The organism is Actinomycetospora soli (assembly GCF_021026295.1).
Taxonomy (GTDB): Bacteria; Actinomycetota; Actinomycetes; order Mycobacteriales; family Pseudonocardiaceae; genus Actinomycetospora; species Actinomycetospora soli.
The window spans coordinates 1-57193 of the sequence record NZ_JAJNDA010000011.1 but is presented as its reverse complement, the minus strand read 5'-3'; the positions used below and the strand labels follow the sequence as shown (position 1 = coordinate 57193).

Below are 57193 nucleotides of genomic sequence, written 5' to 3'. Positions count from 1 at the left end.
CTGCGCGTCGGCGACCTCGGGCGGGTCGACGCGCTCGCCGTCGGCCGGACCGCGTTCGGCGCCCTCCCGCCGCGGGCCATCAACGACATCTCCCGCGGGCGGCAGTGGGTGGCGGTGGCCCTCGACGACGTCGACACCGGGCTCTTCGCCGACACCGTGATCCAGCTCGGCTTCGGCATCACCGGCAACCCCGCCGACCTCATGACGATCCTCGGCGCGATCCGCGACGACGTGGTGGTCGTCGGGCCGGAGACGATCGACCAGACCCCGACCGTGCACCTGCGCGGCACCGTCGACCTCGACGCCCTGCGGACGGCCGCGCCCGACCTCGGTCCGGTGCTGGACCGGCTGCGCACGGAGCTGAGCCTGGCGGCCGTGCCGGTGGACGTGTGGCTGGACACCGAGGGGCGGGTCCGGCAGGTGACCGAGACCCTCGTGCCCGGCGAGGCCGCCACCACGACGACGCTGACCGACCTCCTCCCCCAGGCCACCGTCGTGGCCCCGCCGACGGAGATGGTGCGCGACCTGTTCAGAGAGCTCCGGGCGCAACGAGGCTGACGAGATGTCCACTTCTCTTGACAACATGTCGAGTGAAGTAGACATTGGTGGAGTGGCTCGGACGACGACGACCGCCGCGAACCGGGTCCGCGCCGCCCGCCGGGACGCGGACCTGACGCAACAACGGCTGGCCGAGCTGATCGGGGTGAGCCGCCAGACGGTCGTGGCCATCGAGAACGGGGGGTACGCGCCCTCCGTGTACCTGGCCCTCGCCCTCGGTCGGGTCCTCGGGCGCAGCGTCGAAGAACTCTTCTCCGAGGAGGACCGAGGATGAGCACACCGGACGCCTTCGACCGGTTCACGACACGGATCGGGGACCTCGATCACCCGCTCTACGCCGAGGAACGGCAGCGCGACGTGTGGAACGAGGCCTCCGCCGTGGGCCTGCAGCTGCTGCTGTGGACACTCGGCCTCGCCGCGGTCGTCGCGGCCTGGGCAGGAGGCCGGGACGCGTTCCCCTACGTGCTCGGCATGACGCTGCCGATGGGGCTCGCCGGCCTCGTCGTCCTCACCTACGCGGCACGACACGGGCTCGACGTGCGGACGGCCCAGGTGCGCGCGGGACGGGGCCGCCTCGTGGCCGCCGCCGTCCTGCTCCTCGCCCTGGCCACCGGGATGCTGCGCACGACGGACCTCGGCGGCGCGACCCTCGCGGGCCTCGTCGTCGGGGCCGGGCTGGTGCTGGTCGTGACCGTTGCCGCCCGGTGGTGGGGCAGGCGACGCCGACCCGCCGAGGAGGACTGAGGTGGCTCCGCCCTGTGAGTACTAATCCGTGCTCTGGCACGGATTAGTACTCACGAGGCGCAGCCACCTCTCGACCGCTGCGCGGACCGGGCCCTGCGCGCGCAGCGAGTGGTCCCCGGAGACCGTGACCACCTCGCGGTGCGCGGCCGTCGGCGGCACACCGAAGCGGTCGCGGCCCCCGGAGACGGCGAGCACCGGGATGCCGGCGTCGTCGACGGCGTCGATCTCCGGGGAGCGGTCGGGCCGGGTCCCGTCCTTGCGGGCCGGCGCGAGCAGCGGGAACGCCAGCGCGAGCACGCCGACCGGGCGGGGCTCGGCGACGACCGCCCCGCGGCAGGCGACCCGGGCCCCCGACGACCGCCCACCGTGGACCTGCGGCACCCCGGGGAACAACGCGGTGAGCTCGGCCAGCACGCATGCCCACGCCTCGTCGAGCTGCGGCGCCCGCGGCGGGGCCTTCCGGCCGGCCACGCGGTAGGGCTGCAGCACCCGGGCGGCGACGAGGCCCGGTGCGGCCGCGACCGCCGCGAGCAGGTCCGGCGCCTCGATCCCGCCGCCCGCGCCGTGCCCGAGCACCAGCAGGCCGCGCGGCTCGTCGTCGGGACGATCGAGGACCACCTCGGCCGGGCCGTGCGGGGTCTCGACGATCACGACGGGTTGACGGCTTCCAGATCCAGCCCCTGCTGCTCGGGCTCCTCGTGCGCCTCCTCGATCAGCTCGGCGCCGTGGTTCCGCACGTTGTTGACCTTCGACGACACCTGGCGCATCCCGATCGCGGCGAGGACCTCGTCGGAGGGGACGAGCAGCTCGTCGATCGCCTCGGAGTCGGGGTCCAGCCACGCCTGCCACCGGTCACGCGGCAGGACGAGCGGCATCCGGTGGTGGATCTCGGTGAGCGGACCGGCCGAGGCCGTCGTCACGACCGTCGTCGAGATCAGCGGTGCCTCGCCCTTCGCGGGCCGCCACGTCTCCCAGAGCCCGGCCAGGGCGAGCGGGCGGCCGTCGTCGTAGCTCATGAAGTACGGCGTCTTCTGCTTCCCGTCGCGCAGCCACTCGAACCAGCCGTCGGCGGGGATCAGGCAGCGCCGGGAGGCGGCCGCCCGGCGGAACGCGGGCTTCTCGGTGAGCGACTCGGCCCGCGCGTTGATCATCTTGTTGCCGACCGAGAGGTCCTTGGCCCACGACGGCACCAGACCCCACCGCATCGCCCGCAGGGAGCGCTCCACGGTGGACGGGTCGGGCGTGCCGGACCCGTCGCGCGGGTGGCGGTCGACCACGGCCGGGATCGTCAGGGTGGGGGCGACGTTGTACTCCGGGCCGATCGCCTCGCCGCCGGTCTCGTCGCGCGCGTCGAACTCCTCGGCCAGGTCGGCCGGGTCCTTGGCCAGGGCGTAGCGACCGCACATGGTTCCCGATCCTGCCAGGATGAGGGCCATGACCGCGTGGAGCGCCCCGACCGCCGACGGCCCGGTGGAGGGCACGGTCGCCGTCCCCGGGTCGAAGTCGATCACCAACCGCGCCCTGCTCCTCGCCGCCCTGGCCGCGGACGGCACCCGGACCGTCGTCGGCGCCGCCCGCTCCCGCGACACCACGCTCATGGTCGAGGGGCTCGCGGCGATGGGGGTCGGCACCGCCACCGCGCCGGGTCGGGACGGCACGCTCGACGTCACGATCACCGCGCCCGGCCACCTGCGCGGTGCCCGGGTCGACTGCGGCCTCGCCGGGACCGTGATGCGGTTCCTCCCGCCGGCCGCGGCGCTGGCGGACGGGCCGGTCGAGTTCGACGGCGACCCGCACGCGCGGACCCGGCCGATGGGCGGCGTACTCGAGGGGCTGCGCGGGCTCGGCGTCGGCCTGGAGCCCGCCGACGCCGACCGCCTGCCGTTCACGGTGCTCGGGCGTGGCGGGGTGCGCGGCGGCGCGGTCACCGTCGACGCGTCGGCGTCCTCCCAGTTCGTCTCCGGGCTGCTGCTCTCCGGCGCCCGGTACGACGACGGGCTCGTCGTCACCTCGTCGACCACGGTCCCGTCGCTGCCGCACGTCGACATGACCGTCACGATGCTGCGGCTCGCGGGCGCCACCGTGACGACCGAGCCGTCCCGCTGGGCGGTCTCGCCCGGACCCTTGGTGCCCGACACCCGGTTCGTCGTGGAACCCGACCTCTCCGGCGCCGCGGTCTACCTCGCCGCGGCGATGATCACCGGCGGGCGGGTGACGGTCGCGGGGTGGCCGGAGCGCCGGCCCGCGGCGAACCCGGAGCGGCACACGCAGTCGCGCCACGACCTGCCGGACCTGCAGCCGATCACCGCCGTGCGCCGCGCGCTGGAGGCGTTCGGGGCCGAGGTCACCGAGGGGCCGGACGGGCTGACCGTGCAGGGGCCGGACCGGCTGCCGGGCGTCGACGTCGACCTCGGCGAGATCGGCGAGCTGACCCCGACCGTCACCGCACTGGCGATCGTCGCGTCGCTCGGCGGGCACTCCTCGCGGCTGCGCGGGGTCGCCCACATCCGGGGGCACGAGACCGACCGGCTCGCCGCGCTGGCCGCCGAGGCCACGGCGATCGGCGCGCGGGTCGACGAGACCGACGACGGTCTGGAGGTGCACCCGCCGTCGGGACCGCTCCGGCCGATCCGCCCGTGGGGCGCGTACGCCGACCACCGGATGGCGACGGCGGGCGCGCTGCTCGGCCTGGTGGTGCCCGGTCTGGAGATCGACGACGTGGCCGCGACGACGAAGACCCTCCCGGACTTCGCCGACGACTGGTCGGCCCTGGTGCGCGGGGCGGGGATCCCGGCGTGACGATGCGGCTCTCCTGGCACTGGATGACAGCAACGACGCTTTGCTGCCACCGGGGGGCGAGGTGAGCCCCCGCAGCGCCGCCGGGCGGTACGACGAGAGCGACGTCCGGGTCCGGCCCGGCAAGGGCAGCCGCCCCCGGTCCAAGCGCCGCCCGGAGCACGCGGACGCGCGGGCCGCGATGGTCGTCGGGGTCGACCGCGGGCGGTGGACCTGCGCGCCCGACGACGAGCCGACCGCGCGCGTCGTCGCGATGCGGGCCCGCGAGCTGGGCCGCACGCCGGTGGTGGTGGGCGACCACGTCGACCTCGTCGGCGACACGTCCGGCGCCGAGGACACGCTCGCCCGCATCGTGCGGGTCGCCGAGCGGACGAGCGTGCTGCGCCGCACCGCGGACGACACCGACCCCTACGAGCGGGTGGTCGTCGCGAACGCCGACCGGCTCGTCATCGTCACGGCCCTCGCCGACCCCGTGCCCCGCACCGGCTTCGTCGACCGCTGCCTCGTCGCCGCCTACGCGGGCGGCCTCGCCCCCGTGCTCTGCCTGACCAAGGCCGACCTCGCCGACCCGGGGCCCTTCGCCGCGGAGTACGCGGAACTGGACCTGCCCGTCGTCGTCACCCGCTCCGACCGGGATCCCGACGAGCTGCGCGAGCTGCTGCACGACGAGGTGTCGGCGCTGATCGGGCACTCCGGGGTCGGGAAGTCGACGCTGGTCAACGCGCTGGTGCCGGACGCCGAGCGGGCGGTGGGCGTGGTCAGCGGGGTCGGGAAGGGCCGGCACACGTCGACGTCCGCGGTGGCCCTCGGCCTCCCCGACGGCGGCTGGGTCGTGGACACCCCGGGCGTGCGGTCGTTCGGGCTCGCGCACATCTCCCCCGACGACGTCGTGGCGGCCTTCGGCGACCTCGCCACGGCCGTCGAGGACTGCCCGCGCGGCTGCTCGCACCTCGGCCCGCCGGCCGACCCGGAGTGCGCGCTGGACCCGCTGGTCGCGTCCGGCGCCCTCTCTTCCGGCCGACTGGACGCGCTGCGCCGCGTGCTCACGGCACTGCGCACCCCCGCCTGGGAGAGCTAGCCGCGCAGGCCCCGCGGCGGCACCGGCAGGCACTGCACCGGCCGCGCGTGCGCGGGGTCGAGGGCGTTCGCGATGTGCTGCATCGTCACCGGGTCGTAGGCGACGGCGGCGTGCTCGGCGAGGTCGGTCGGGCAGCCCTCCTGCAGCACGATGTTCGTCGCGCCCTCGAGCAGACCCGAGGTGTAGGGCACGACGAGCTCGTCGTAGCGGGTGAGGATCATCGTGTAGGTCACGCCGTCGACCTTCGGCCCGCCGTCGGAGTTCATGCGCCGGATGAAGTCCGACCCGGCGAGGAACTGCCGGCACGACGCGCACGTCTGGTCGAGCGACGCGACGAGCACCGGGTCCAGGCCCAGTTCCTCGCCCGTGCGGTTCAGGAAGTCCAGGGCGAGCGTGTTCGTGCCCTTCCACAGCGGCGTCAGCCCGACGTACCGGTCGACGGACCGCGACCCGCCGAGGAACTTGACGTAGTAGTCGGGCATCAGCGAGCCCTCGGAGTGCCCGACGATGTCGACCTTCGCCGCGCCGGTCACCGAGCGCACGCGCTGCACGAACGTCGCGAGCTCCTGCGCGCTGCGCTCCATCGGCGCGAGGCCCCCGACGAGGCCGACGGGCGGCGGGAGCAACGCGTTCTGCCCGTAGGTCAGCGAGAACACGCAGTAGCCCCGGGCCTTCAGCTGCGGGGACACGTACTGCCAGTTGTCGAACTGGGTGGCGAGCAGACCGTGGACCAGAACCACGGGGTTCGGGTGCTGCGCCGACGGCCGGCAGGAGAAGTCGTTCGACCCGGGCGGCGAGGGCGCGAGCAGGTCGCTCCCGGGTGCGGCCTGAGCCGGGGCGGCGAGGACGAGGCCGGCCACGAGGGCCGTCACGGCGGTCAGCAGGATCGCGCGCAGGCGGCTCGTCACGACAGCGACAACGCCGCCGATCGGGTGAGGGTACGGCTCAGGTCACCGCGTAGAGGTCGTAGACCACCTGCGACGCCCGCCGCTGCGCCACGGCCACCGTGAGCAGACGCGTCATCCAGGCGTAGGCCGGCGCCGAGGTCTCGAACGTCGCGTGCACGCGGAAGTAGTACGACGACGGGTCCGGCTCCTCGCCCCGTGCGAGCGCGGCCAGGACCTCCGGCGGACCGGCGCGCACCCCCGCGGTCCGGATGTACACGTCGGCCCCGTCGTGCGAGCGCAGCAGGTAGCGGGTGTCGATCGTGGTGGCGCCGTCGGCCTGGATCACCTGCCAGTCCGCGCCACCGGGCACGACGATCCCGGTGAACCGCTCCCCCGTGACCCGACCGCCGACGATCGGCACGATGCGGCGGTGGCCGGCGTCGGTGACGCCCAGGTCGATCGGGGCCTCGAGCTCGACCTCGACGTGGGCGAGGTACTCCAGGCCGGGCGTCGGCAGGGTCACGAGCGCGGCCACTCGCCGCCGGCCGGGGGCTCGGAGACGACCGACTCGTCGTCGGGACCGGGGTCGGAGAGCAGCGTGATCTCGCTCGGCTCGTCGATCACCTCGATCGGGTAGGTGGGGCCGGCCTCGCGGCGGCGGGCCATCTCGTCGAGGTGGTCGTTCTGGAAGCAGACCGTGGCCTGCGGGTCGTCGACCACCCAGCGCGGGAAGAAGATCGTGCCGTGCGTGACGCGGTGCTCCAGGTCCGCGACGATCGAGACGCTGGTGCCGGTCGGCTCGGTCCAGTGCACCGTGTGGACGTTCTCCCGCAGCCGGGCGACGTACGCCCGCTGGTCACGCACCCACCGGCCGCCGACGAGGCCGGAGTGGATCCGGTAGTCGACCGTCGTGTCGTTCTTGACGTACAGCTCGTACTCCCAGCCGTTGGCGTAGGTGTAGATCAGCCGCTTGCCCACGATCGTGTCCGTCACGGGCGTCGGGTACCCGCTGCCCCGCGGTCGAGCGGTGACACGCGTGGTAGGTTCGAAACCAACTGGATGGTTACTAACGACGAGGAGGCCCCGGATGGGCATCACGACGGCGTTCGACGCCCGCAGTACCGCCCTGGAGGTGGTCGAGGGCGTCGACCTGACCGGGCGCACGGCGGTCGTCACCGGCGCCGCCTCCGGCATCGGCGTCGAGACCGCCCGTGCGCTCGCGGCGGCGGGAGCGGCGGTGACGGTGGCCGCGCGGTCGAGCGAGGCCGCGGAGCGGGCGGTGGCCGACATCCGCGCGTCGACGGGCAACGAGCAGGTGCACGCCGCCCTGCTCGACCTCACCGACCTCGACTCGGTCCGCGCCTTCGTCGACGCGTGGACCGGGCCGCTGCACGTGCTGGTGAACAACGCGGGGGTGATGGACACCCCGGAGACCTACACCGCGTACGGCTGGGAGCTGCAGTTCGCGACGAACCACCTCGGGCACATGGCGCTCACCCTCGGCCTGCACGACGCGCTCGCCGCGGCCGGGAACGCGCGGGTCGTCGTGGTGTCCTCCAGCGGGCACGGCAGCTCGCCGGTGGTGTTCGACGACCTGTTCTTCGACCGCCGCGCCTACGACCCGGGTCTGGCCTACGGGCAATCCAAGACCGCGAACGTGCTGTTCGCGGTCGAGCTGACCCGCCGCTGGGCCGCCGACGGGATCACCGCCAACGCGCTCATGCCGGGCGGCATCTGGACGGGCCTGCAGAAGCACTGGGACCCGACGGTGATCGAGGAGCTCTCCGTCGCGGCGGCCGACATCATGAAGACCCCGGAGCAGGGGGCGGCGACGTCGGTCCTGCTCGCGACGTCGCCGCAGCTCGAGGGCGTCGGCGGGCGCTACTTCGAGGACTGCCACGAGGCCGAGGTGGTGGACGAGATCCAGCACGGCATCCACGGCGTGCGGGCCTACGCGCTCGACCCCGACGCCGCCCGGCAGCTCTGGGACGTCTCGCTGGCGCTGCTGGAGAAGGCCGGATGGGAGATCACCGGCTGAGCGGGTACGCAGGCGTGTGCAGCTGCCCGTCCCGGACCCCGGACCCGATGCCGCCGTCGCCTTCGTCGGCGAGCACCTGGGCGACCTGACCTGCGACACCCCGGCCGCCTCCGGCGCGTTCCGGGGTGGGCAGACGGCCGCCGACATCGCGCTCGGCTCGCTCGACGTCACGAACTACGCGCGGCGGCGCAACGACGTCTGGCCGCCCGAGCGCCGCGGCGCCTCCCGCATGTCGCCCTACATCCGGTACGGGCTGCTGTCGCTGCCGGCGCTGTGGGAGCACGTCGCGGACGCCCCGCAGCGCGACCGCACGAAGTACCGTGACGAGCTCGCCTGGCAGGAGTACGCCCGGCACGTCTACGCCCGGATCGGCCCCGCGCTCGGCGACGACCTGCGCGCCCACCCGCCCCGCCCGCCGGAGACGTGGGACGACCCGTGGCCGCGGGACATGAACTGCATGGACGTCAACCTCACCGAGCTGCACGACGACGGCTGGCTGGTCAACCAGTGCCGGATGTGGCTCTCCAGCCAGTGGACGGTGCGGGCCGGGGCGCAATGGCGCGACGGCGAGGACGCGTTCTTCACCCACCTGCTCGACGGGTCCCGGGCGGCCAACCGCCTCGGCTGGCAGTGGACGGTCGGCACCGGGACGGGCAAGGCGTACGGGTTCTCCCGGAACCAGGTGGAGAAGCGCGCCCCGAAGCTCTGCGCCGAGTGCGTGCTGAACGCCGACTGCCCCGTCCAGGACTGGCCTCCGGAGCAGCGGACCACGCGGATCGAGCCGCCGTCGGGTCTGCGCTCCGACCCGGACCCGGAGTCGACCGGTGGCCCGTCGTCGGCGCCTCCTGAGACGGACGTCGAGGCGGTGTGGCTGACCGCGGAGTCGCTGGGCGACGACGACCCGGCCCTGGCCGCCCACCCGGACGCCCCGGCGGTGTTCGTCTTCGACGAGCCGCTGCTCGCCCGGCTGCGGCTCTCGGGCAAGCGGCTGGTCTTCCTGACGGAGACGCTGGCCGACCTGGCCACGCGGCGTCCGGTCGAGCTGTACCGGGGACGGGTACGCGAGGAACTCTCCGGACGGCAGGTCGCAATCACGTTCGCCCCGGTACCGGGCTTCCGTCGTCGCGCGGACGCGGTCGAGCCCGCCGTCGTGCACCCGTGGCCGTGGCTGTTCCGCCCGCGCGGGGGCCGCCTGCAGAGCTACACCGCCTGGCGGAAGGGGATGCCGCAGCGGCCGGACGGGGTCTGATCCGGGTATGAGCCCCGCCCACCCGGGGCATCATCGCGACGTGCCCCGTGTCGCGATCGCCTGCCAGGGCGGCGGCAGCCAGACGGCGTTCACCGCCGGCGTGCTGCGTCCGCTGCTGCGTGCCCCCGAGGTCGAGCCCGTCGCCTTCACCGGGACCTCCGGGGGCGCGATCTGTGCGCTGCTGGCCTGGTACGGCTGGCGCACCGGCGGCCGCCGCCGCGCGGTGGAACTGCTCGAGGGGTTCTGGCGGGACAACGAGGCCCGGACACCGCTCGACGCGGTGACGAACGTGGTCGGCGTCGGCCTGCTCCGGCTCCGCGACCTGGGTCTCCTGCCGCTCCCGGCCTTCGACCCGTACCGGTTCCCGGAGATCGCCCGGACCCAGCTGCAGGACCTGCTCGAGCGGTGGGTGGACTTCGGGCTGCTCGCCGCCCTGCCCCGCGACGAGGGTCCGGTGCTGCAGATCGGCGCGGTCGAGGTGCGCAGCGGCGCGTTCCGGCGGTTCGACTCGCGCCGCGGGGAGATCACGGTCGACACCGTGCTGGCCAGCGCCGCGATCCCCACCCTGTTCCGGGCGGTCGACACCGGCGACGGGGTGTACTGGGACGGCGTCTTCTCCGAGAACCCGCCCGTGCGCGACCTCCCCGCCCTCGCCCCGGACGCGCTCTGGATCGTCCAGCTCTTCCCGCAGCGCATCGACGCGGAACCCCGCACGCCCGGCGCGATCGCCGACCGCCGCGCGGAGCTGACGGCGAACCTGTCGCTGGAGCAGGAGATCGACGCCATCCAGAAGATCAACGAGTTCGTCCGCGCGGGGTACCTCGACGGGGCCGGGTACCGCGAGGTCGGCATCGAGCGCATCCAGCTCGACCGGCGCCTCGACTCCGCCTCGGCCGCCGACCGGTCGCCCGCCTTCCTGCAGGGGCTGATCGCCGACGGGGTGCAGGCCGGGGAGGCGTTCCTGGCGCGCTCCGTCCCCGCGGCCGTCCGCGCGACCCGGACCTGACCTCACCCGCCGTCGGGAACGTCCAGCTCCAGCACGAACGGCAGCTCCTGGACGCCGTACCAGGCGAGGTCGTGGTCCTCGGCGTCGCCGAGGGCGAGCTCGGCGTCCTCGTCACCGAGGTCGGCGGCGTCGATCACGGCGGCCGCCGCCCGGACGGCGTCGGCCGCGTCGGCGAGGTCGAGGTGGATCGACGCGAGCTTCCCGGACGGGACCGGCCCCGCCACCCGGACCACGGCCGCGTCGAGATCGGGGCGCAGCGTCACGTCGTCGACGTCCGCCGCGACGACGGCGCGGCGCGGCGGCGTCGACGGGTCCTCGGCGAGCTCGGTGGCGAGCAGCCGCAGCGAGGCGCGGGCCGCCTCGGTCATCGCGGCGTACTCCAGCTCCTCCTCGTCGCCCGCGAGGTAGGACTCGCGCAGCGCCGGGGTCAGCGCGAACGCCGTCCCCGAGAGCGGCTGGACGTGGCCGTCGGCCAGCAGCCGGCGCAGCCCCGCGACGGTCGTCGGGATGTAGATCCTCACGTGTCCCGGTCCTTCCGGGACCACCACTGCGCGGTCGTGCGCAGGGCGGTCCGCACCACGTCCGCCTGCCGGCGGGCGTCCATGACGTTCCAACCCATCACCGCGCGCTCCTCGGGACCCGGGGCGTGCGAGGTGACCGACAGGCCGGCCCCGCGCAGCCGGGCGATCTCGCGGGCGCTGCGGCCGCCGACCATGCCACGGAACACGCCGTCGGCCGCACCCGCCACCCCCGTCAGGCCGATCCGGCCGCGCCGGGCGAGCGGGACCAGCACCAGCGCCTCGTCGAGCGCGGGCATGTCCGGGCCCAGCAGCAGGTCGGCCGACGTCGCCGAGCAGACCCCGCCGTCGACGTAGCGGCGGCCGCCGATGCGCACCGGCTCGAACCAGCCCGGCACCGCGCACGAGGCGCTGGCCGCCTCCGCGCACGACGCGGGTGGCGCCCCCTGGCGACCGAACGGCACCCGGGCGCCGCTGTCGTAGTCGGTGGCGATGATCCGCAGCTCGGGCGCGGTCGGCGGCGCGGGCCACGCCTCCGGCGCGAACGAGGAGACCAGCCGGATCACCCCGCGCGTGTCCGCCCGCCCGACCGGCAGCAGCGCCGACGCGACCGCGAACGGCGGGAACCGGCGCGGGTGCCGGACGACCTCGCGCAGCAGCCGCACCGAGCCGGGACCCACGCGGGGCATCGGCGGCAGCCCGCCCCGCGCGCCGCGACGCCGGGGCGTTCCCGACGGCGGGTCGCGCGGCTCGAGCAGGTGCGCCACGAGGTCGTCGACCGCCACGCCGCTGGCCAGCGCCGAGGCGACGATCGAGCCGGCCGAGGTGCCGATGAGCACGTCGGCGTCGCGGGCGTCGTGGCCGGTGTGCTGCTGCCAGGTCGACAGCGCCGCCACCGTCCACGCGTACCCGAGCGAGCCGCCGGTCCCGACGACGATCGCGCGCCGGCTCGAGGTGCGCGCGCCCCCGCTCACCGCGGCACCGTGGCGAGCAGCTCGGCCAGCGCCTCCGTCACGAGGTCGCCGAACTCGTCCACGTCGGCCATCGAGTCGCGGTCGGCGTTGAAGCCGTAGAACACCCCGCCGTCGTAGGAGGTGAGCCCGACGGCGAGGGACTGGCCCTTCGCGAGCGGCACCACCGGGTACATCTCGAGCATCCGCGCGCCGCCCGCGTACAGCGGGTGCTGCGGTCCGGGCACGTTCGAGACGACGACGTTGAACAGCCGCCGCGACAGCCCGCTCGCCGCGCGGGCGCCGAGGGCGTGCAGCGTCGGCGGGGCGAAGCCGCCCACCCGGACCAACGCGTTCGCGCCGACGGACTGGCCCGACTGCTTGTGCTCGCGCATCGCGTGCGCCACGTGGTGCATCCGCAGCACCGGGTTCGGCTCCCCCACCGGCAGGTCCACGAGGTAGGAGGCGATCCGGTTGCCGAGCAGGCCGCCGCCGCTGATCGCGCCGGTCGCCGCCGCCTCACCGCGCACCGAGAGCGGCACCATCGCGCGCAGCGTCGTCGTCGGGGTCACCGAGGCGCCGCGCGAGAGCAGCCAGTTGCGCATCGCGCCGGAGATGACGGTGAGCACGACGTCGTTGATCGTGCCGCCGTGCGCGCGGCGGATCGCGCGGTAGTCCTCGAGCTCGGTGCGTGCGTGGGCGAAGCGCCGCTGCGTGGAGATCGGCACGTTCAGCGGGGTCGTCGGTGCGGGGCGCACGGCGGTGCGGACCGCGGAGAGCAGACCGCCCGCGACGCCCGCGACCTTCGTGACGGTGTCCGCGGCGTCGCGCACCGCGGCGTGCGCGGCCTCGACGGCGTTGCCCGGGCGGGCGACCGCCTCACCGAACGCGTCGAGCACGAGCTTCCACGACGGCGGCTCCGGCCGGGCCACCCAGTCGTCCTCCGGCTCGTCGCGCCCGTCGGGCGAGTCGTCGAGCACGACCTGGCTGATGTCGATCGACGCGATCCCGTCGACCATCGCCTGGTGGGTCTTCGACACGATCGCGACGCGGCCCCCGGAGAGCCCGTCGACGAGGTACATCTCCCACAGCGGACGCGTGTGGTCGAGCGGGCGCGACATGAGGCGCGCGACGAGCTCGTTGAGCGCCCGGTCGGTGCCCGGACCGGGCAGGGCGGAGCGGCGGACGTGGTAGGTCACGTCGAAGTCGGTGTCGTCCACCCACACCGGGCGGGCGACGCCGTACGGGATCTGCTTGATCTTCTGCCGGTAGCGCGGGACCAGCCCGATGCGCCCGGAGATGAGCTCGACGAGCCGCTCGTAGTCGAAGCCGGACCGGGGCTTGCGGAAGACGGCGACGCTGCCGACGTGCATCGGCGTCGTCGGTTGGTCCATGTAGAGGAAGGAGGCGTCCAGGGCCGTGAGGCGGTCCGGCATGGCCTCGATCCTCGCACGACGGCTGGTGAGACCCGTCTGACACAGTGGGCTCCGATGCCGCCCTCCCACCGACCCGCGACGGCGCCCGCACCGCCCGCCGACGAGGTCTCGCCGAAGGACCGTTTCGTGACGGTCTACGGCCGGAAACCGGTGCTCGAGGCGCTGCAGGACCCGGCTCTGGAGGTCGACAAGGTCGTGCTCGCCGAGGGGGCCGACCAGCGCGCGGTGCGCCCGATCCTCGACGCGGCGCGCTCCCGCGGCGTGCGTGTGACCCGGGCCTCGGCGCACCGGGTGAAGGTCCTCGCGGGCAACGGTCGGCAGGACCAGGGCGTGATCGCCGACGTGGTGGCGCCCGGGATGCGCACCGTCGAACGCTTCCTCGCCGAGCTCGGCCCGGAGGCCCCCGCGCGGGTGCTCGTGCTCGACGGGCTGACCAACCCGGCCAACGTCGGGATGATCCTGCGCTCCGCGACGGCGGCCGGCCTGGAGGGCGTCCTGCTCCCCCGCCGCGGCCTGCCGTCGATCGACCCGCTCGTGGTCAAGGCCTCGGCCGGCGTCGCGTTCCACGCCCCGGTGCTGCGCGCGGGGACGGCCGCGGCGGGCCTCGCGGCCCTGGCCGAGGCGGGGTTCGTGCTCCTGGGGCTGGACGGCGGCGGGGACTCCTCGCTGTTCGACGCCGAGCTCGGGCCGCGGACGGCGCTCGTGCTCGGCGGGGAGACCGACGGCCTGACCGACGAGGTCCGCGGCGAGCTGCACGGCACGGTCGCGATCCCGATGGCCGGCGGCGTCGAGTCGCTCAACGCGGCGTGCGCGGCCACGCTCGCGTGCTTCGAGCTGACCCGACGCCCTACCCCGTAGGAAGATCGTCCAAACCGCCTCCGGACGGGAACTCGCCGTCCTAGAGTCGGGACGTCCGCGGAGACCTCCCGATCCGCGGTCCGCGGGTGCCGACCGGCGCCCGGGGCCGACGCGAGCGGGAGGGCACGGCATGAGCGTCGCAGCACACGAACCGGGACCGGCGTCGACGGGAGGCGGCTCCGACCCGGTCGAGTCCGTGCTGGCCGGGGTCCGTCCCCGCGCCGGGCGGGTGTGCGTGGCCCCGCGCCTCGCCCGGCGGATGGACCGTCGGCCGACCCCGAGGCTGCGGGTCCTGCCCTCGATCACGGCCGTCCCGGTCCCCGGCCCCGCTCCGGCACCGCCCCCGGCGGCGCGGGATCTCGCCACCCCGGCGTGGGAGGCCGCCCTCGACGCGGCGCGCGACCAGGTCGGGCCCGTGGCGCTGCGGGTCCTGTCGGCGGTCGCGGAGGTGATCGACGGGCGGCGGCCGGTCGGGCACCTCGCGGGTGTGTGCCCGGCCGAGGCCGTCGAACGGGTCGGCGCGCTCGTCCCGGCGCTGCGGCGACCCGCGACACGGGGGACGCGGGTGCGGGGGCTGAGGATGTGCCCGCTGGTCACGACCGGCCCGGCTCCGGTCGTCGCCGTCGAGGTCGCCGCGGCGCTGTGTGCGCCGGGCCCGGGGCGGACGGTGGGGACGGTGGGAACCATGGGCACCGATCGCGCCGGCCGCGCCCGGGCCGTCGCGGCGCGGTTCGAGCGCCGCGACGACGAGTGGCGGCTGACCGAGCTGGTCGTGGGCTGAGGGCGTGAGGGCCGGGCGCCCCGGTCGCCCCCGCCGCCTTGTCGCGGCTATTCGACCCCGAAGGCCCACCTTGTCGCGGAGTTTCAGCACGACAAGGTGGCCGGCCCGGGTGCCCTTCCTACGACAAGGCAGTCCGAACAGGGCGATACGGCCCACCGCGCGCCCCGCCGCCGCCCGGTCGCCCGGTCGCCCGGTCGCCCGGTCGCCCGCGCCACCTTGTCGCGGCCATTCGAACCCGGAGGCCCACCTTGTCGCGGCCATTCGACACCGGAGGCCAACCCTGTCGCGGCAATTCAGCACGACAAGGCGGCCGGCTCGCGTGCCCTTCCCACGACAAGGCAGTCCGAACAGGGCCGACACCGCCCGACGCGCACACCGAGGACCCCGCGCCGCCCCGCCACCACCTTGTCGCGGCCATCCGACCCCGCAGGCCCACCTTGTCGCGGTGACTCACCACGACAAGGCAGCCGGCAGGCGTGCCCTTCCCACGACAAGGCGGCCGGGGTGGCCACGCGGATGCGACGGCGTCAGCTGCGCGCCGGCGCCCCGTGGCACTGCTTGTACTTGCGACCCGAGCCGCACGGGCACGGCGCGTTGCGCGACGGGGTGTCGGCCCGGCGCGCCTGCTGCGGGTTGCCGGCCCCGCCCGCGTGCCGACCACCCTGGCGGCCGTTGCCGCCCGCGGGGGCCGCCCGACCGTCCTCGTCGGGCCCGGAGTAGTTCAGCTGCTGCGGCCGGTTCCCGCCGAGGCCCGCGCCCCGGAAGGCGTCCGGCACGGGCGCGCCGCCGAGCTGCGACATGGCCGGGCCGGCCGCGGTCGGGCGCGTCGCCGGGTCGGCCGCGGGCGGGGCCTGGCGACCCTGCCGTCCGTTCGGCACCCCACCGCGTCCCGCGCGCCCGGTGGGCACCGGGGGCTGCGGGGCGCTCGGCTGCGACGGCCGGTCGACCGGCGCCTGGGGCCGGCCCGCCGCGGGGATCGCCGTGGTCGGCGTCGAGCGCGGGTCGGGCGACACCATGCGGGGCGGCCCCGCGGGGCGCCCGGGCGGCGTGCCGCCCACCGGACCCACCGGGCGGGTCGGCGCCGAGACCGGGGCCGCACCCGCCGTCGTGAGCCGGCGCCCGTCCTGCGGGTCGGCCTGGATCGCGGGCTGCATGGCCGTGTCGGTGTTCGGGTTGGCGCCCGGCACCGCGTCGACCGGCGCGACCTCCTCGACCTGGATCGTCAGGTTGAACAGGAAGCCGACGGACTCCTCCTTGATGCCCTCCATCATGGAGGTGAACATCTCGAAGCCCTCGCGCTTGTACTCGATCTTCGGGTCGCGCTGGGCCATGGCCCGCAGCCCGATGCCCTGCTTGAGGTAGTCCATCTCGTACAGGTGCTCGCGCCACTTGCGGTCGAGCACCGAGAGGATCACCTGACGCTCGAGCTCACGCATCCCGCCCTCGGGCACGATGCCGTTGATCTCGGCCTCGCGGCGCTCGTAGGCGGCGAGGGCGTCCTCGGTGAGGACCTCGACGAGCACGTCGCGGTCGACGTCGTCGTGCTCCTCGACGACGTCCTCCCAGCGCACCGAGACCGGGTAGAGCTGGCGCAGGCCCTCCCAGAGCTTCTCGAGGTCCCAGTCCTCGCTGTAGCCCTCGGAGGTGGCGCCGTCGACGTAGGCGGTGACGACGTCGACGATCATGTTCTGCATCTGCTCGGACAGGTTCTCCCCGTCGAGCACGCGGCGACGCTCGTCGTAGACGACCGTGCGCTGCTGGTTCATGACCTCGTCGTACTCGAGGATGTCCTTGCGGATCTCGAAGTTCTGCTGCTCGACCTGGGTCTGCGCGCTGCGGATCGCGCGGGAGACCATCTTGGCCTCGATCGGCATGTCCTCCGGCAGGTTGAACCGCGTCATGATCGTCTCGACCATGGCGCCGTTGAACCGGCGCATGAGCTCGTCGCCGAGGGAGAGGTAGAAGCGCGACTCGCCGGGGTCGCCCTGACGGCCGGCGCGACCGCGGAGCTGGTTGTCGATGCGGCGGGACTCGTGGCGCTCGGTGCCGAGGACGTAGAGGCCGCCGGCCTTCTTGACCTCCTCGCCCTCCCGGCGCACGTCCTCCTTGACCCGGGCCAGGGTGTCGTCCCAGGCCGCCTCGTACTCCTCGCGGGTCTCCACCGGGTCGAGCCCCTTGGCCCGCAGCTCGAGGTCGGCGATGAAGTCCGGGTTGCCGCCCAGGACGATGTCGGTACCGCGACCGGCCATGTTCGTCGCGACCGTGACCGCCTTGCGGCGCCCGGCCTGCGCGATGATGCCGGCCTCCTGCTCGTGGAACTTGGCGTTCAGCACGGAGTGCTCGACGCCGCGCTGCACGAGCAGCTTCGCGAGGTACTCGGAGCGCTCGACGCTCGTGGTGCCGATCAGCACCGGCTGGCCGCGCTCGTAGTGCTCGGCGATGTCGTCGGCGACGGCCTCGAACTTGGCGGCCTCGGTCTTGTAGACGAGGTCGGGCTGGTCGACGCGCTGCGGCGGCCGGTTCGTCGGGATCGGCACGACGCCGAGCTTGTAGGTCTTGGAGAGCTCGGCGGCCTCGGTCTGGGCCGTACCGGTCATCCCGGAGAGCTTCTCGTAGAGGCGGAAGTAGTTCTGCAGCGTGATCGTCGCGAGGGTCTGGTTCTCCTGCTTGATCTCGACGCCTTCCTTCGCCTCGATCGCCTGGTGCAGGCCCTCGTTGTAGCGGCGGCCGGCGAGCACACGGCCGGTGAACTCGTCGACGATCAGGACCTCGCCGTCGCGGACGATGTAGTCCTTGTCCTTGAGGAAGAGCTCCTTGACCTTGATCGCGTTGTTCAGGTAGCCGACGAGCGGGGTGTTGGCCGCCTCGTAGAGGTTCTCGATGCCGAGCTGGTCCTCGATGAAGGCGACGCCGTCCTCGGTGACCCCGACGGTCTTCTTGCGCTCGTCGACCTCGTAGTGCAGGTCCTTGGTCATCTTCGGCGCGAGGCGGGCGAACTCGGAGTACCAGCGGGCGCTCTGCTCGGCGGGGCCGGAGATGATCAGCGGCGTGCGGGCCTCGTCGATGAGGATCGAGTCGACCTCGTCGACGATCGCGAAGACGTGGCCGCGCTGCACGCACTCGGCCTTGGACCAGGCCATGTTGTCGCGCAGGTAGTCGAAGCCGAACTCGTTGTTGGTGCCGTAGGTGATGTCGGCCTTGTACGCCTCGCGGCGCTCCTCGGGCGGCATCTCGGCGTAGATCGCGCCGACGGTGAGGCCGAGGAAGCGGTGGACGCGGCCCATCCACTCCGAGTCGCGGCGGGCGAGGTAGTCGTTGGTGGTGACGACGTGGACGCCGTCGCCGGTGATCCCGTTCAGGTACGCGGGCAGTGTCGAGACCAGGGTCTTGCCCTCGCCGGTGCGCATCTCGGCGACGTTGCCCAGGTGGAGCGCCGCGCCGCCCATGAGCTGGACGCGGTAGTGGTACTGGCCGAGGGTGCGCCGGGCGCCCTCGCGGACCACCGCGAACGCCTCGCCCAGCATGTCGTCGAGCGACTCCCCGTCGGCGTAGCGCTCGCGGAACTCCTGGGTCTTGCCCCGCAGCTCGGCGTCGGACAGCGCCTCGATCTCGTCGGCGAAGGTGTCGACGTAGTCCGCGATGGCGCCGAGGCGCTTGACCGTCCTCGCCTCGCCGGCCCGCAGCAGTCGGTTCAGCACCACGATGGGTGACCTCGCTCGTCCTCGTCGTCGTCGGCCCGCGTCCGGCGCACTCGCGCGGAGTGCGTGGGCGCACACCCCATGGTAAGCGCGCACCACCGGAGCGGTCCGGGGCCCGGTCGTCGCCCGACCGGGTCCCGGAACCGACGCGGGACGCCCCGACCCCGGAGGGAGGCGGCGTCAGACGAGGTGGATGACGCCGTAGTCGTAGCCGCGACGCCGGTAGACCACGCTCGGCCGTCCGCTCGACTTGTCCGAGAAGAGGAAGAAGTCGTGCCCCACCAGCTCCATCCGGGAGAGGGCGTCGTCGACGGTCATGGGCACGGCCTCGTGCTCCTTGACGCGGGCGATGTGGCCGGGGCCGTCGCCGTCGACCTCCCGGTCGAAGCGGTCGTCGAGGGCCTCGCGCGCGGCCGGGACGGTCCCGGCGGACGTGGTGTCGGTGTGGTCGGCGGAGTCGGCGCCGGCGGTGCTGTCGGTGGTGTCACGCAGCGGATCGGGCAGCGATTCGTCGAGTTCGGCGCCGGAGGTCGGCAGCTCCTCGTTCGGGCCACCGGCGCCCACGGCGACCTTGCGGCGCGCGGACTTGTGCACGCGGCGGTCGTGGGCGCGGCGCATCCGTTCCTCGAGCCGGCCGATGGCCAGGTCGAGCGCGGAGTAGAAGTCACCGGCGCTGGCGACGGCGCGGACGACGGGGCCACGCCCGCGGCCCGTGATCTCGACGCTCTGGCAGGTCTTGGTCTGACGTGGGTTGTTCTCGTGCGAGAGCTCGACGGACATCCGGATGACCTTGTGGTCATAGCGTCCGAGTCGGCCCAGCTTCTCGGTCGTGTGGTCACGGAAGTGCTCCGGGACCTCGACGTTGCGGCCACAGATGACGATCTCCACATCAACTCCCGGGGGAAGTAAGGAGCGCCGCCACTCGGCCGAGCAGGCCCGTGGCGTCGCGGTAGGACTCCTCGTGCCTCCTCTCGGTCGATCGACCGGTGAGAGGGGACACGCTAGCGACTCCGGCGGGTGGCCGGAAGGTGTCGCGCAGGCGTCCCCCGGGTCGGGCGACCTCCGGGCACGACCGGCCGTCGGGCGCCGACCGCCGTGACCACGAGGACCAGGTCGACGGGCAGCCCGGCGGCCGCGAGGGCCCGGGCACAGGTGCGGGCGGTCGCCCCGGTGGTGAGCACGTCGTCGAGGAGCACGACCGGCCGCCCGTCGCCGGGCCGCACCCTCCGCCGGAGCCGCAGGTGGGCGGTCAGGTTCGCCGCGCGCTCCCGGGCGTCGAGGCCGACCGAGTCGCGCGCCCGCCACGAGAGCCGCAGTGCGGGCAGCACCACGTGGTCGGTGCCGGCCGCGACCGCGCGGGCCAGGCCCAGCATGTGGTCGCCGCCCCGGGCCCGCGCGGCCCCCGGCCGGGAGGGCGCCGGGACGAGCACGCACGGTCCGCGCGGCAGGGCCTGTGCGAGCGCGGCGGCCAGGGCGGCGGCCAGCGGCGCGGCGAGGTCCCGCCGACCCCGTTCCTTGTAGGCGATCACCACCCGCCGCGGCGCGCCGCGGTAGGGCGCGAGCGCCATCGCGGGCGGCAGGCCCGGCAGCTCGGGCGCGGGGACGGGGCGCGCCAGCTCCGCCCGACAGGTCGCGCACAGCCCCTGCCCGGGCTCCACGACCGCGTCGCAGCCCCCGCAGGGCGTGGGCAGCAGGAGGTCGAGCAGGGCGCGCCACAGGGCTCCGATCACCCCACCGATGCTCGGCCGCCCCGCCCGCCGACCGCCAGCGGCGCACGGAGGCCTGGGGACGCAGGGCCCCCTGGGGACAGCGCGCTGCGCCGTCCGCCACGCGACTGCGGCGGACGGCGGTGCCGATCAGCCCGGGTAGGCCGGGACCGACGAGTTGGACCCGCCCGGCACCGAGCTCCACACGTCGCCGCCGCTCGCGGGCAGCGACCACAGCCCGCCCTGGTCCACCACGAGGGTCGGGCGTTCCGGGGCGGCGGCGACCGCCGTGACGGGCGGCGTGAGGTTGGTGGTGGTCGGGCTGTCGAGCTCCAGGCCGTCGACCGAGGCGATCTGCACCGGGCGGCCCAGCGCGGTGCCGACCGCCACGAGCCGGTCGGTCTGGGACCAGGTGACGTCGAGGACGCCCGCGAGGGCCTCGCCGACGGGGCCCGGCCGCAGCACGCGGACCGGCCCGAGGCGGGCGCCGCCCCCGGTGTCGCGGACGACGGTCGCGACGAGGACCCGGCCGTCGGCCACCAGCGCGACCTTCGTGCCGTCGGGCGAGAGCCGCAGCGTGGTCGGCGGCCCGTAGCCGGCGAGCGTGGCGGTGTCGAGCGCGACGGGGGTCAGGACGGAGCCGGCGCGCGCCGCGCGGACCGGTCGGCCGTCCACGACCGTCCACACCTCGTTGCCGTCCGGGGTCCACGACGGCCGGCCGACGAACCGGCCGGCGACCGGGCTCGGGGTCGCCGCGGCGCCGGAGCGCCCGACCCACAGCCGCATCCCGTCGGGCCCGTTGCCCACCACGGCCACGTCCCGCCCGTCGGGCGAGAGGCTCGCGCTGCGGGCGTCGTCCACGCCCGTGACCAGGTCGGGCCCGCCCGAGCTCGCCGCGGTCGGGTTCTCGGGGACGGTCAGCACCCGCCCGCCGGTCACCACGACGGCGGGCGGGGTCGCCGCGGGCGACGACGCGCTGTCGCTGGGCAGGTCCCGGCGTTCGCGCACGAGCGGCGGCAGGGCGGCGAGGACGTCGGCGACGCCGAGCTCGGTGCGGCCCGCGACCAGCGGCTCGCCGTCGACGCTCGGCGCGACCCGGTCGATGCCGACCCCCGCGAGCGTCAGCACGATCTGCTGGGCGATCTCGGTCCGGCGGCCCTCGTCGAGTGCGTCGACCGGGCCGATGCGGGTGAGGTCGACGGTGGTCACGCCGTCCGGGCTGGTCCCCACCGCGGACCGCAGCATCGCGCCCGGCGGCAGGGCCGACAACGCCGCACCCCGCAGGTCCTCGGAGGGCCCGGAGAGCAGCTCGTCGAGCACCCGGGAGGCGACCGAGCGCGCGGGGCTGGTCGCGAGGTAGCGGGTCTCCCCCACCGGCGCCCCGCCGACGGCCGCGAGGAACCAGATGCGCACCGGGCGGGTGTTCGCCCGCAGGTCGGTGCGGCGCACGATCGTCCCGGGCGGCAGGTCGGCGATGCGCCAGACCCCGTTGTCCTGGGACAGGCGCACGGTGACGTCGACCGTGCCCGGGTCGGCCACGAACGCCCCGTCGGGCCGCAGGGTGCCGAGCTTGTCCGCCCGGACCCGCACGGCGGCGTCCGGCGACTGGCCGCTGCCGGAGACGAACGTCGTGTCCACGCGGTCGGACACGACCGTCGGGGAGGCGCCGTCGTCCCAGCTGCCCGCCGTGGCCGGGCTGAGGAACGCCCGCGCCGCGCTGTGGCGCTCGGCCGTCGCCCCCGAGGCGAGGATCCAGCCGCGGACGATCTCCAGCGGTCCGGCGCCCCGGGCCGGTCCGGGCGGGGCGGAGGGCTCGGCGGGGTCGCCGACCCGGCGCAGCACGGTCACGTCGGACGAGCCGGGGACCGTGGCGCACCCGGCGAGCAGCAGCGCCACGAGCCCGAGTACCAGCGCGAGGACCCGTCGTCGGGACGGCCTCACCGCGCGTCCTCGGGCAGTCCCGGTGGTCGGGCTCCGCTGCGCTCGGTCTCCGACCCCGATCCCGATCCCGATCCCGATCCCGATCCCGACGACGGGTCCCCGAGCTCCTCGGGCACGACCACCGCGAACTCGCCGGTCTCCGGCGGGGGCAGCGCCGTGCCCGTGGTGCCGGCCGCCTCGTGGATGCCGGGCTCGGCCTCGGCGGGGGCGGCGGAGACGGGGATCAGCGGGAGCGGGCTCGTGCGCAGCAGGTCCCCGGCGGTGCGCGGCAGCGTCAGCCGGAACACCGCCCCGTGGTCGGACTCGCCCCACGCCTGCAGCCAGCCGCCCTGCAGCCGCGCGTCCTCGAGGCTGATGGCGAGGCCGAGGCCGGTGCCGCCGCTGCGGCGCTGGCGGGAGGGGTCGGCGCGCCAGAACCGGTTGAAGACAAGCCCGGCCTCGCCGGGCTTGAGCCCCACCCCGTGGTCGCGGACCACGACGGCCACGGCGTGGTCGTCGGCGGCCACCCGCACCTCCACCGGGCGGCTCTCGCCGTGGTCGATCGCGTTGGCCAGCAGGTTGCGCAGGATGCGCTCGACCCGGCGCGGGTCGACCTCGGCGACGGCGAGATCGGTGAGGTCGAGCAGCAGCGGCGTCGCGGTGTCGTCGACCAGGTGCCGCACGGTCTCGGCGGCGCGGCGCACCACGTCGCGCACGTCGACCTGCTCGACGGCGAGCTCGGCCACCCCGGCGTCGAGCCGGCTGATCTCGAGCAGGTCGCCGAGCAGCGACTCGAAGCGGTCCAGCTCGTCGACGAGCAGCTGGGCCGACCGCTGGGCGATGCGATCCATGTCCTCCGCCTGCGCGTGCAGCACCTCCGCCGCCATGCGCACCGTCGTCAGCGGCGTCCGCAGCTCGTGGCTGACGTCGGAGGTGAACCGCCGCTGCAGCGCCCCGAACTCCTCGAGCTGGTGGATCTGCTGCTGGATGCTGGCGGCCATCTCGTTGTAGGACTCGGCGAGCCGGGCCACCTCGTCGTCGCCGTAGACCGGCATGCGCTCGTCGAGGTGCCCGTCGGCGAACCGCTCGGCGACGTCGGCCGCCTGGCGGACCGGCCGCACGACCTGCCGCGTGACGATGCTCGAGATGCCCGCGAGCAGGCCCAGCAGCGCCAGCCCGGCGAGGGCGAGCGTCGACTGGATCAGCGCCAGCGTCCGCTGCTCGGCCGAGAGCGGGAAGATCAGGTACAGCTGGAGGTTCCGACCCGCGGTGCGCACCGGCTGCCCGACGACGTAGGCCGGCACGTCCGGCCGTCCGCCCTGGCTGACCGTCACGTACTTGGTGGCGAGGAACCCCTTGAGCACCGGGGCGCGCAGCTGCGGGGGCACCACGCCGGAGGGTCCCGACGACGGGTCGGTGCCGGAGCCGCCGCCCCCGGAGGCCCCCGGCGTCCCGATCGCCTCGGTGCCGGCGACGAGGACCGCCTCGAACGCCCCGGCGTCCCGGTCGGAGCCCGAGCCGGACGACGTCAGCCCGTCGAGGGCCTCGTCGAGGGTGGCCTGGGTGCCGTCGCGATCGGGGTCGACGCGGGCGAGGTCGCGCTCCAGGTTGCCGCGGCTGATGTCGGCCTGCACCAGGGCGGCCTGTTCCTTGCCCTCGAGCAGCCGGTCGGCGATCTGGGTCTGCAGCACCAGGCCGAGCACGAGGACGACGACGGTCGACATCGCGACCGTCGACAGCACCACCCGCAGCTGCATCGAGCGCCGCCACAGCACGCGGACGGCGCCGACCCGCTCCGCGAGGGCCAGTTCGGCGCGGCGGCGGAGCCCGGCGAGACGGTCAGCCACGGCGCGCGCCGGGGCGGGGGGTCATGCCGATCAGGGCGGTCCGGCCTTGTAGCCGACACCGCGCACCGTGAGCACCACCTCGGGGTGCTCCGGGTCCTTCTCCACCTTGGAGCGCAGCCGCTGCACGTGGACGTTCACCAGCCGCGTGTCGGCGGCGTGCCGGTAGCCCCACACCTGCTCGAGCAGCACCTCGCGGGTGAACACCTGCCGCGGCTTGCGCGCCAGGGCGACGAGCAGGTCGAACTCCAGCGGCGTGAGCGGGATCGGGGTGCCGCCCCGGCGCACCTGGTGCGCCGGCACGTCGATCGTCACGTCCCCGATCTGCATCTGCTCGCTCGGCTCGGCCGGGAACTGCCGCAGCCGGGCCCGGATCCGGGCGACCAGTTCCTTCGGCTTGAACGGCTTGACGATGTAGTCGTCCGCACCCGACTCCAGGCCGAGCACGATGTCCACCGTGTCGGTCTTCGCGGTCAGCATGACGACGGGCACCCCGGACTCCGCCCGGATCGCGCGGCACACGTCGATCCCGTTCATGCCCGGGAGCATCAGGTCGAGCAGCACCAGATCCGGGGCCGCCTCCCGGACGGTCGGCAGCGCCTCGGCCCCGTCGGAGACGACGGTCGTCTCGAACCCCTCGCCCTGCAGGACGATCGTCAGCATCTCGGCGAGCGAGGAGTCGTCGTCCACGACGAGGATTCGGGAACTCATGTCTCAATGGTGTCACTTCTCACCGACGATCCGGGAGCGAATGCGTCGCCCAGCACGGCATCCAGGACCGCGTCAGCCGTACGGGTGAGCGCTTCATCCCCCGACTGCCGATTGTCCGACACCCACCAGGGTGCCAGCCACTGCTCCGTGACCAGGGCGTCGTACACCGCGGCGCACCGGCCCTGCAGGGCGGCGTCGGCCTCGAACCCGTCCGCCGCCCGCTCGGGCTGCTGCGCCGCACGGTCGCGGACCCGCTGCGCCGCGAGGTCCGGCGGGACGCGGACCAGCACCTGGGCGTCGGGCACGGGGAGCCCGAAGCGCTCGATCTCGGTGGCGTGCACCCACTGCGCGAAGGGCCCGAGGGTCTCGTGCACGCGCGCCGAGCCGTACGCCGCGTTCGAGGCCACGTAGCGGTCGACCAGCAGCAGGTCGCAGCCCCGACGGCGGGTGGCGAGCTCGGCCCGGGCGCCCCGTCGGTCGAGGGCGAACAGCAGCGCCATGGCGTGCACCGACGCGCCGGTGTCGCCGTGGGCGCCGCGCAGCGCCTCACCCGCGAGCGCGGCGTGGACGTCGTCGTCATAGCGGGGGAACGCGATCGTGTCGACGGTGGCTCCGCGGGCCTCGGCGCAGCGCCGCAGGGCGGCCACCAGGGTCGCCTTGCCCGCCCCGTCCAGCCCTTCGACGGCCACCAGAACACCCACGGACGGCCACGCTAGCCAGGAACACAGTGTGACCGGGGTGCGGGACCCGCGAGGTGCGCACCAGGCAGGTCCGGCGGGCCCGGGACCTGCCCCACGTCACCCTCGCCCGGCGGGCCCGGACACGACGGAGGGCCCCGCCGCACGTGGCGACGGGGCCCTCCGAGGTCAGGACCGCCTACGCGGCGCGGACCGGTGAGCAGTGCGAGGTACGAGCGCTGACCACCGGTTCCGCCTGCCGCGGCTGACTAGTAGCGGTAGTGCTCCGGCTTGTACGGGCCCTCGACGTCGACGCCGATGTACTCGGCCTGGTCCTTGGTGAGCTTGGTCAGCTCGCCGCCCAGCGCCTCGACGTGCACCTTCGCGACCTTCTCGTCGAGGTGCTTCGGCAGACGGTAGACGCCGACCGGGTACTCACCGGGCTTGGTGAAGATCTCGATCTGCGCGATCGTCTGGTTCGCGAACGAGTTCGACATGACGAAGCTCGGGTGGCCCGTGGCGTTGCCGAGGTTCAGCAGCCGGCCCTCGGACAGGATGATGATCGAGTGGCCGTCCTGGAAGCGCCACTCGTCGACCTGCGGCTTGATGTTCAGCCGCTGGGCGTCGCCCGAGCGCTCCAGCTTCTCCATCTGGATCTCGTTGTCGAAGTGGCCGATGTTGCCCAGGATCGCCTGGTGCTTCATCCGCTTCATGTGGTCGAGGGTGACGATGTCCTTGTTGCCGGTCGTCGTGATGACGATGTCGGCGGTCTCGATCACGTTGTCGAGGGTCTGGACGTCGTAGCCCTCCATGAGCGCCTGGAGCGCGCAGATCGGGTCCGACTCGGTGATCGTCACGCGGGCGCCCTGGCCGGCGAGCGACTCGGCCGAGCCCTTGCCGACGTCGCCGTAACCGCAGATGACGGCCTTCTTGCCGGAGATCAGCACGTCGACGGCGCGGTTGATGCCGTCGACGAGCGAGTGGCGGCAGCCGTACTTGTTGTCGAACTTCGACTTGGTGACCGAGTCGTTGACGTTGATCGCCGGGAACAGGAGCTTGTCCTGCTCGAAGAACTCGTACAGGCGGTGGACGCCGGTCGTGGTCTCCTCGGTGACGCCCTTGATGCCGGACGCGACCTTGGTCCAGTGCTGCGGGTCCTCGGCGAGCGAGCGGCGCAGCGTCTCGAGGACGACGCCGTACTCGGCCGGGTCCTCGTCCGAGGTGGTCGGCACGACGCCGGCCTGCTCGAACTCGACACCCTTGTGGACGAGCATGGTGGCGTCGCCGCCGTCGTCCAGGATCATGTTCGGGCCGCGGGTGTCGGCGTCACGCCAGGCGAGCATCTGCTCGGCGCACCACCAGTACTCCTCCAGCGTCTCGCCCTTCCAGGCGAAGCAGGCGATGCCCTTCGGCTCCTCCGGGGTCCCGTGCGGGCCGACGACGACCGCGGCGGCCGCGTGGTCCTGGGTGGAGAAGATGTTGCAGGAGGCCCAGCGGACCTCGGCGCCGAGCTCGACCAGCGTCTCGATGAGCACCGCGGTCTGGATCGTCATGTGCAGCGAGCCGGAGACGCGGGCGCCGTGCAGCGGCTTGGCCTCGGCGTACTCGCGCCGCAGGGCCATCAGCCCGGGCATCTCGTGCTCGGCGAGCCGGATCTCGCGACGGCCGAAGTCGGCCTGCGAGAGGTCGGCGACCGCGAAGTCGATCCCGTTCTTCTCGGCGTACTTCTCGTGCGTGGTGCCTACTGCTGCCATGACTCCTCGTCCGCTCGTCGTGGGTTGAGTGGTACGACCGCGTCATCGGCCCGGTTCACCGCCGGGCCTCGGGCACGGTCCTCCACCGTCCTGAGGCGCCCTTGCGATGGTGCGGAATCCACCGAGCGTGGCGGGCGCGAGGCCCGTTGCAGCGCCACTCGGCGGCTCCGTCGCACGTCACGTGCGTCGATTTCCGTGCTCCGAGATTCACACAGGTCCCGGGGTCGGTCAAGGCGAACGGGAGCCACTCCGCCCGACCGCGGAATGTCCCCGCAGGTGGGCGCCCGGTAGTCCTGGTTCGTCACCCGGGTCACAGTCGATCCGGTCACAGGACCACCTGCGGACGCGAACGGTATGACCGCCGCCACAACCACCGTAGGCTGACCGTCCCGTCATCGTCGATGCAGCCCAGGAAGGCCGCGCCCGTGCTCGGACAGATGCAGAACCGTCCCCTCGCCCTGCCACACGTGTTCCACCGGGCCGAGCAGATGTTCGGCCACAAGCAGATCACCGGACTCGGGGTCGGGGGCGCCGCCACCACGACCACCTACGCGGACTGGGCGCAGCGCGTCCGGCGCACCGCCGCCGCCCTCGACGCGCTCGGCGTCGCCGAGGACGCCCGGGTGGGCACCTTCTGCTGGAACACCCCGACCCACCTCGAGCTGTACTTCGCGGTGCCCTGCACCGGCCGCGTGCTGCACACGCTCAACATCCGGCTCTTCCCCGAGCAGCTCGTCTACATCGTCAACCACGCCGACGACGAGGTGATCTTCGTCGAGCGGGCGCTGTTCGGGATGCTCTGGCCGCTCGCCGACCAGATGCCGAACGTGAAGAAGTTCGTCGTGATCGACGACGGCGCCGACACCGAGGTCCCCGCCGACGAGCGCATCGTCGACCACGCGGAGCTGCTCGCCTCGGTCGAGCCGTTCACCGGGCCCTTCGAGGTCGCGGACGAGAACCGCGCGGCCGCGATGTGCTACACGTCCGGCACCACCGGCAACCCCAAGGGCGTCGTCTACTCGCACCGCTCGACGGTCCTGCACTCGATCGCGCTGCTCATGGCCGACGTGGCCGGGCTGGTGGAGCGGGACGTCCTGCTGCCGATCGTGCCGATGTTCCACGCCAACGCCTGGGGCACCCCGTACGCGGCGGTGTTCTGCGGCGCGTCACTGGTGATGCCCGGCCCGAACATGGTGCCGAAGGCGATCGCCGGGATGCTGCGCGACCACGACGTCACGCTCACCGCGGGTGTCCCCACCATCTGGATGGGCGTGCTGCCCGAGCTCGAGCGGGCCGACGTCCCGCACCTGCGCCTCGTGCTCTGCGGCGGGTCGGCCGTGCCACGGTCGCTCTCCGAGGGCTGGCGGGAGAAGATCGGGCTGCCGATCACGCAGGCCTGGGGCATGACGGAGACTAGCCCGATCGCGACGACGGGCATGCTGCGCTCGATCCACGACGACCTGTCCGACGACGAGCTCGCCGACGTCCGCGCCACGCAGGGCCAGGTGACCCCGCTCGTCGACCTCCGCCTCGCCGACCCGGACACCGGCGACATCGTCCCGTGGGACGGCTCCTCGTCGGGCGAGCTGCAGGCCGCCGGCCCGTGGATCGCGGCGTCGTACTACCGAAACGAGGACGGCGGGAAGCAGTTCACGGCCGACGGCTGGCTGCGCACCGGCGACGTCGCGATCATCGACCCCACCGGCTACGTCCGGCTCGTCGACCGCACGAAGGACCTGGTCAAGTCGGGCGGGGAGTGGATCTCCTCGGTGGACATGGAGAACCAGATCATGGGGATGCCTGAGGTCGCCGAGGCCGCCGTCATCGCGGTGCCCGACGAGAAGTGGTCGGAGCGTCCGCTGGCGTGCGTGGTGATCCGCGACGGCGCCGAGCTGACCGCGGAGCAGGTCAAGGAGTACCTGGCCACGAAGGTCGCGAAGTGGCAGATCCCCGACGACGTCGTCTTCATCGACGAAGTGCCCAAGACCTCGACGGGCAAGTTCTCGAAGAAGACGCTGCGGGAGAAGTTCGCGGCCGAGAAGGGCTGAGACCCGAGGTCCCGACGGCGGGTCGCGCGACCCGCCGTCGGGAACGCCCGGCCTAGGTGTCGTGACCCGAGACGTTGTGTGCGGCGGCGTGTCGGGTTGATCGAGGAGGGCCTCCGAGGCGAGGTGGGTGTGTCTGACGCATCCATCTCGACCACCGGAGGCCCTCGGTGCCGCACCGTAATGCCCGTCTGACCGTTCACGCGCGCCTGCTGATCGTGCACCGCTACCAAGCCGGGTGGCCGCAAGCCCGGATCGCCGAGCAGCTCGGGGTCTCCCGCGGCACCGTCGCGAAGTGGATCCACCGCTACGACACCGACGGCGAAGCCGGTCTCGAGGACCGACCCTCGCGCCCGCACACCATGCCGCGGCGCACCGCCGACGAGGTCGAGGCCCAGGTCCTGGAGCTGCGCCGCGATCGTCACCGCGGTCCGGTGTTCCTGGCCGGCGAGCTCGGGCTGGTCGCCTCCACCGTCGGACGGATCCTCCGCCGCCACCAGGTGCCGGCGCTCTCGGCGATCGACCCGATCACCGGCGAGCCGGTCCGGCGTCGCCACAGCGGCGAGCGCTACGAACGCTCCCGCCCTGGCGAGCTGCTCCACGTCGACGTCAAGAAGCTCGGCCGGGTCCCTGACGGCGGCGGGTGGCGGCTGCACGGGCGCAGCGAAGCGGTCCGCGGTCGCGGCAACGGCTATGACTACCTGCACGTCGCGATCGACGACCACTCGCGGCTGGCCTACATCGAAGCGCAGCCCGACGAGCGGGAGTTGACCTGTGCTGGGTTCCTGCACCGCGCCGCGACCTGGTTCCGGACCCGCGGGGTCACCGTCGAACGGGTCCTGACCGACAACGCCCTGGCCTACCGCCGCGGCCGGAACTGGGCCGCGGTCTGCGTCGCCCTCGGCATCCGCCGCCGGTTCATCAAGCCCGGCTGTCCCTGGACCAATGGCAAGGTCGAGCGGCTCAACCGGACCCTGCTCACCGAGTTCGCCTACGCCCGGCCCTGGACCAGCAACTCCGCGCGGCTGGCCGCCCTGGACAGCTGGGTCCACGACTACAACACTCGCCGCGCCCACTCCGCCCTCGGCGGCCAACCACCGATCACCCGCCTCGCCTGCTAACAACGTGACGGGTCACGACACCTAGGACTGCGGGGTGCCGGTCTGCTCCGGCAGCTCCCCGCGCTCGCGCTTGCCGAGCACCGAGTTCCGGCGCGAGTAGGCGAAGTAGATGATCACGCCGAGCACCATCCAGCCGATGAACCGGATCCAGGTCTCGACGGTCAGGTTGATCATCAGCCAGAGGCAGGAGATCACCGCGAGGGTCGCCACGATCGGCAGGCCCTTCACGACGAAGCTGCGGGGCAGGTCGGGCTGCTGCTTGCGGAGCACCCAGGTGCCGATGGCGACGAGCACGAAGGCGAACAGCGTGCCGATGTTGACCATCGACTCCAGCTCGTCGGCCGGGAAGAAGCCGGCGAGCACCGCGCACAGCACGCCGATGATGATCGTGATCGTGACCGGGGTGCCGCGCGACCCGGTCCTCGCCAGGTTCCGCGGGAGCAGCCCGTCGCGCGCCATCGCGTAGAACACGCGGCTCTGGCCGAGCATCAGCACCATGACGACGGTCGTGAGGCCGGCGAGGGCCCCGACCTCGATGATCGTGGACGCCCAGTTCGCCCCGACGAGCGAGAACGCCGTGGACAGGGTGGCCGAGTCGCCGTTCGGGCCGGTCTGCAGCTGGGTGTAGCTGACCATGCCGACCAGCACGAGCGACGTCGCGACGTAGAGGACGGTCACGACGCCGAGCGAGCCGAGGATGCCGCGCGGGAGGTCCTTCTGCGGGTTCTTCGTCTCCTCCGCCGTGGTGGACACGGCGTCGAACCCGATGAACGCGAAGAACACCAGCGAGGCACCGGCGAGCAGGCCGTAGATGCCGTAGGTCGAGCCGTCGCTGCCCGCGATGAGCGAGAGCAGGGAGGACTTGACGCCACCGCCGCTCTCCTGTTCGCCACCGGGCGGCGGGATGAACGGCGAGTAGTTGGCCGACCGGATGTAGAAGGCGCCGACGACGATGACGAGCAGGACCACGCCGACCTTGACCGCCGTCATCACGCTGGACACGGTGCTGGAGAGCTTGATGCCGAGCACGAGGACCACGGTGAGGACCGCGATGATCAGCATCGCGCCCCAGTCGACGGCGAGCCCGCCGATCGAGACCGTGGCGGCGGTGCCGTCGCCGGTGAACAGCTGGCCGAGGTACTTCGCCCAGCTCGTGGAGACCACCGCCGCGCCGAGCGCGTACTCCAGGACGAGGTCCCAGCCGATGATCCAGGCGATGAACTCGCCGAAGGTCGCGTAGGAGAACGTGTAGGCGCTGCCCGCCACCGGCACCGTCGAGGCGAACTCGGCGTAGCAGAGCCCGGCGAAGCCGCACGCGATCGCGGCGATGACGAAGGAGATCGCGACGGCGGGTCCGGTGATGTCCCCGGCCACGCGCGCGGTGATCGTGAAGATGCCGGCGCCGATCAGCACCGCGACGCCGAAGACGGTCAGGTCGAGCGCACCGAGCTCCCGGCGCAGCTTGCTGTCCGGTTCATCGGTGTCGCGGATCGACTGCTCGACCGACTTGGTGCGGAACAGGCTGTTCGTGCGCGGCGAAGGCGTGGTCGTCGCCATGGCCCGGCCCCCTCTCGCTGTCAATTTCGTGTGCGGTGGCGCGGACCCTATCCGGGGACACCGACACCCGTCGTGTCGATGCGGCGACCGGTGGCGACCAGGTGCCGCCGGGTGCGACAGCCGGCCTAGCGGCCGTCCCCGGCGACGAACACGAGGGCCGGGCCGTCGAGCGCGGCGACGTCCACCGACGTCTCCGCCGACGGGAGCCACACCGCGCGGCCCTGCGGCACGGTGAGCGTGCCGCCCGCGCCCTCCATCGCCACCTGCCCGCGGACGACGACCGCGATCCGCGGCCCGTCGAGGCCGACCCCCGCCGACCCGCCGTCGGGAAGGTCCAGCCGGACCAGCCGGAAGTACTCGCTCGGGGCGTGGAACACCGAGCGCGGACCGTCGGTCTCGGGCCGCAGCAGCGTCGGCGGGCCGCAGCGGAAGTCGAGGATGCGCAGCAGTTCGGGCACGTCGACGTGCTTGGGCGTCAGGCCCGCGCGCAGCACGTTGTCGGAGTTCGCCATGAGCTCGACGCCGCAGCCCGACAGGTAGGCGTGCGGGGAGCCGGCGGGCTGGAACAGGCACTCACCCTCGGCGAGGACCACGCGGTTGAGCAGCAGGGCGGCGAGGACGCCGGCGTCGCCGGGGTAGCGCTCCCCGAGGTCGAGCAGTGTCCGGACCTCGCGGTCGAACTCGTCGGCGCCACTCTTGAGCAGCGTGACGCAGGCGTCGAGGAGCTCGGGCACGAGCTGGTCGACCGCGCGCTGCGGGAGGGTGATCCAGGTGGTGAAGACGGCCCGCAGGCCGTCCGGGTCGGGCTGCGCGGCGAGCAGCTCGGTGTGGTGGCGCAGGCCCGGCACGTCGAGGGCGCGCATCAGCCGCAGCGTCACCCGGGCGTCCCGGAACCCGGCGAGGGCGTGGAACTCCTCCAGCGCGCAGAGGATCTCCGGCTTGGGCAGCGCGTCGCGGTAGTTCCGGTCCGGAGCCGTCCGCGGGACGCCTGCCGCCTCCTCGCGGGCGAACCCGGCCACGGCCTGCTCGGCCGAGGGGTGCGTCTGCAGCGACAGCGGTTCCTCGGCGGCGAGCACCTTGAGCAGGAACGGCAACCGGCCGCCCCAGTGCTCGGCGCGCTCGGCGCCGAACGCGCCCTCCGGGTCGGCGGTGATCGCGTGCAGCAGCGTGCGGCCGCCCGGGAGGCGGGACGGGTCGTCCACGTGCGCGCCGAACCAGAGCTCGGCCTGCGGGTGCGGCGACGGGACGGGCTCGCCGAGCAGGGCCGGGATGTGGGTGCGCGACCCCCAGGCGTACGGCCGCACCGTCCCCTCGAGCAGTTCCACCGCTTCGGTCCCCCTGAGTCGTTCGCCGTGCACGGATGGGCGGGTGGCGGGCCACGGCGGTCCCGCCTCCGCCGGGCGCCCCGGTCTCGAGCGCTCCGGTGGGTCAGGCCCCGATGCCTGGGACCGCGCCGGGACTGCGCCCGGGCTCCGGGTCGGCGCCGATCGAGCCGGTCGCGAGGCCGAGGTAGAGCGCCGCGAGGTCGAGCCGCAGCGCGAGCACACCGGCCCGGACCGCGTCCCGGCCGACACCGGGCCCGGCGAGCTCGAGGTCGTCGAGCTCGAGGGTGTCCGCGGCCGGCCAGCGCCGTTCGGCGTCCTGGGCCAGCCGTCGCGTCGGGACGTCCTCGGCCACGTTCACGACGACGAGCCGCGGCGGCGGACCGTCGGGGCCGGGGTCGTCGAACGGGTCGGCGAAGATCGGGTCGACGCCGGTGCCGCCGTCGAGACGGGCCGCAAGGGCCGGCACGCCGACCGCGCCGGTCAGCGAACCCGCGTGCGCGACGACGCCGGCGTGGGCGGCCAGGGCCGCGGCGCCGTACCCGGCGACGGCGACCGCGGTCGCGTCGGTGCCCCACAGCAGCGGGGTGTGCTCGGCGAGCCGGAGCGCGAGCGCCTTGGCCGGCGCGACGAACGCCTCGTGCCGCGGTCCGCTGCGCTCGGCCTCGTCGTCGAGGCGGTCGGCGAGCGCCTCGCCGTCGACGTCGAGGAGGTCCAGGGCGCGAGCCGTGGCGAAGGCCGCGGCCAGGTCGGTCGCGGCGGCGAGGCCGTCCAGCACGGGCACGCGCGGGCTCACCTGGATCGCGCGCCCCGCGGCGGCCGCGGCGGCCGGACCGTCCGGCGGCCCGGTCAGCACGACGTGGGCGTTGCGGCGGACGGCGCGGTCCACGGCCTCGGCGACGGCCGCGTCGGCCGGGTCCTGCTCCGATCCGCGGTGGGACACCACCACGACGTCGAGCGGCCCGAGCCACGGCGGCGCGGTGCCGGTGACCACGACCGGGCACGGGCAGGTCGGCTCGAGCAGCGCGGCGGTGACGGCCGCGCTCGCCCGCTCCGGGCCGGGCCGGGTGAGCAGGACGAGCGCCCGCGGCCGCAGCCCCTCGAGCGTGGCGAGCCCGGCCTCCTGCGCGGCCGCCCAGGTCGCCCGGACCTGGGCGCCGGCGGTCGCGGCCGCGCGCAGCACGCCACCGCGGTCGGCGTCGAGCAGACGGCCGGTGTCGTCGAGCAGTGCCTCGTCGAGCACCGCGCTCACCCGCCCGCGGTGTCGCTCGACCCGCCGTCGGGACCGGCGTCGGGGCCGTTCGCGGCCTCGGAGAGCAGCAGCACCGGGATGCCGTCGGTGACGGGGTAGGTCCGCCCGCACGCCGCGCAGGTGAGGGTGGACGTCTCCACGTCGGGGCGCAGCTCGCCGTGGTCGGGGGCCGGGCAGGCGAGGATCTCGAGCAGGGCCGGGTCGAGCCCGAGCGGGCCGGCGGTGCTCATCGCCGGACCACCGCGAGCACCTCGTCGCGCAGGGCGGCCACCGCGTCGGCGTCGGACGCCTCCACGTTGAGGCGCAGCAGCGGCTCGGTGTTGGACGGACGCAGGTTGAACCAGTCGCCGCTGTCGAACATCACCGTCAGCCCGTCGAGGGTGTCGGTGGTGACGTCGTCCCGGTCGGCGTAGGTCTGCTCCACCTCCGCCATCCTGGCCTGCGGGTCGTCCACCGTCGAGTTGACCTCGCCGGAGGCGGCGTAGCGCGAGTACTGCGCCATGAGCTCCGAGAGCGGCTTGTCCTGCTCCCCCAGGGCGGCGAGGACGTGCAGCGCCGCGAGCATCCCGGAGTCGGCGCGGAAGAAGTCGCGGAAGTAGTAGTGCGCCGAGTGCTCGCCGCCGAAGATCGCGCCGGTCTGCGCCATCGTCGCCTTGATGAACGAGTGGCCCACACGGGTGCGGACGGGCCTGCCGCCGGCCTCGGTGACGATCTCCGGCACGGCCCGCGAGGTGATCAGGTTGTGGATGATCGTGGAGCCCGGCTCCTTGGCCAGCTCGCGCGTGGCAACCAGCGCGGTGATCGCGCTCGGGCTCACGGCCTCGCCGCGCTCGTCGACGAGGAAGACGCGGTCGGCGTCGCCGTCGAAGGCCAGCCCGGCGTCGACGTGGCCGAGGTTGGACACCTCGCGCTGCAGGTCGACCAGGTTGTCCGGGTCGAGCGGGTTGGCCTCGTGGTTGGGGAACGTGCCGTCGAGCTCGAAGTAGAGCGGGTGCACGTCGATCGGCAGCGGGTCGAGCACCGCGGGGACGGTGTACCCGGCCATGCCGTTGCCCGCGTCGACCACGACCGACAGCGGACGGATGCCCGACAGGTCGACGAGGCCGCGCAGGTACTCCGCGTAGCCCTCGCGCATCTCCCGCTGCCGCACGGTGCCCGGGGTCGCGGCGGAGCCCGGGACCTCGCCGGGCCCGCGGTCGAGCATTGCGGCGATGTCGTCCAGGCCGGTGTCCTGCCCGACGGGGCTCGCGCCCGCCCGGCAGAGCTTGATGCCGTTGTAGGTCGCCGGGTTGTGGCTCGCGGTGAACATCGCGCCGGGCGCGTCGAGCACGCCCGAGGCGTAGTAGAGCATGTCGGTGCTGGCCAGCCCGATCTCGACGACGTCGACCCCGCGGCTCGTGACGCCCTCGGCGAACGCCGCGGCGAGCTCGGGCGACGAGTCGCGCATGTCGTGGCCCACGACGATGCCGTTCGCGGGGGGCCCGCCGGCCTCGGAGGTGAGCAGCTCGGCGAACGCGGCACCCACGTCGCGGACGAAGGCGGCGTCGAGCTGCTCGCCGACCAGACCCCGGACGTCGTAGGCCTTGATCACCTGGCCGATGACGCGGGAGCGGGCGGCCTGCGCGGACTCGGTGGCTGCTGAACTGCTCACACCCGGCAGCGTATCGGCCGGGTCCGACACCGCGCGGCTCGGCGGCCACCCGATGGGGTGGCCCGACCCGCGCAGGGCTGGACGGGTCCGGTCCGGGGCGGGACGGGTGTGGTCCGGGGTCGGACGGATTCCGGTCGGGCTCGTCCGGTCAGGGGTTGGACGGGTCCGGCAGCACCCGCAGGTGCCCGCGCCGCCCGGTCCCCGCGACCGCGCCCAGGCCGACGGCCTCCGTCGGCGGCTCGGCCCGGCCGGCCTCGCGCACGGCCTCGGCGAGCGCGGTCAGGTCGTCGGCGCTCGGCTCCGAGGGGAACTCGCCCTCGTAGCGCACGACCTCCCACCCACGCGGGGCGGTGAGGCGCAGGGCGTGGAACTCGCAGAGGTCGTACGAGTGCGGCTCCGCACTGGTCGCCAACGGACCCACGACGGCCGTCGAATCGGAGTAGACGTACGTCAACGTGGCCACGGCCGCACGGCCGCACCCGGTCCGTGAGCACTTCCGTACTCCTCGCACGGACGGAGACGATAGACGCCGGGTGCGCCTCCCGTCGCGCAGGCTCGCTCGGCGCGTCGGGTGACGGTCCGGGACGGGTGCGCCCGGGTGGCTGCAGGGCCGCTCGCGAGAGTGACGCCAGGCATCTCCGGCCGCCCCACGACCTGCCGGACGGACACCTCGCGGCGCGCGCCGCCGCGTACAGGGACGCCCGCCCGACCACGGACGGCGGGAGTGACCTCGGACGACGGCGTCGGGGCGTAGGCTCGCCGCTCATGGCGAGGGGTGGTACCCGCATCGGTGGACGCTCGGGCGGTTCGCGGGCGGGCGGCGCCCAGCCGGGGCGGACGCCGCGGCGACGCGACCGGCGGGGCCGCGGCATGCGGGCGCCGCTCTATCCTGCGGGCGCCCCCGCGGCGCGCACGCGCGCGGAGAGGTTCGACGCCGTGGTGCTCGAGGCCCTCGAGCCCATCGAGGAGCGGTGGGGCGCCGAGCTGGAGGAGCTCGACGTGGCCGTCGACGACGTGCCCGACGTGTCGACCCCCGTGCCCGACGACGACGGCGTGGTCGGCGACGGCGACATCCCGCTCGCCCGGCTCGTCCCGGCCGGCGTGGACCGCCGCGGCGCGCCGACCCGGGCCCGCATCGTGCTCTACCGGCGCCCGCTCGAGGCGCGCGCGCTCGACGGCGAGGACCTCGCCGACCTGCTCCACGACGTGCTCGTGGAACAGGTCGCGGAGTACCTCGGCGTGGAGCCGGACACGATCGACGACGAGAGCGACCAGGCGTAGCGCCCCTCGGAGCCGGTCACGAGCCGGTCAGGAGCCGGTCAGGAGCCGGTCAGAAGCCGTGGTGCACGGCCTCGACGTTGTGCCCGTCGGGGTCGCGCAGGAACACGCCGTAGTAGCCCGGGTGGTACTCGGGCCACTCGCGCGGAGCGTGCAGCACCTCCACCCCGGCGGCCACGGCGGCCTCGTGCACGGCGTCGACGGCCGCCCGGTCGGGCGCCGAGAACGCGAAGTGCAGCTCCCGGTCCACCGGGCCGCCCGGCGTGAGCCAGAACTGCGGCACGCCGGCGGCCCCGGCGAGCCCGACGACGGCGCTCCCCTCGTGCGGGATGCGCATCGCCTCCCGGAAGCCGAGCGGCGCGAAGATCTGCAGGTAGCGGGCCACGGCGGCGTCGACGTCGGCGACCGGGACCCCGAAGTGATCGAGCATGCCGCGGACCGTAGCGGCGACCCCCGACAACCTCGCCGGTGTCAGTCCAGCCGGGTCCGCGACGGCAGCGCCGAGAGCACCGTGAACAGCACCAGCGCCAGCTGCAGGAGCAACAGCAGGCCCCGCAGCGTGGTGTCGCGACCGATCACCACCGGCCCGCCCTGCGCCGGGACCGGCACCCCGACGAGGTGACCCCACGCCGGGACGATGTCGGCCGGTGCCCCGCCCACGGTCGCGGTCCAGCCCGACTCGCGCTCCGCCGCGAGCACCACGAGACGCCGGTCGGCGCCGGGCGAGATGAGCACGCCGACCGACGGCGGCGTCGCGGGCAGCGCCGCGATGCCCGACGGGCGCCGGGGCGCCGCCTTCGCGTCGGTCGCGTCGTCGGAGACCGGCGGCTCGAGGATCACGGCGCCGGCCACCGGCAGGCCGATCGTCAGCACCGACCGGCCGTCGGAGGTCGGCGCGGCCGGGGTGAGCAGCGGCGAACCCGCGCTCGCCGCGCGGTCGGCGACCGCCGCGTCGGGCAGGATTACCGTGGACGTGCCCGAGGCGGCGAGTTCGGCCGCCCCGGCCTGCACGGTCGCCGGGTCCCCGGAGAGCAGCGCGGTGACGTCGCGGGTCAGGCGGGCCGGCGCGGCGCCCACCGGCACCAGGTCGTCGTCGCCGTAGCGCGGCAGGTCGGCCCCCGCGCGGCGGGTGGCGTCGGTGTCGAGCGCGAAGCCCGGCCCGTCCGCGCGCGGCGCCAGCCCGACCTCCACGACCGTGGCGCCGGACGCGGCCACCCGCCCGGCGAGCGCGGCGTCCAGCACGGGGGCGGGGCGGGCGGCCAGCGCACCGCGCGGCCCGATCAGGACGGCGCACACGGCGAGCGCGACGGCCGTGGCGGCGACGAGCGGCACGGCGACGCCCCGCGCGCGGCCGGTGGACGCCGCACTCGCGCGGACCCGTAGGCGGGAGGACAGCGCCGTGCCGACGCGCGACGCGGCGGAGCGCGCCCCGCCGCCGACCCGCGACAGGACGCCGTCCGGGCCGAGGTCGATCGCGGGGTCGCCCAGCTGCCGCGGCGCGGGCCGGTGACGCGGGCCCGAGCGGCCGGTGACGAGCGTGCCGAGCGGGACGGCGCGCGCCTCGGCGACGAGCGCCAGCAGGCTCCACAGCGCGCCGCACGCGGCGAAGGCGAGCGCGGGGCCGGTCCAGCCCGGGCGCGGGTCGCCGCCCGACAGCGGCGCCAGCGGCACGGTGCCGACGATGCCGGCGGCGACGATGCCGAGCAGCATCACCGCGAGACCGGGGACCATCGTCCGGCGCGGGGCGAGCAGCGCGCCGCCCACCGCCACGACCAGCACGATCAGCCCGACCACGGGCAGCGACCCGGCGCCCCCGGGGTCGAGGGAGAGCACGTCGAGCGTGCTCGCGAACCGCTCGGTGACCGGCGAGCCGGTGCCGTGCAGCAGCACCTGCGGGGCCCGCAGCAGCGTCGAGGGCCAGGGCAGGAGCAGCAGCACCGGGAGGACGACGACGGCGGCGAGCGCCACCGCCCGGCGCTTCGCCGCCCCGGCGGGCGCGGGCACCGCGACGAAGCCGACGACGACCACCACGAGCACCATCAGGTGGACCAGCGGCGCGAAGGCGGACACGACGGCGAGCAGGAGCGAGGTGCCCGCGGCGGCGCTCCACCACGACGTCCGGCGGCCGCGGGTCCCCTCGGGGGTGCGGCTGCCGCGCAGCACCGCGGCGACCCCGGCGAGCACGAGCGGCAGCAGCACGACGACGACCACGCCGTCGAGCCGACCCTGCGCGACGGCCGCCGCCGTGATGCCGAGCAGGGCGTAGACGGAGGCGGCGAGGGCGCGCAGCACGCGGCCCACGCGGATCGGCCGGGCGGAGACGTAGGCGGACAGCCCGGCCAGCGGCAGGGCGCCGAGCAGCAGCAGCGACACGGCCACGGCCGGTCCGCTCGAGCCGGCGACGGGCCACAGCAGCCCGCCGAGCACGCCGAGCACCGCGAGCGCGGCCGAGGCCGGCGCAGCCGTGCCGCCGGCCACCGGGTGCCATTCGGCCAGGTAGCTGCTCCAGAGGGGGCCGAGCTCGGGCAGCGCGCGGATGCGTCCGCCGGCGAGGTCGAGGCCGAGGCGGGACCGCTGCGCCAGCAACGACACCGCGGTCAGCGCCAGCACCATCAGCAGCGGCGGGGCGAGCAGCAGCTCCCGCAGGACGCGGCCCGGGGTGACGGGCACGACGACGAGGTGCGGGTCGGCCTCGGCGGCCGGGGCCTCGCGGGGGTCGGGGATCCCGACGAGTGCGGTGGCGGCCTCCGGGTCGGCCACCGAGCGGTGGCGTCCGCTGCGGGCGATGAGCTCGGTGGGGCCGGCCTCGCCGCCCGCGGACGGCCCCGCGAGGGAGACCGCGACGGACTCGCCGCCCGGTCGGCGCAGGCCCGCCTTGCGCCGGCCCGACCGCTTCGGCGCGGTCGCCCCGGCCGGGAGGGCGCCCTGCCCGACGAGCAGCTGCCCGTCCTCGGGGCCCTCCGCCGAGGCCGCCGCGGCCGAGACGGGCGCCCGCGCGGGCCGGGCCGCCCAGTCCGGCAGGCGCCCCAGGTCGAGGTCGTCGCGGACCCGGTTGCGGACGATGCTCGTGAGACCGCCGGAGACGGCGTTGCGCAGGCGCGTGGTGCGGCTGGTGAGCAGACCGCGGACGTCGCCCGACCCGGCGTCGGGAACGGACCTCCGGCGCCGTGCCTCCCGGACCTCGCCGAGGTCGGCCACCAGCCGACCCATCGCCCCCAGCTCGGCGTTGGCCGCCCGCGGGCGGCGCAGCAGCAGGAAGCCCAGCGCCCGCAGGACGGCGAGCAGCGGGAGCCGGACGAGCCCGACGGCGTACGCGGCCGCGGACCCGTTGACGAGGACGGTCGTCATGCCGTTGCGCCGGTCGGTCGTGCGCAGCCCGCCGTCAGTGCCGCGGGCGTCGAGCCTGCGCGCGCCGACCGTCACCGCGCGGGCGTGGTGCAGGCGCGCGGAGGGGACGCAGAGCACGAGGCCCCCGGCGCGGTTGATGCGCCAGCCGAGGTCGACGTCCTCGCGCAGGAGGCCGAACGCCGAGTCGTACCCGCCGAGGGCGTCCCACTCGCGGCGCCGGACCAGGGCGCCCGCCGAGCCGACGGCGAGCACCTCGGAGTTGGTGGCGAACTGACCGAGGTCGAGCTCGTCGGAGCCGATCCCGGTCTGCCGGTGCCCGGAGGCGTCGGTGGACAGCCCGGCCTCGACGACGAGCCGCGGGTCGTCCCAGTCGAGCTGGAGCGGGCCGAGCATCGCGGCCGCGGGCGAGGACTCGGCGACCGAGAGCAGGACGTCGAGGCAGGACGGCTCGGGGGCCGCGTCGTCGTGCAGCACCCAGAGCCAGTCGCCCGAGCTGCGCTCGCCGTCGCGACCCCAGCGCCGGTCCGCGTCGGCCACGGCCGCCGCGACCGCCGTGCCGAACGGGGTGTCGCGCGGGAGGTCGAGCACGACGTCGACGCGGTTGGAGGACCGCAGCAGGTCGGGGGTGGAGTCCCGCGAGCCCGTGTCGACCGCGACGACCCGCCGCGGGGCGACCGAGAGCCGACCGAGAGCGCCGAGGGTCTCGGGCAGCCACGCCTCGCCGTCGTGACAGACCAGGACCGCCAGCACGGGCGCCGTGGGGGCCACCGCAGTCCTCCCCGCCGTCGGTGTCGCCCGGTGGCCACCGGGCGGTGCCCGAGACTAGAAGGGGGGTCCGACGGCGTGGACAGACAGGGTGCTCACACTCCCCGCGGGGAGTGTGGTGGCAGCGGACGGGTCAGACGACCCGACGCTTGAGCCGACGACGCTCCCGCTCGGAGAGACCGCCCCAGATACCGAAGCGCTCGTCGTGGCCGAGGGCGTACTCCAGGCACTCGGAGCGCACCTCGCAGCTGTTGCAGATCTGCTTGGCCTCCCGGGTCGATCCGCCCTTCTCCGGGAAGAACGCCTCGGGATCGGTCTGCGCGCACAGGGCGCGTTCCTGCCACTCCTGCTCGTCCTCGCCCGCCACGGCGAACAACTCTCCCAGGACGTCCCGCGGCCGCCCTCCCCCGTGGGGTCCCCCCGCCGCCAGCGACGTCCCGGACGTCCCGTCGAACCTCACGCTGCCCAGCACCACCGACCCGCTCTCCGCACCGTTCACACGGCCTCCCTCACCGCTAGCACTCCCCAGCTGGCGGAGCGCCGGCCCCGCGCCGGCGTGTACGTCGGCAGGAATTACATCGGTGTCGTTCCATGTGGGTCAAGTTGAGTCCCCTGCATGGCCGCATGTCGCGACGGACGGTCGTCACGTGCGGTGAACGCGTTTCCGACGCCCATCGACGCTGCGTGGCCCCCGTCCGGGGCCCGACCTGGGACACTGACGCGGTGGCCAGCCTGCGCTCCGGTGGGAGCCTGACCCGGACCAGCCCCATCTTCCTGGGGCTCCTCGCCGCGACCGTGGCCGGGTGCGTCCTCACGCTCATCGACTCCGAGATCGCGATCACGGCCGGCGTGGTGATCATCATCCTGGCCGGATGGTGCGTCTCCCTGTGCCTGCACGAGTTCGCCCACGCGCTGACCGCGCACCGCTGCGGCGACCCCTGGGTCAAGGCCCGCGGCTACCTCACCCTCGACATCACGAAGTACGCCAACCCCGGGCTGACGTTCGTGCTGCCGGTGCTGTTCCTGCTGATCGGCGGCATCCCGCTGCCCGGCGGCGCGGTCTACATCGCCCGCGGCACGCTCCGCGCCCGCTGGGCGATGAGCCTGGTCTCGCTCGCGGGCCCGCTGGTCAACCTCGTGCTCGCGGTGCTCCTGGCGCTGCTGGTCCCGCTCGTCCCGGTCTACCTCGGCGCGGGCCTGTCCTTCCTCGCGCTGATCCAGGTCCTCGCCTTCGTGCTGAACATCCTGCCGATCCCGGGACTCGACGGCTGGGGCGTCCTCGACCCGTACCTCTCGGAGCACACGCGCCAACGGGTCGCCCCGTTCACCCCGTACGCCCCGCTGCTGCTGTTCGTGGTGCTGCTGCTCTTCTCCCCCGCCGCGCAGGCGCTGTTCGGCTTCGCCTCGTTCGTCTACTCCTCCACCGGCGGCGACCTCGCGCTCGCCGAGGCCGGCCGGTCGATCTTCTTCTTCTGGCAGCGCTAGGGCAGGGCCTTCCCGACGCCGGGTCGTACCCCGGCCCGGCGCGCCGTCGGGGGTCGGGGGCACGATCACCGGTGTGAAGGTCACGGTTCTGGTCGGGGGCGTCGGCGGTGCGCGGTTCCTGCAGGGGGTGCTGGCGGCGCTCGGCGAGCAGGGCGACGTCTCCGCGGTGGTCAACGTGGGCGACGACCTCTGGCTGCACGGGCTGCGCGTCTGCCCGGATCTCGACACCTGCATGTACACGCTCGGCGGCGGCATCGACACCGGGAAGGGCTGGGGCCGGGCCGACGAGACGTGGTCGGTGAAGGCGGAACTGGAGGCCTACGGCGCCGACCCGACGTGGTTCGGACTGGGCGACCGGGACGTCGCCACCCACCTCGTGCGCACCCGGATGCTGCGCGCGGGCTACCCGCTCTCGCAGGTCACCGAGGCCCTGTGCAACCGCTGGCGGCCCGGCGTCGCGCTGATCCCGGCGAGCGACGACCGGATCGAGACGCACGTCGTGATCGACGACCCGGACTCCGGCGAGCGGAAGGCGGTGCACTTCCAGGAGTGGTGGGTCCGCCACCGTGCCGTCCCGCCGGCGCACGGGTTCGCCTCCGTCGGACGGGACCAGGCGACGGCCTGCCCGGCCGCGCTCACCGCCATCGCCGAGGCGGACCTCGTCCTGCTCGCCCCGTCCAACCCGGTCGTCAGCGTCGGCACGATCGTCGACGTCCCCGGCCTGCGGGCCGCCCTCGCGGCCGCGCCTGCACCCGTCGTCGGGATCAGCCCGATCATCGACGGGCGCGCGGTCCGCGGCATGGCCGAGGCGTGCCTGGACGCCGTGGGCGTCGAGGTGTCGGCGGAGGGCGTCGGACGGCACTACGGCGCGCGCTCGACCGGCGGCCTGCTCGACGGCTGGCTCGTCCACGAGACCGACTCCGCCGAGATCCCGGGCGTGGCCGTCCGCTCCGTGCCGCTGCTCATGACCGACCCGGAGGCCACGGCCGCGATGGTCCGGGCGGCGATCGACCTGGCGGGCGTCGGCGGGGCGGGCGCGGCGACGGGCGGCGCCGATGTCTGAGTTCCCCGGGGCCGACCACGCCGCGGCCGGTGGCCTCACCGTCTGGGGCGTCCCGGGCCTGCCCGAGTTCCGCCCGGGCGACGACCTGGCCGCCGCGCTGGTCGACGCGCTGCGCGGGCAGGTGGCCGACGGCGACGTCGTGGTGGTCACCTCGAAGGTGTTCTCGAAGGTCGAGGGTCGCCTGGTCAGGGTCCCGAGCGACCCCGACGAGCGCGACGCGGCCCGCCGCCGGCTGATCGACGGGGAGTCGGTCCGGCTGCTGGCGACGAAGGGCCGCACCAAGATCGTCACCAATCGCCTCGGCATCGTGCAGGCGGCCGCCGGGGTCGACGGGTCGAACGTCGAGAGCGACGAGGTGGCGCTGCTGCCGGAGGACCCCGACGGGTCCGCCGCCCGCCTGCGTGCCGCCCTCGCGGACGGGCTCGGGGTGGACGTCGCCGTGGTCGTCACCGACACGATGGGACGCTGCTGGCGGCTGGGGCAGACCGACGCCGCGATCGGCTCCGCCGGGCTCGTCGCGCTGCACGGCTACGGCGGCGCGGTCGACCGCCAGGGCAACGAACTGCTGGTCACCGAGGTCGCGGTGGCCGACGAGATCGCGGCGGCGGCCGATCTGGTGAAGGGCAAGCTCGGCGGGGTGCCGGTCGCGGTCGTGCGCGGCCTCGGCGGGCTGACCGGCGACGGCCCGACGGCGGGGGCGCTGGTCCGCCCCGTCGAGGAGGACCTGTTCTGGCTCGGCGCGGACGAGGCCATCGCGCGGGGTCGGCGGGAGGCCGTCCCGGCGCGGCGGTCGGTCCGCGCGTTCGCGGACGACCCGGTCGAGCCGGACCGGGTCCGCCGCGCGGTCGCCGCCGGCCTCACCGCACCCGCCCCGCACCACTCGCGGCCGGTGCGCTTCGTCTGGCTGCGCGACGCGACCCGCCGTCGGGCGCTGCTCGACGCGATGGGCGCCGCGTGGCGCGCGGACCTCGAGGCCGACGGGTTCACGGCGGGCCAGGTCGAGAAGCGGCTCGCCCGCGGCGACCTCCTGTACCGGGCGCCGGAGCTGGTCCTGCCGTTCCTCGTGCGGGGTTCCGACGGCGGGTCGCACGACTATCCCGACGCCCGCCGGGCCGCGTGCGAGGACACGATGTTCACCGTCGCCGGGGGCGCCGCGGTGCAGGGCCTGCTGGTGGCACTCGCCGCGGAGGGCCTGGGGTCGTGCTGGGTCGGCTCGACCATCTTCGCCGCCGACCTCGTGCGGTCCGTCCTGGACCTGCCGGCGACGTGGGAGCCGCTCGGCGCGGTCGCCGTCGGGCACCCGGCGGAGCCCACCGCCTCGCGCGGCGAGCCGACGACCGACGACCGGCTGGTGGAGCTGTGACCCCGGTGCACGACGACGCGGCGGCGGTGCTGACCGCGTGGGACGCCCCGTCCGCCGACCAGTCCGCGATCCGGTACGCCCTGCTCGCCTTCCTCGCGGCGCGGCCCGACGCGTGTGCGCGGGCGTGCGTACCCGGGCACCTCACGGCATCGGCGCTGGTGGTCGACGCCGCCGGGGAGCACGCGCTGCTGACGCTGCACCCGCGCGTCGGACGCTGGCTGCAGCTCGGCGGCCACATCGAGGCCGACGACCCCACGCTGCGCGCCGCGGCGCTGCGCGAGGCGACCGAGGAGTCCGGCATCGACGGCCTGACGATCTCCGACGCGCCGGTCCACCTCGACGTCCACCCCGTGACCTGCTCGCTGGGCGTGCCCACCCGGCACCTGGACGTCCGCTACCTGGTCCGTGCCCCGCAGGGCGCGACCGCCGTCCGCAGCGACGAGTCGGTCGACCTGCGGTGGTGGCCGCTCGCGGAGCTGCCCGACGACGTGGCCTTCGGCCGGTCGCTGGGCGGCTGACGCCCGGGCCCGGGACGTGGCGCCACCCTGACAGCGAGCGTCAGCCGTGTGCCACCGCTGACGCTCTGAGGAGCCGGTCAGCGCACGAGTGCGAGGGCGTCCCGGGCGTAGGCGGCGACGCCGAGGCCGTGCCGGTCGAGCACGAACGCCAGCGCCTCGGACACGTCGGGCCCCGCGACAGCGCGATGGCGCTCCGCCACGGAGCGGGCCGCCGCGGAGTCGACCGGTTCCCCGGCCGTCCAGGTGCGGGCCCAGGAGAGGCCGAGTTCGTCGAGGGTCTCGTCGGGCACGACCGGCTCCCCGAACCCGTCGAGGATCTCCGCGGGCGTGTGCCGCTGCCCCTCCAGGGTGCCGCGGACGGCGGCGATCCGGCGCTCGACCCGGTCGCGCACCGCCTCGAGGACCGCGAGGAGCTCCTCGGACGTGCTCGACCCGTCGTCGGGAAGACCGAGCTCGCGGCAGAGCAGCGTCCGCTGCAGCTCGACGACGTCCTCGCGGGACCACAGCCCGGGGCGCAGCGCCGCGACCGGCAGCCCGCTCGCGCGGGCGACCTCGGCAGCGCTGGACGCCGTCATCACCACTCCCGGAAGTCGCGCGGGGAGTACCGCGGCCCGAAACGGGGGCGCTTGAAGCCGGACGCCTCGATGTAGCGCACCGCGCGCTGCCGCTGCGGGGCGTAGCAGGCGAGGACCTCCATCATCCCGGCGTCGTCGAGCTTCCGGCCGACCAGCGCGTAGCCGACCGTCGTGGGGATGTGGAAGTCGCCGATCGAGACGGCGTCCGGGTCGCCCCAGGCCCGCTGGGCGACCTCCGCGGCGGTCCAGACCCCGATGCCCGGCACCTTGCGCAGCAGCGACCGGCCCTCGACGCCGCGCAGCTCCACGGCCTTCTCGAGCCGGTGCGCGACGGTCGCCGACGCGAGGATCGCGCGGCGCCGCGACTGGTCGACGCCGGCCTTGTGCCACTCCCAGTCCGGGATGGCCTTGGTCTCGCGCGGCGTCGGCGGCACCCGCATGCCCTGCGGCGCCGGACCGGGGGCGGTGCCGCCGAAGCGCCGGCAGAGTTCCCGCCACGAGCGATGCGCCTCGATCCCGGTGACCTTCTGCTCCAGGATCGCGGCGAACAGCTGGTCCCACACCGCCCCGCACGCCCCGAGCCGTAGGCCGGGCAGGCGGTGCCGGGCGTCGGCGACCAGCGGGTGGTGGCCGACGAACCCGGCGTCGTCGTCGTCCGCGCCGAGCAGCGCGGGCAGGCCGTCGAGCACCCACTCGGCGCCGTCGCCCCACGCGTCGGCGACCACCTCGGTGCCGAGGCGCCGGATCCGGGTGGTCGCCGGGCCGAGCGGGGTGGAACAGACGCGCCACACGACGCCGGACTCGTCGACGCGGCAGGTCGGGTCGCCCCTGCCGTGCCGGAGCGGCCCGATCAGGGCCGCGATGTCGAGGACGTAGCCCGGGAGCCAGCGGCGGGTACGAGCCCCGCTCTCGGTCAGGAGCGCCTCAGCCACTCCCCGAGAATCGCAGACCGCCGTCCGGGATCGCGAGGCCGGGCCACAGGCGCACGCCGTCGCGCAGCTCGCAGCCCGCGCCGACGGAGACGTCGTCGCCGACCACCGCGTCGCTGACCACCGTCTCGTCCCCGATCACGGCCCGGGGACCGATGACCGAGCGGGTCACGACGACGTTGTCGCCGATCCGGGCGCCGTCCATCACCACGGAGCCGATGACGCGCGAGCCGTCGCCGACGACGACGTCGCGGCCGAGCGTGCTGCCGTCGGACACCGACGCCGTCGCGGCCGTCTTGGCGCCCGGGAGCAGCAGGGAGGTGCCGACCGGTCCGGGCAGGGCCGACGTCGGGGCGATCCCCTGCACGAGGTCGGCGCAGCCGCGGACGAACGCGGCGGGGGTTCCGAGGTCGAGCCAGTAGGACGACTCCACGTGCCCCTGCAGCCGACGGCCCTCGCGCAGGAGGCCGGGGAACGTCTCGCGCTCGACGCTGACCGGCCGACCCTCGGGGATCGCGTCGATCACGGCGCGGCGGAAGACGTAGCACCCGGCGTTGACCTGGTCGGTCGGCGGGTTGAGCGTCTTCTCCAGGAACGCCTGGACCCGGCCCGTCGCGTCGGTGGGCACGCAGCCGAAGGCGGTCGGGTCGGGCACGCGGACCAGGTGCAGCGTCGCGTCGGCGCCGGCGGTCCGGTGCTCGGCGAGCACGGCGCCGAGGTCGACCCCGGAGAGGATGTCGCCGTTGAAGACCATGACCTCCTCGAAGGAGGGGTCGAGCGCGGCCGCGGCGTGGCGGATGCCGCCGCCGGTGCCCAGCGGCTCGGGCTCGGGCACGCACTCCAGCTCGAGGCCGAACGCGGACCCGTCGCCCAGGTAGTCGGCGAACACCTCGGCGCGGTAGCTCGTGCCGAGCACCACCCGGCGGATGCCCGCGGCGGCGATGCGCGAGAGGAGGTGCCCGATGAACGGCACTCCCGCGGTCGGCAGCATCGGCTTCGGCGTCGAGGACGTCAGCGGCCGCAGGCGGCTGCCCTGACCACCGACCAGCACCACCGCGGCCGTGCCCTGCGCCGTTCCCCCCGTGTCCGTCACGTTCGTGCCCTCCTGGGTCGATCCGGTGCCCCGGCGTGACGACGGCGTCGCGTCCGGGCGCTAGTGTGAACGCCACTCGGCAGTCACCGGTCCGGGTCCTCCGGGGCCCACCGGACGCCTTATCCGTCGCCGGGAGCCGGGCAGGAGAAGCGTGGTGGAGCCGTCGAACGCGTGGGACCGCGCCCAGGAGGCTATCGTCCGGGCGCAGCAACGCAACGCCACCGTGGTGACCCCCGACAGCGCTGAGTCACCCTTCGACGCGTCGGCCACGCAGATGATTCCCCAGTCAGCCCTTCGCCCGAGCGACGAAGTGACCACCCAGCGTCACTATCGGCCGTCACCGGGCGAGCTGGGCCACCGGGACGGGCGGCACCGCCAGCCTCCCGGATGGGCTCCGCGCGAGCCGGAGACGACCCCCGTCGAGGTCTCGGATCCGACCCTGATGCGGCCCGTGCCGGCCGAGGCGCCGACCGTGCGCACCGCCGCGACCCGGCCGCCGACGGCGCCGTTCCCGGCGCAGGACCGCGGCCGGGAGGACCAGCCGCGCCCGGACGACTCCCCCACGACGCCACCGGTCGGCGTCAAGGTGCCGTTCTGGAAGCGTCTGTTCCGCCGCTGACGCCCGTCCCGCTCGTGACAGGAACGCGTCGTTGCTGCCATGAGGTGACAGCAATGACGCATTCCTGCCACGGGAGCGGCAGCCCTCAGGCCGCGTGCCGCGTGCTCCAGCGCGCCCGCACCCCGAGCGCCGCGCGCAGGCCGGCCCGCAGCGGGGCCCAGCGCCGGCCGCGGTAGCGGTCGGCCAGGAACCGGTAGGCGCTGCGGTGGTGCTCCCGGAGCATCCGCGCGGACGTCGGGACGTCGGCCTCGGTCGCGTGCCCGCCGGTGTGCACGACCTCGGCCTCCGGCACGTAGACGTTGAGCCACCCGGCCCGGCCGAGCCGGTCGCCGAGGTCGACGTCCTCGAAGTACATGAAGAAGCGTGGGTCGAAGCCGTCGACCGAGTCCCACGCCGCCCTCCGGAGCAGCACGCACGAGCCCGAGAGCCAGCCGGCGGTCCGCTCGGCGACCGCCCCCTCCTGCCGGTAGGAGCGGGTCCAGGGGTTCGCGGGCCACACCGCGCCGAACACGGCGTGCCCCACCCCGCGACCGAGCGACGGGACGAGCCGCGCCGACGGGTAGACCTCCCCGTCGGTGCGGATGAGCGGGCCGAGCGCGCCGGCGCGGGGCCGGCGGGCGGCCGCCTCGAGGAGCCGGTCGAGCGACCCCGGGCCGAGGACGATGTCCGGGTTGGACACCAGCACCCAGCCGACCTCGCGGGGCAGGCCCGCGACCGCGCGGTTGGCCGCCGCGCCGTAGCCGAGGTTCTCCCCCATCGGCAGCAGCTGCGCCCGGCCCGCGGCGGCGGCCGCCTCGGGGACGCCGTCGGTCGAACCGTTGTCGGCGAGCACCACGACGGGTCGGCGGGTGGTGGCCCCGCTCAGCGAGTCCAGGAACGCGGGGAGCGAGTCACCCGGCGAGTAGGTCACGACGACGACGGCGAGCTCGTCTCCGTAGGACATGTCGACCATCCTGGCCGGGGACGGTCCGGCGTCGGACAGGAGGGTCTAGCGGCGCGTCTCGTCGGTGGCCGGGAGCGCGACCGGCCAGTACTGCCAGGACCCGGGCCCGAGGCCGCCGGTGTTCGGCGCGGACCGGGCGGGGCGGGCCGGGGGCGCGACCCGCGGCGGGGGCGGCGTCGCCGTCCGGCGCGTGGCGCGGTCCATGCGGGCCCGCAGCCGGTGACGCTCGCGGCCCGCGTCGATCACGAGCCAGACCGCGACCACGCCCAGCAGGGCGAGCAGCACCGTCTCCAACGCCATACGACGTGAACGCGCGCGGCGCCGGGAGGTGACGGTTCGTCGCCGACATGCCCCGGAAAATCTTCGGCCCGCTCCCGGATGATCTTCCCGACGTCGGGTGTGCGCCGGACGGGCTCTCCGGTCCCGTCAGCGGCCCAGCAGCTCCGGGTGGCGGTCGACGGCCGCGTGCAGCGCGTCGCGCCAGTCGGGCAGCGGCGCGAGTCCGGCGGCGGTCCACGAGTCCGGGGAGAGCACCGACCAGGCCGGACGCGGCGCAGGCCGGGGGAACTGGTCGGTGGTGCAGCCGCGGACGCGCTGCGGGTCCGCGCCGAGCTCCTCGAACACGGCGCGCGCGAACCCGCACCAGGTCGTGGCGCCGCCACCCGTCGCGTGCAGGGTCCCGGCGGGCGCGTCCGAGCGGCCCAGCGCCACGAGCGCCGCCGCGAGGTCGGCCGACCACGTCGGGGACCCGTGCTGGTCGTCGACGACGTCGAGGGTGTCCCGCCGGCCGGCCAGCCGCGCCATCGTCGCGACGAAGTTGCTGCCGGTGTCGCCGTAGACCCAGGCGGTGCGCACGACGTGGTGGGCGTCGAGCGCGTCCCGCACGCGCTGCTCGCCCAGCTCCTTCGTGCGGCCGTAGACACTGCGGGCGCCGGTGGGGTCGTCGGGCTCGTAACCCGCGCCGGGTCGTCCCGCGGGCCCGCGCCCGTCGAACACGTAGTCAGTGGAGACGTGCACGAGCCGGGCGCCGTGCCGGGCGCACGCAGCGGCGAGGTAGCCGGGGGCGTCGGCGTTCACCGCGTGCGCGGCGCGGGCCGCGTCGGGGTCGGTCTCGGCGAGGTCCACCGCGGTGAAGGCGGCGGCGTTGAGCAGGACGGCCGGCTCGTCGACGCCGCCCGCCCAGTCGGCCACGGCCGCGTCGACCGCCTCGGCGTCGGTGATGTCGAGGTCGGCGCGCACGAACGCGCGGAACCGCTCACCGCTCGTGGTCAGCACCCGGACGAGGTCCGTCCCGAGCGCCCCGCCCGCTCCCGTCACCATCCACCGCACGCGCAGCCTCCGAAGATCGATCCCGACCCGCACGGGCGGGTGATGCTGTGTCATCCTCCGACGCGCCGCGGCGGGTCCGAACGGGTGGTGCCCGAGAAACCCGGGTGAGGCCGTCTAGCCTGCCCTTGAGCCGGTCGACCGGGACGACGATGTCTCCGGGGGCGACCCACCGACGACCATCGATGCACGACACTGAGAACCGCCGCTGACTTCAGACCGTGAGGGGAGGCGCACCGTGGACGACGACCGTGGGCGTTCCCGTCGCGATCCCGCACGGCGGTTCGGCCCCTCCGCGGGACGGCCGGCGCCGCCGGAGGCCGAGCGCCGCCGCGAGCCGCCGCGCGGTGGTCCGCCCCCGCAGGCCGGAGGTGCCTCGGCACGGCTGCGGCGCAGCGACCTCCGCGAGCTGCGCCCCGCCGGGCCCGCGGGCCGCGACGCCCCGGCCGGGATGGGCCGGCCGCCGTCGTCGGTCGCCCTGCGCGAGGGCCCGCCCCGCTCGCCCGGCGACCGCCCGCCCGGCCCGCCGTCGCGGCCCGCGCCGCCGCGGCCGGCGCCGCCCAGGCCCGAGCCCCCGGCCGACGGTCCCCGCCGGCGGCCGTGGCGGATGCTGCGCGTCGTCGTGACCGTGATGTCCGTGCTGATCCTCGCCGTCAGCGGCACCGCCTGGGCGGCGCTCTCCGGCAGCTTCGCGACGTCGGGCGCACTGTCGAGGAAGGGCACGGCGGCCGACGGGGCCACCGACATCCTGCTCGTGGGGACCGACAGCCGGAACGACGCGCAGGGCAACCCGCTGCCGCGCGACGTGCTCGCCCAGCTCGACGCCGGCTCGGCCGACGGCGAGCTGAACACCGACTCGATGATCCTGGTGCGGGTGCCGAACGACGGCAGCCGCGCGGTCGCCTTCTCGCTGCCCCGCGACAGCTACGTCGGGCTGCCCTGGTCGTCGGGCAAGGGGAAGCTCAACTCGGTCTACCCGGGCGCGAAGGCCGCGATGGCCCAGAAGCTGGTGTCCGAGGGCGACGCCGACCCGCGCGACGTCGACGTCCGGTCCTCGGAGGCCGGCCGCGCCGCGCTCGTCGAGACGGTCCAGGAGCTCACCGGCATCGGGGTCGACCACTACGCCGAGATCAACCTGCTCGGGTTCTTCAACCTCACCAACGCCATCGGCGGCGTCGACGTCTGTCTCAAGAACCGGGTGGACGACGACTTCTCCGGCGCCCACTTCGCGGCCGGACCGCGGTCGGTGTCGGGCCACGACGCCCTCGCGTTCGTGCGCCAGCGCCACGGCCTGCCGCTCGGCGACCTCGACCGCGTGCGCCGTCAGCAGGCCTTCCTCGCCGGGCTCTCGCACAAGGTCCTCTCCGCCGGCACCCTCGCCGACCCGATCACGCTGGGCCGGCTGCTCGACGCGGTGAAGCAGTCGGTCGTCCTCGACGGCAACTGGGACCTGCTGGGGTTCGCCCAGCAGATGCAGGGCGTCAGCGGCGGCGCGGTCACCTTCATGACGATCCCCACCGAGGGCGGGGTCAGCACCAGCGCCGGGGACGCGCTCAAGGTGAACGAGAGCGAGGTCAAGCGGTTCGTCTCCGACGCGATCGGCCCCGAGGACACCCCGGTGGTGCCCACCGGGCCGGCGCCGGCCCAGATCCCGGTGGACGTCCGCAACGCCTCCGGCACCGGCGGGGCCGCCGCCCGCGTCGTCCAGATCCTCGGCGCCCAGGGCTACACGCAGCTGCGCTCCGGCAACGCCGACCAGCCCGCGACGACCTCGGCGATCGTCTTCGGGCCCGGCGGGGACGCCGGGGCGGGCGTGGTCGCCCGGGCGCTGGGCGGGCTGCCGACCCGGGCCGACGCCTCGGTCCCGCCGAACGTGGTGCAGGTGCTGCTGGCGTCGGACTACCGCGGCCCGGGCGCCGTGGTGGCGCCCTCGGACAGCGCGGACAGTGCGCCACCCCCGCCGCCGCAGCCGCCGATCACCGCGGACGGCATCCCCTGCGTCAACTGAGCGGCGACTAGGCTCGCCGCCCGATGACCGTCACCGACGCGCTGCTGGCCCCCGTCCTCGCCGCCGACGCCCGCCGCCCGCTGATCACGTTCTACGACGACGCGAGCGGCGAGCGGCTCGAGTTCTCCGGCGAGACCCTGGCGAACTGGGTGGCCAAGACCGCCAACCTGCTCCGCGACGAGTGCGACGTCGAGCCCGGGACGCGCGTGTCGGTGGCGCTGCCGGCGCACTGGCAGAAGGCCGTCGCACTGCTCGGGGCTTGGTGGTGCGGGGCGCACGTCGTCGACTCCGACGCGGCGGTCGCGCTGGTCGACGCCGAGCACCTCGACGTCGACGCCCCGCTGCTCGTCGGGTTCTCGCTGGACGCCTTCGGGCGCCCGCTCGCGGACCTGCCGGCCGACGCCGTCGACTACGCGAGCGAGGTCCGGATGCACGGGGACCACTTCACGCCGGAGCCGGTCGCCGGGAGCGCTCCGGCACTCGGCGACGCGACCGTGGACGCGGTGGTGGACCTGTCCCGACGACGGGCCGCGGAGCTCGGCCACGGCGCCGACACGCGGCTGCTCTCCACGGCCGACTGGCCCGTGGTGGCCGAGGGCGGCCTGGTGGACGGGCTGCTCGCCGTCCTCGCGGGCGGCGGGTCGCTCGTCCAGGTCCGGCACGCGGACCTCTCGGCGCTCGACCGGCGGGCCGAGGCCGAGAGGTGCACGGACCGGCTCTAGCCGCGCAGGACCTGGCGGCCCATGACCATGCGCTGGATCTGGTTGGTGCCCTCATAGATCTGCGTGATCTTCGCGTCGCGCATCATGCGCTCGACCGGGAAGTCGGTGGTGTAGCCGGCGCCGCCGAACAGCTGGACGGCGTCGGTGGTCACCTCCATCGCGACGTCCGAGGCGAAGCACTTCGACGCCGAGGCGACGAGGCCGATGTTCTTCTCGCCCCGCTCGGCCTTGGCCGCGGCGACGTAGACGAGGTGGCGGGCCGCCTCGATCTTCATCGCCATGTCGGCGATCATGAACTGGACGCCCTGGAAGTCCGAGACGGCCTTGCCGAACTGCTTGCGGTCCTTGACGTAGTCGACCGCCGCGTCGAGGGCGCCCTGCGCGATCCCGACGGCCTGCGCGCCGATCGTCGGGCGGGTGTGGTCGAGCGTCGCGAAGGCGGTCTTGAGGCCCGTGCCGGGCTCGCCGATGATCCGGCGGCCGGGGACGCGGCAGTTCTCGAAGTAGATCTCGGTGGTGGGCGAGCCCTTGATGCCGAGCTTGTGCTCCTTCGGGCCGACCGAGAAGCCCGGGTCGTCCTTGTGCACCACGAAGGCGGAGATGCCGTTCGCGCCCTTGTCGGGGTCGGTCTTGGCCATGACGGTGTACCAGTCGGAGACGCCGCCGTTGGTGATCCAGCACTTGGTGCCGTTGAGGATCCAGTCGTCGCCGTCCTGCTGGGCACGCGTGCGCATCGAGACCGTGTCGGAGCCCGCCTCCCGCTCGGAGAGCGCGTAGCTGATCATCGACTGGCCGCTCGCGATGGTCGGCAGCACCTCCTGCTTCAGCTCCTCGGAGCCGGACAGGATGATCGGCATCGAGCCGAGCTTGTTCACCGCGGGGATCAGCGAGGCCGACGCGTCGACGCGCGCGACCTCCTCGATGACCATGCACGCCACGATCGAGTCCGCGCCCTCACCGGAGTACTGCTCCGGGATGTGGATGGCGTGGAAGCCCGAGGCGGTCAGCGCTTCGCGGGCCTCCTGCGGGAACCGGGCCTGCTGGTCGACCTCCGCCGCGAACGGCGCGATCTCCTTCTCGCTCAGCGCGCGGATGGCCTCGCGCAGCGCGGCCCGCTCCTCGCCCAGGTCGTAGACGTCGAACTCCGGGTTCACCGCGAACTCCTCCCCAACCGAAACGTACTCGTGACTCACGGTACAACCGGATGGTTGGACGTCCTACCGTTCGTGGGCTTGCTCTCGCGACCGGTGCCGACGTACGGCGTCGCGGTTCGCGCAGGCCGTGGAGCAGTAGCGCTGCCGCCCGGTCCGCGAGACGTCGGCGTACACGCGGTCGCAGCCCTCGACCGCGCAGCGGCCGAGCCGGTGCATCCCGCGGCCCGCCAGGTGCAGCGCCGTCCCCATCGCGATCAGCGAGCACAGCACGCGCCCGACCGGCAGGTCCGCGTCCCGGAAGTGCAGGTGGTACCCCCCATCGGCGTGCTCCGTCGAATCGTGGTCGGTCATGCGGGGGTGTCCGCAGAACTCCGCCAGCAGCTCGTTGGTGCGCTCCGCCCGCTCCGCCGCCACGGGGGCGTCGACGATCCGCACCCACCGGTCGAGCACCTCGCGGGTGCGCTCGAGGTCGTCCTCGGCGGTGGCGTCGACGACGAGGCCCGCGTCCCGGCAGCGGTCGACCAGCTCCCGGCGCCCCGCGGGCGGGTCGTTGGCGAGATCCGCCGCGAGGAGGACCGCGTCACGCCCGTAAGGGTTGAGGTGCACGAGGCCATGACAGCACGCTCGGGGCCATGACCGCGAGCCACCGGTGGACCACCACCTCCCGCCACCTCACCAGCGACGGCCCCGTGCGCTACCAGCGCTGCGCGTGCGGGGCGCACCGCGTGCTCTACCCGAGCTGGGGCGCCACCTCCGAGGCCACCAGCTCGACGGTGTCGAGGTCGGCGAGGTCGAGCACCTGGAGGTAGACCCGGCGGATCCCGGTACGTTCGCGCCACGTGCCGAGCGCGTCGACGATCTGCGCGGGCGTGCCGGCGAGCGGGTTGTCCGCGAGCTGCTCGGCGTCGACCCCGAGCTCCTGCGCGCGCCGGGCCACGGCGGTCCCGTCCTTCCCGACGACGAGCGTGTGCGCGACCGAGCGGGTGATCGACCCCGGGTCCCGGCCCGCCTCGGTGCACGCCGCCGCGACCCGGTCGACCTGCTGGACGGCCTGCTCCAGCGGGACGAAGGGCAGGTTGAACTCGGTGGCGAACCGCGCGGCGAGCGCCGGGGTCCGTCGCGGCCCGGTCCCGCCGACGATCACGGGCAGCGGCTGCTGCACCGGCTTCGGCAGCGCGGGCGAGTCGACGAGCGTGTAGTGCTCGCCGGAGAAGGCGAACGACTCGCCCGCCGGGGTCGACCACAGGCCGGTGATGACGGCGAGCTGCTCGGCCAGCCGGGCGAACCGCTCGCGGGTCGGCGGGAACGGGATGCCGTAGCCGGTGTGCTCCGCCTCGAACCAGCCGGCGCCGAGCCCGAGCTCGACGCGGCCGCCGGACATCTGGTCGGCCTGCGCGACCTGAATCGCCAGCGGCCCCGGCAGCCGGAACGTCGCCGACGTGACGAGCGTGCCCAGGCGGATGCGCTCGGTCTGCACGGCGAGCGCCGACAGCGTCGTCCACGCGTCGGTCGGGCCCGGCTCGCCGGACACGCCGCCCATCGCGCGGTAGTGGTCGGACCGGAAGAACGCGTCGTACCCCGCGTCCTCGGCGGCACGGGCGACCCGCAGCAGGTCGCCGTAGGTCGCGCCCTGCTGGGGCTCGGTGAAGATCCTGAGGTCCACACCGACCACGGTAGGCCGGGGACGCCTCATGGTCCGGCTCGGCTGGTGTAGGTGTGGCCGGTCGGGGTGGTGGTCCGGACGGTGTGCGGATGCGGCCCGAAGCCGTCGTGGAGCAGTTCGGTGACCCACCCGGGCAGTTCTTTGAGGTGGTTGCCGCGCACGCAGTTCCCGCGCCCGTTGCCCA

Annotated in this window: 54 protein-coding genes (1 of these 54 cut by a window edge); 20 read left to right on the top strand and 34 right to left on the bottom strand. The window is 74.7% G+C overall.

From position 1 onward, the window contains the following. The 3 genes in view from LN037_RS18595 to LN037_RS18585 are tightly spaced (at most 52 nt apart) and all read left to right on the top strand, a layout consistent with a single transcriptional unit that may run on beyond the window. Positions 1-558, top strand: partial view of an SCO4651 family lipoprotein gene (locus tag LN037_RS18595; RefSeq protein ID WP_230755344.1) — the 3' portion only. Its footprint begins 279 nt before the window's first position; 558 of the gene's 837 nt are visible here — the last part of the coding sequence; its start codon lies beyond the left edge, outside the window; the stop codon is at positions 556-558. Between the two features lie 52 nt (positions 559-610). Continuing rightward, positions 611-832, top strand: a complete 222-nt coding sequence (locus tag LN037_RS18590; RefSeq protein ID WP_230755343.1) for a helix-turn-helix transcriptional regulator — start codon at positions 611-613, stop codon at positions 830-832. Continuing rightward, positions 829-1302 carry a hypothetical protein gene (locus LN037_RS18585; protein WP_230755340.1) on the top strand — a complete coding sequence of 158 codons (474 nt, stop codon included), beginning with the start codon at positions 829-831 and terminating at the stop codon, positions 1300-1302. The genes LN037_RS18590 and LN037_RS18585 overlap by 4 nt, the downstream gene beginning before the upstream one ends. A 21-nt stretch (positions 1303-1323) precedes the next feature. Here the strand turns inward: LN037_RS18585 and LN037_RS18580 are convergent, their stop codons facing one another. After that, positions 1324-1953 (bottom strand): alpha/beta hydrolase family protein, encoded by a 630-nt coding sequence (locus tag LN037_RS18580; RefSeq protein WP_230755338.1) that lies wholly within the window; start codon positions 1951-1953, stop codon positions 1324-1326. Further along, positions 1950-2708, bottom strand: a complete 759-nt coding sequence (locus LN037_RS18575) for an SOS response-associated peptidase (RefSeq protein WP_230755336.1) — start codon at positions 2706-2708, stop codon at positions 1950-1952. The genes LN037_RS18580 and LN037_RS18575 overlap by 4 nt, the downstream gene beginning before the upstream one ends. Positions 2709-2736: 28 nt before the next feature. Here LN037_RS18575 and aroA point away from each other — a divergent pair, with 28 nt between their 5' ends. After that, on the top strand, positions 2737-4101 hold the full coding sequence (gene aroA / locus LN037_RS18570; protein WP_230755334.1) for a 3-phosphoshikimate 1-carboxyvinyltransferase: 1365 nt from the start codon (positions 2737-2739) through the stop codon (positions 4099-4101). A gap of 61 nt (positions 4102-4162) precedes the next feature. Next, entirely contained in the window at positions 4163-5176 is a 1014-nt protein-coding gene (gene rsgA / locus LN037_RS18565; protein ID WP_230755332.1) for a ribosome small subunit-dependent GTPase A, read from the top strand. Here rsgA and LN037_RS18560 read toward each other — a convergent pair. Genes LN037_RS18560 through LN037_RS18550 form a run of 3 tightly spaced genes read right to left on the bottom strand, consistent with a single transcriptional unit; the run spans position 5173 to position 7056 of the window. Continuing rightward, the gene (locus LN037_RS18560) at positions 5173-6084 is read right to left on the bottom strand and encodes a lipase (protein ID WP_230755330.1); all 912 of its coding nucleotides are present in this window, start codon (positions 6082-6084) and stop codon (positions 5173-5175) included. The genes rsgA and LN037_RS18560 overlap by 4 nt on opposite strands. Before the next feature lie 37 nt (positions 6085-6121). Next, positions 6122-6586: a DUF3237 domain-containing protein gene (locus LN037_RS18555; RefSeq protein ID WP_230755328.1), complete on the bottom strand. Its 465-nt coding sequence runs from the start codon at positions 6584-6586 to the stop codon at positions 6122-6124. After that, the gene (locus LN037_RS18550) at positions 6583-7056 is read right to left on the bottom strand and encodes a phenolic acid decarboxylase (RefSeq protein WP_230755326.1); all 474 of its coding nucleotides are present in this window, start codon (positions 7054-7056) and stop codon (positions 6583-6585) included. Before LN037_RS18550 ends, LN037_RS18555 begins: the two co-directional genes overlap by 4 nt. A 94-nt stretch (positions 7057-7150) precedes the next feature. Between LN037_RS18550 and LN037_RS18545 the strand changes: the two genes are divergently transcribed. From LN037_RS18545 to LN037_RS18535, 3 genes are read left to right on the top strand one after another with little or no spacing between them, the layout of a single operon-like run. Then, entirely contained in the window at positions 7151-8101 is a 951-nt protein-coding gene (locus LN037_RS18545; protein ID WP_230755324.1) for an SDR family NAD(P)-dependent oxidoreductase, read from the top strand. Between the two features lie 16 nt (positions 8102-8117). Continuing rightward, entirely contained in the window at positions 8118-9350 is a 1233-nt protein-coding gene (locus tag LN037_RS18540; protein WP_230755322.1) for an FAD-binding domain-containing protein, read from the top strand. Positions 9351-9390: 40 nt separating this feature from the next. Beyond that, positions 9391-10356, top strand: a complete 966-nt coding sequence (locus tag LN037_RS18535; RefSeq protein WP_230755320.1) for a patatin-like phospholipase family protein — start codon at positions 9391-9393, stop codon at positions 10354-10356. 2 nt (positions 10357-10358) lie between these two features. On the opposite strand, the gene LN037_RS18530 is transcribed toward LN037_RS18535, so the two are convergent. From LN037_RS18530 to LN037_RS18520, 3 genes are read right to left on the bottom strand one after another with little or no spacing between them, the layout of a single operon-like run. Then, on the bottom strand, positions 10359-10877 hold the full coding sequence (locus tag LN037_RS18530; RefSeq protein ID WP_230755318.1) for a DUF6912 family protein: 519 nt from the start codon (positions 10875-10877) through the stop codon (positions 10359-10361). After that, positions 10874-11848: a patatin-like phospholipase family protein gene (locus LN037_RS18525; protein WP_230755316.1), complete on the bottom strand. Its 975-nt coding sequence runs from the start codon at positions 11846-11848 to the stop codon at positions 10874-10876. Before LN037_RS18525 ends, LN037_RS18530 begins: the two co-directional genes overlap by 4 nt. Then, positions 11845-13260, bottom strand: a complete 1416-nt coding sequence (locus tag LN037_RS18520) for a WS/DGAT/MGAT family O-acyltransferase (RefSeq protein WP_230755314.1) — start codon at positions 13258-13260, stop codon at positions 11845-11847. Before LN037_RS18520 ends, LN037_RS18525 begins: the two co-directional genes overlap by 4 nt. Before the next feature lie 54 nt (positions 13261-13314). Between LN037_RS18520 and LN037_RS18515 the strand changes: the two genes are divergently transcribed. Further along, positions 13315-14118: a TrmH family RNA methyltransferase gene (locus LN037_RS18515; protein ID WP_230755312.1), complete on the top strand. Its 804-nt coding sequence runs from the start codon at positions 13315-13317 to the stop codon at positions 14116-14118. A gap of 130 nt (positions 14119-14248) precedes the next feature. Next, positions 14249-14899 (top strand): Rv3235 family protein, encoded by a 651-nt coding sequence (locus LN037_RS18510; protein WP_230755310.1) that lies wholly within the window; start codon positions 14249-14251, stop codon positions 14897-14899. A 527-nt stretch (positions 14900-15426) separates the two neighbouring features. Here LN037_RS18510 and secA read toward each other — a convergent pair. From secA to ahcY, 8 genes are all read right to left on the bottom strand, one after another. Beyond that, positions 15427-18600, bottom strand: a complete 3174-nt coding sequence (gene secA / locus LN037_RS18505; RefSeq protein ID WP_230755308.1) for a preprotein translocase subunit SecA — start codon at positions 18598-18600, stop codon at positions 15427-15429. 177 nt (positions 18601-18777) lie between these two features. Further along, on the bottom strand, positions 18778-19485 hold the full coding sequence (hpf, locus tag LN037_RS18500; RefSeq protein ID WP_230755306.1) for a ribosome hibernation-promoting factor, HPF/YfiA family: 708 nt from the start codon (positions 19483-19485) through the stop codon (positions 18778-18780). A 113-nt stretch (positions 19486-19598) separates the two neighbouring features. Then, entirely contained in the window at positions 19599-20327 is a 729-nt protein-coding gene (locus LN037_RS18495) for a ComF family protein (RefSeq protein WP_230755304.1), read from the bottom strand. A 126-nt stretch (positions 20328-20453) separates the two neighbouring features. Continuing rightward, entirely contained in the window at positions 20454-22244 is a 1791-nt protein-coding gene (locus tag LN037_RS18490) for an LpqB family beta-propeller domain-containing protein (RefSeq protein ID WP_230755301.1), read from the bottom strand. Continuing rightward, positions 22241-24070, bottom strand: a complete 1830-nt coding sequence (mtrB, locus tag LN037_RS18485; RefSeq protein ID WP_230755299.1) for an MtrAB system histidine kinase MtrB — start codon at positions 24068-24070, stop codon at positions 22241-22243. The genes LN037_RS18490 and mtrB overlap by 4 nt, the downstream gene beginning before the upstream one ends. A gap of 30 nt (positions 24071-24100) precedes the next feature. Beyond that, the gene (gene mtrA / locus LN037_RS18480; protein ID WP_230755297.1) at positions 24101-24778 is read right to left on the bottom strand and encodes an MtrAB system response regulator MtrA; all 678 of its coding nucleotides are present in this window, start codon (positions 24776-24778) and stop codon (positions 24101-24103) included. Further along, entirely contained in the window at positions 24775-25479 is a 705-nt protein-coding gene (locus LN037_RS18475; RefSeq protein WP_230755295.1) for a dTMP kinase, read from the bottom strand. The genes mtrA and LN037_RS18475 overlap by 4 nt, the downstream gene beginning before the upstream one ends. Positions 25480-25724: 245 nt before the next feature. Next, entirely contained in the window at positions 25725-27209 is a 1485-nt protein-coding gene (gene ahcY, locus LN037_RS18470) for an adenosylhomocysteinase (protein ID WP_230755293.1), read from the bottom strand. Between the two features lie 401 nt (positions 27210-27610). Between ahcY and LN037_RS18465 the strand changes: the two genes are divergently transcribed. Beyond that, complete coding sequence (locus LN037_RS18465; protein ID WP_230755291.1) at positions 27611-29257, top strand: long-chain fatty acid--CoA ligase; 1647 nt, start codon at positions 27611-27613, stop codon at positions 29255-29257. 167 nt (positions 29258-29424) lie between these two features. Beyond that, on the top strand, positions 29425-30375 hold the full coding sequence (locus LN037_RS18460; protein WP_230755289.1) for an IS481 family transposase: 951 nt from the start codon (positions 29425-29427) through the stop codon (positions 30373-30375). A gap of 21 nt (positions 30376-30396) precedes the next feature. On the opposite strand, the gene LN037_RS18455 is transcribed toward LN037_RS18460, so the two are convergent. The 6 genes from LN037_RS18455 to LN037_RS18430 form a co-directional block, all read right to left on the bottom strand. Further along, the gene (locus tag LN037_RS18455) at positions 30397-31932 is read right to left on the bottom strand and encodes an APC family permease (protein ID WP_230755287.1); all 1536 of its coding nucleotides are present in this window, start codon (positions 31930-31932) and stop codon (positions 30397-30399) included. 125 nt (positions 31933-32057) lie between these two features. After that, on the bottom strand, positions 32058-33257 hold the full coding sequence (manA, locus tag LN037_RS18450; RefSeq protein WP_230755285.1) for a mannose-6-phosphate isomerase, class I: 1200 nt from the start codon (positions 33255-33257) through the stop codon (positions 32058-32060). Positions 33258-33360: 103 nt separating this feature from the next. Further along, the gene (locus LN037_RS18445) at positions 33361-34506 is read right to left on the bottom strand and encodes an SIS domain-containing protein (protein ID WP_230755283.1); all 1146 of its coding nucleotides are present in this window, start codon (positions 34504-34506) and stop codon (positions 33361-33363) included. Next, complete coding sequence (locus LN037_RS18440) at positions 34503-34736, bottom strand: Trm112 family protein (protein WP_230755280.1); 234 nt, start codon at positions 34734-34736, stop codon at positions 34503-34505. Before LN037_RS18440 ends, LN037_RS18445 begins: the two co-directional genes overlap by 4 nt. Further along, the gene (locus LN037_RS18435; protein WP_230755274.1) at positions 34733-36157 is read right to left on the bottom strand and encodes a phosphomannomutase/phosphoglucomutase; all 1425 of its coding nucleotides are present in this window, start codon (positions 36155-36157) and stop codon (positions 34733-34735) included. The genes LN037_RS18440 and LN037_RS18435 overlap by 4 nt, the downstream gene beginning before the upstream one ends. Before the next feature lie 148 nt (positions 36158-36305). Next, complete coding sequence (locus tag LN037_RS18430; RefSeq protein WP_230755268.1) at positions 36306-36668, bottom strand: DUF3499 domain-containing protein; 363 nt, start codon at positions 36666-36668, stop codon at positions 36306-36308. Between the two features lie 254 nt (positions 36669-36922). On the opposite strand from LN037_RS18430, the gene LN037_RS18425 reads away from it, so the two are divergent. Continuing rightward, the gene (locus LN037_RS18425; RefSeq protein ID WP_230755266.1) at positions 36923-37438 is read left to right on the top strand and encodes a metallopeptidase family protein; all 516 of its coding nucleotides are present in this window, start codon (positions 36923-36925) and stop codon (positions 37436-37438) included. Positions 37439-37487: 49 nt separating this feature from the next. On the opposite strand, the gene LN037_RS18420 is transcribed toward LN037_RS18425, so the two are convergent. The 3 genes from LN037_RS18420 to LN037_RS18410 form a co-directional block, all read right to left on the bottom strand. Further along, positions 37488-37865, bottom strand: a complete 378-nt coding sequence (locus LN037_RS18420; RefSeq protein ID WP_230755264.1) for a VOC family protein — start codon at positions 37863-37865, stop codon at positions 37488-37490. Positions 37866-37906: 41 nt separating this feature from the next. Continuing rightward, on the bottom strand, positions 37907-41551 hold the full coding sequence (locus LN037_RS18415; protein ID WP_230755262.1) for a glycosyltransferase: 3645 nt from the start codon (positions 41549-41551) through the stop codon (positions 37907-37909). A gap of 130 nt (positions 41552-41681) precedes the next feature. Then, positions 41682-41933 (bottom strand): WhiB family transcriptional regulator, encoded by a 252-nt coding sequence (locus tag LN037_RS18410; RefSeq protein ID WP_230755641.1) that lies wholly within the window; start codon positions 41931-41933, stop codon positions 41682-41684. A gap of 338 nt (positions 41934-42271) precedes the next feature. Here LN037_RS18410 and LN037_RS18405 point away from each other — a divergent pair, with 338 nt between their 5' ends. From LN037_RS18405 to LN037_RS18390, 4 genes are all read left to right on the top strand, one after another. Further along, positions 42272-43033, top strand: a complete 762-nt coding sequence (locus LN037_RS18405) for a site-2 protease family protein (protein ID WP_230755260.1) — start codon at positions 42272-42274, stop codon at positions 43031-43033. Positions 43034-43106: 73 nt separating this feature from the next. Then, on the top strand, positions 43107-44096 hold the full coding sequence (gene cofD, locus LN037_RS18400) for a 2-phospho-L-lactate transferase (protein WP_230755251.1): 990 nt from the start codon (positions 43107-43109) through the stop codon (positions 44094-44096). After that, a complete protein-coding gene (locus LN037_RS18395; RefSeq protein ID WP_230755249.1) occupies positions 44089-45459 on the top strand; it encodes a coenzyme F420-0:L-glutamate ligase in 1371 nt (456 codons plus the stop codon). Before cofD ends, LN037_RS18395 begins: the two co-directional genes overlap by 8 nt. Then, a complete protein-coding gene (locus LN037_RS18390) occupies positions 45456-45977 on the top strand; it encodes an NUDIX hydrolase (protein ID WP_372460492.1) in 522 nt (173 codons plus the stop codon). Before LN037_RS18395 ends, LN037_RS18390 begins: the two co-directional genes overlap by 4 nt. Positions 45978-46054: 77 nt before the next feature. On the opposite strand, the gene LN037_RS18385 is transcribed toward LN037_RS18390, so the two are convergent. From LN037_RS18385 to manB, 3 genes are read right to left on the bottom strand one after another with little or no spacing between them, the layout of a single operon-like run. Continuing rightward, complete coding sequence (locus LN037_RS18385) at positions 46055-46552, bottom strand: MerR family transcriptional regulator (protein WP_230755247.1); 498 nt, start codon at positions 46550-46552, stop codon at positions 46055-46057. After that, a complete protein-coding gene (locus LN037_RS18380; RefSeq protein ID WP_230755245.1) occupies positions 46552-47484 on the bottom strand; it encodes a DNA-3-methyladenine glycosylase family protein in 933 nt (310 codons plus the stop codon). The genes LN037_RS18385 and LN037_RS18380 overlap by 1 nt, the downstream gene beginning before the upstream one ends. After that, the gene (gene manB / locus LN037_RS18375; protein WP_230755243.1) at positions 47477-48574 is read right to left on the bottom strand and encodes a mannose-1-phosphate guanylyltransferase; all 1098 of its coding nucleotides are present in this window, start codon (positions 48572-48574) and stop codon (positions 47477-47479) included. The genes LN037_RS18380 and manB overlap by 8 nt, the downstream gene beginning before the upstream one ends. A 154-nt stretch (positions 48575-48728) precedes the next feature. Between manB and LN037_RS18370 the strand changes: the two genes are divergently transcribed. Further along, positions 48729-49193 carry a hypothetical protein gene (locus LN037_RS18370; RefSeq protein WP_230755241.1) on the top strand — a complete coding sequence of 155 codons (465 nt, stop codon included), beginning with the start codon at positions 48729-48731 and terminating at the stop codon, positions 49191-49193. An 85-nt stretch (positions 49194-49278) separates the two neighbouring features. Here LN037_RS18370 and LN037_RS18365 read toward each other — a convergent pair whose 3' ends face one another. The 3 genes from LN037_RS18365 to rfbD form a co-directional block, all read right to left on the bottom strand. Beyond that, positions 49279-50136 (bottom strand): glycosyltransferase family 2 protein, encoded by an 858-nt coding sequence (locus tag LN037_RS18365; RefSeq protein ID WP_230755239.1) that lies wholly within the window; start codon positions 50134-50136, stop codon positions 49279-49281. Positions 50137-50181: 45 nt separating this feature from the next. Next, a complete protein-coding gene (locus LN037_RS18360) occupies positions 50182-50436 on the bottom strand; it encodes a hypothetical protein (protein ID WP_230755238.1) in 255 nt (84 codons plus the stop codon). Positions 50437-50562: 126 nt separating this feature from the next. Further along, on the bottom strand, positions 50563-51456 hold the full coding sequence (rfbD, locus tag LN037_RS18355) for a dTDP-4-dehydrorhamnose reductase (protein WP_230755235.1): 894 nt from the start codon (positions 51454-51456) through the stop codon (positions 50563-50565). A gap of 244 nt (positions 51457-51700) precedes the next feature. Between rfbD and LN037_RS33750 the strand changes: the two genes are divergently transcribed. Beyond that, a complete protein-coding gene (locus LN037_RS33750; RefSeq protein WP_230755233.1) occupies positions 51701-53470 on the top strand; it encodes an LCP family protein in 1770 nt (589 codons plus the stop codon). 23 nt (positions 53471-53493) lie between these two features. Then, positions 53494-54192 (top strand): TIGR03089 family protein, encoded by a 699-nt coding sequence (locus tag LN037_RS18345; RefSeq protein ID WP_230755231.1) that lies wholly within the window; start codon positions 53494-53496, stop codon positions 54190-54192. On the opposite strand, the gene LN037_RS18340 is transcribed toward LN037_RS18345, so the two are convergent. The 3 genes from LN037_RS18340 to LN037_RS18330 form a co-directional block, all read right to left on the bottom strand. Next, entirely contained in the window at positions 54189-55346 is a 1158-nt protein-coding gene (locus tag LN037_RS18340) for an acyl-CoA dehydrogenase (RefSeq protein ID WP_230755229.1), read from the bottom strand. The two genes, LN037_RS18345 and LN037_RS18340, sit on opposite strands and share 4 nt — an antisense overlap. A 63-nt stretch (positions 55347-55409) precedes the next feature. Beyond that, positions 55410-55952 carry a CGNR zinc finger domain-containing protein gene (locus LN037_RS18335; protein WP_230755227.1) on the bottom strand — a complete coding sequence of 181 codons (543 nt, stop codon included), beginning with the start codon at positions 55950-55952 and terminating at the stop codon, positions 55410-55412. 124 nt (positions 55953-56076) lie between these two features. Next, positions 56077-57009 (bottom strand): LLM class F420-dependent oxidoreductase, encoded by a 933-nt coding sequence (locus LN037_RS18330; protein ID WP_230755225.1) that lies wholly within the window; start codon positions 57007-57009, stop codon positions 56077-56079. Between the last annotated feature and the right edge of the window lie 184 nt (positions 57010-57193).

Excerpts from the sequence above, each read along its gene's own strand:
- LN037_RS18585 (WP_230755340.1), top strand. The coding sequence starts at position 829 with ATGAGCACACCGGACGCCTTCGACCGGTTCACGACACGGATCGGGGAC.
- LN037_RS18575 (WP_230755336.1), bottom strand. The coding sequence starts at position 2,708 with ATGTGCGGTCGCTACGCCCTGGCCAAGGACCCGGCCGACCTGGCCGAG.
- aroA (WP_230755334.1), top strand. The coding sequence starts at position 2,737 with ATGACCGCGTGGAGCGCCCCGACCGCCGACGGCCCGGTGGAGGGCACG.
- LN037_RS18545 (WP_230755324.1), top strand. The coding sequence starts at position 7,151 with ATGGGCATCACGACGGCGTTCGACGCCCGCAGTACCGCCCTGGAGGTG.
- LN037_RS18520 (WP_230755314.1), bottom strand. The coding sequence starts at position 13,260 with ATGCCGGACCGCCTCACGGCCCTGGACGCCTCCTTCCTCTACATGGAC.
- LN037_RS18515 (WP_230755312.1), top strand. The coding sequence starts at position 13,315 with ATGCCGCCCTCCCACCGACCCGCGACGGCGCCCGCACCGCCCGCCGAC.
- LN037_RS18510 (WP_230755310.1), top strand. The coding sequence starts at position 14,249 with ATGAGCGTCGCAGCACACGAACCGGGACCGGCGTCGACGGGAGGCGGC.
- mtrA (WP_230755297.1), bottom strand. The coding sequence starts at position 24,778 with ATGAGTTCCCGAATCCTCGTCGTGGACGACGACTCCTCGCTCGCCGAG.
- ahcY (WP_230755293.1), bottom strand. The coding sequence starts at position 27,209 with ATGGCAGCAGTAGGCACCACGCACGAGAAGTACGCCGAGAAGAACGGG.
- LN037_RS18465 (WP_230755291.1), top strand. The coding sequence starts at position 27,611 with ATGCAGCCCAGGAAGGCCGCGCCCGTGCTCGGACAGATGCAGAACCGT.
- LN037_RS18455 (WP_230755287.1), bottom strand. The coding sequence starts at position 31,932 with ATGGCGACGACCACGCCTTCGCCGCGCACGAACAGCCTGTTCCGCACC.
- LN037_RS18440 (WP_230755280.1), bottom strand. The coding sequence starts at position 34,736 with ATGAGCACCGCCGGCCCGCTCGGGCTCGACCCGGCCCTGCTCGAGATC.
- LN037_RS18425 (WP_230755266.1), top strand. The coding sequence starts at position 36,923 with ATGGCGAGGGGTGGTACCCGCATCGGTGGACGCTCGGGCGGTTCGCGG.
- LN037_RS18420 (WP_230755264.1), bottom strand. The coding sequence starts at position 37,865 with ATGCTCGATCACTTCGGGGTCCCGGTCGCCGACGTCGACGCCGCCGTG.
- LN037_RS18395 (WP_230755249.1), top strand. The coding sequence starts at position 44,089 with ATGTCTGAGTTCCCCGGGGCCGACCACGCCGCGGCCGGTGGCCTCACC.
- LN037_RS18385 (WP_230755247.1), bottom strand. The coding sequence starts at position 46,552 with ATGACGGCGTCCAGCGCTGCCGAGGTCGCCCGCGCGAGCGGGCTGCCG.
- LN037_RS18365 (WP_230755239.1), bottom strand. The coding sequence starts at position 50,136 with ATGTCCTACGGAGACGAGCTCGCCGTCGTCGTCGTGACCTACTCGCCG.
- LN037_RS18360 (WP_230755238.1), bottom strand. The coding sequence starts at position 50,436 with ATGGCGTTGGAGACGGTGCTGCTCGCCCTGCTGGGCGTGGTCGCGGTC.
- rfbD (WP_230755235.1), bottom strand. The coding sequence starts at position 51,456 with ATGGTGACGGGAGCGGGCGGGGCGCTCGGGACGGACCTCGTCCGGGTG.
- LN037_RS18345 (WP_230755231.1), top strand. The coding sequence starts at position 53,494 with ATGACCGTCACCGACGCGCTGCTGGCCCCCGTCCTCGCCGCCGACGCC.